This is a genomic window from Methylomonas rapida (assembly GCF_024360925.2).
Classification (GTDB): domain Bacteria; phylum Pseudomonadota; class Gammaproteobacteria; order Methylococcales; family Methylomonadaceae; genus Methylomonas; species Methylomonas rapida.
Window position 1 is genome coordinate 57,672 of record NZ_CP113517.1, and the last position, 56,774, is coordinate 114,445.

The 56,774-nt window shown below is 54.0% G+C and carries 59 protein-coding genes and 1 pseudogene (2 of these 60 cut by a window edge); 27 read left to right on the plus strand and 33 right to left on the minus strand.

Annotated features, from left to right (window positions below):
• Both NM686_RS00225 and NM686_RS00230 read left to right on the plus strand, forming a co-directional pair.
• A protein-coding gene (locus NM686_RS00225; RefSeq protein WP_255189935.1) for an EAL domain-containing protein crosses the window boundary here: on the plus strand, nt 1-14 show its 3' end. The gene continues 3,313 nt to the left of window position 1, outside the view; 14 of the gene's 3,327 nt are visible here — the last part of the coding sequence; its start codon lies beyond the left edge, outside the window; the stop codon is at nt 12-14.
• Between the two features lie 114 nt (nt 15-128).
• Entirely contained in the window at nt 129-1,511 is a 1,383-nt protein-coding gene (locus NM686_RS00230) for an L-serine ammonia-lyase (protein ID WP_255189936.1), read from the plus strand.
• A 153-nt stretch (nt 1,512-1,664) separates the two neighbouring features.
• Here NM686_RS00230 and wrbA read toward each other — a convergent pair whose 3' ends face one another.
• Both wrbA and arsC read right to left on the minus strand, forming a co-directional pair.
• Nucleotides 1,665-2,261 carry an NAD(P)H:quinone oxidoreductase gene (wrbA, locus tag NM686_RS00235; protein ID WP_255189937.1) on the minus strand — a complete coding sequence of 199 codons (597 nt, stop codon included), beginning with the start codon at nt 2,259-2,261 and terminating at the stop codon, nt 1,665-1,667.
• On the minus strand, nt 2,258-2,605 hold the full coding sequence (gene arsC, locus NM686_RS00240) for an arsenate reductase (glutaredoxin) (protein ID WP_255189938.1): 348 nt from the start codon (nt 2,603-2,605) through the stop codon (nt 2,258-2,260). The genes wrbA and arsC overlap by 4 nt, the downstream gene beginning before the upstream one ends.
• A 74-nt stretch (nt 2,606-2,679) precedes the next feature.
• On the opposite strand from arsC, the gene hldE reads away from it, so the two are divergent.
• The 7 genes from hldE to NM686_RS00275 all read left to right on the plus strand — a co-directional run bounded on the left by hldE (nt 2,680) and on the right by NM686_RS00275 (nt 10,640).
• Nucleotides 2,680-4,110 carry a bifunctional D-glycero-beta-D-manno-heptose-7-phosphate kinase/D-glycero-beta-D-manno-heptose 1-phosphate adenylyltransferase HldE gene (hldE, locus tag NM686_RS00245; protein ID WP_255189939.1) on the plus strand — a complete coding sequence of 477 codons (1,431 nt, stop codon included), beginning with the start codon at nt 2,680-2,682 and terminating at the stop codon, nt 4,108-4,110.
• A 132-nt stretch (nt 4,111-4,242) separates the two neighbouring features.
• Entirely contained in the window at nt 4,243-5,439 is a 1,197-nt protein-coding gene (locus NM686_RS00250; protein WP_255189940.1) for a DUF262 domain-containing protein, read from the plus strand.
• Nucleotides 5,436-6,527 (plus strand): AAA family ATPase, encoded by a 1,092-nt coding sequence (locus tag NM686_RS00255; RefSeq protein WP_255189941.1) that lies wholly within the window; start codon nt 5,436-5,438, stop codon nt 6,525-6,527. The genes NM686_RS00250 and NM686_RS00255 overlap by 4 nt, the downstream gene beginning before the upstream one ends.
• 3 nt (nt 6,528-6,530) lie before the next feature.
• Nucleotides 6,531-7,475, plus strand: a complete 945-nt coding sequence (locus NM686_RS00260; RefSeq protein ID WP_255189942.1) for a hypothetical protein — start codon at nt 6,531-6,533, stop codon at nt 7,473-7,475.
• A gap of 83 nt (nt 7,476-7,558) precedes the next feature.
• Entirely contained in the window at nt 7,559-8,419 is an 861-nt protein-coding gene (gene ubiA, locus NM686_RS00265; protein ID WP_255189943.1) for a 4-hydroxybenzoate octaprenyltransferase, read from the plus strand.
• A gap of 64 nt (nt 8,420-8,483) precedes the next feature.
• On the plus strand, nt 8,484-9,227 hold the full coding sequence (locus tag NM686_RS00270; RefSeq protein WP_255189944.1) for a pentapeptide repeat-containing protein: 744 nt from the start codon (nt 8,484-8,486) through the stop codon (nt 9,225-9,227).
• Nucleotides 9,228-9,242: 15 nt separating this feature from the next.
• Nucleotides 9,243-10,640, plus strand: coding sequence for an amino acid permease (locus NM686_RS00275; protein WP_329959156.1), 1,398 nt, complete (start codon nt 9,243-9,245; stop codon nt 10,638-10,640).
• Between the two features lie 33 nt (nt 10,641-10,673).
• Here the strand turns inward: NM686_RS00275 and NM686_RS00280 are convergent, their stop codons facing one another.
• The 4 genes and pseudogenes from NM686_RS00280 to speA all read right to left on the minus strand — a co-directional run bounded on the left by NM686_RS00280 (nt 10,674) and on the right by speA (nt 15,448).
• Entirely contained in the window at nt 10,674-11,993 is a 1,320-nt protein-coding gene (locus NM686_RS00280; protein ID WP_255189945.1) for a UDP-glucose dehydrogenase family protein, read from the minus strand.
• Nucleotides 11,994-12,015: 22 nt separating this feature from the next.
• Nucleotides 12,016-12,891 (minus strand): annotated as a pseudogene (locus tag NM686_RS00285) (NAD(P)-dependent oxidoreductase); the annotation flags it as partial.
• Between the two features lie 47 nt (nt 12,892-12,938).
• Nucleotides 12,939-13,481, minus strand: a complete 543-nt coding sequence (locus NM686_RS00290; protein WP_255189946.1) for an arylesterase — start codon at nt 13,479-13,481, stop codon at nt 12,939-12,941.
• A 143-nt stretch (nt 13,482-13,624) separates the two neighbouring features.
• On the minus strand, nt 13,625-15,448 hold the full coding sequence (speA, locus tag NM686_RS00295) for a biosynthetic arginine decarboxylase (protein ID WP_255189947.1): 1,824 nt from the start codon (nt 15,446-15,448) through the stop codon (nt 13,625-13,627).
• Between the two features lie 81 nt (nt 15,449-15,529).
• Here speA and speE point away from each other — a divergent pair, with 81 nt between their 5' ends.
• A complete protein-coding gene (gene speE, locus NM686_RS00300) occupies nt 15,530-16,378 on the plus strand; it encodes a polyamine aminopropyltransferase (protein ID WP_255189948.1) in 849 nt (282 codons plus the stop codon).
• A 752-nt stretch (nt 16,379-17,130) separates the two neighbouring features.
• On the opposite strand, the gene NM686_RS00305 is transcribed toward speE, so the two are convergent.
• The 3 genes from NM686_RS00305 to NM686_RS00315 are packed head-to-tail and all read right to left on the minus strand — an operon-like array spanning nt 17,131 to nt 19,364.
• Nucleotides 17,131-18,090, minus strand: coding sequence for a zinc metalloprotease HtpX (locus NM686_RS00305; protein ID WP_329959157.1), 960 nt, complete (start codon nt 18,088-18,090; stop codon nt 17,131-17,133).
• A gap of 2 nt (nt 18,091-18,092) precedes the next feature.
• Nucleotides 18,093-18,401 (minus strand): hypothetical protein, encoded by a 309-nt coding sequence (locus NM686_RS00310; protein WP_255189950.1) that lies wholly within the window; start codon nt 18,399-18,401, stop codon nt 18,093-18,095.
• A 9-nt stretch (nt 18,402-18,410) separates the two neighbouring features.
• Entirely contained in the window at nt 18,411-19,364 is a 954-nt protein-coding gene (locus NM686_RS00315) for a DnaJ C-terminal domain-containing protein (RefSeq protein ID WP_255189951.1), read from the minus strand.
• Between the two features lie 110 nt (nt 19,365-19,474).
• Between NM686_RS00315 and NM686_RS00320 the strand changes: the two genes are divergently transcribed.
• The 5 genes from NM686_RS00320 (at nt 19,475) to NM686_RS00340 (ending at nt 24,825) form a co-directional block, all read left to right on the plus strand.
• On the plus strand, nt 19,475-20,470 hold the full coding sequence (locus NM686_RS00320; protein WP_255189952.1) for a hydrolase: 996 nt from the start codon (nt 19,475-19,477) through the stop codon (nt 20,468-20,470).
• A 107-nt stretch (nt 20,471-20,577) separates the two neighbouring features.
• Nucleotides 20,578-21,492: a glycine--tRNA ligase subunit alpha gene (gene glyQ / locus NM686_RS00325; RefSeq protein WP_255189953.1), complete on the plus strand. Its 915-nt coding sequence runs from the start codon at nt 20,578-20,580 to the stop codon at nt 21,490-21,492.
• A gap of 3 nt (nt 21,493-21,495) precedes the next feature.
• Nucleotides 21,496-23,559: a glycine--tRNA ligase subunit beta gene (gene glyS, locus NM686_RS00330; protein WP_255189954.1), complete on the plus strand. Its 2,064-nt coding sequence runs from the start codon at nt 21,496-21,498 to the stop codon at nt 23,557-23,559.
• Nucleotides 23,556-24,098 (plus strand): D-glycero-beta-D-manno-heptose 1,7-bisphosphate 7-phosphatase, encoded by a 543-nt coding sequence (gmhB, locus tag NM686_RS00335; RefSeq protein ID WP_255189955.1) that lies wholly within the window; start codon nt 23,556-23,558, stop codon nt 24,096-24,098. The genes glyS and gmhB overlap by 4 nt, the downstream gene beginning before the upstream one ends.
• Nucleotides 24,064-24,825: a lysophospholipid acyltransferase family protein gene (locus tag NM686_RS00340; protein ID WP_255189956.1), complete on the plus strand. Its 762-nt coding sequence runs from the start codon at nt 24,064-24,066 to the stop codon at nt 24,823-24,825. Before gmhB ends, NM686_RS00340 begins: the two co-directional genes overlap by 35 nt.
• 72 nt (nt 24,826-24,897) lie before the next feature.
• On the opposite strand, the gene NM686_RS00345 is transcribed toward NM686_RS00340, so the two are convergent.
• The 3 genes from NM686_RS00345 to NM686_RS00355 form a co-directional block, all read right to left on the minus strand.
• Nucleotides 24,898-25,020 carry a hypothetical protein gene (locus NM686_RS00345; protein ID WP_255189957.1) on the minus strand — a complete coding sequence of 41 codons (123 nt, stop codon included), beginning with the start codon at nt 25,018-25,020 and terminating at the stop codon, nt 24,898-24,900.
• Nucleotides 25,021-25,309: 289 nt separating this feature from the next.
• Nucleotides 25,310-27,217 (minus strand): DCC1-like thiol-disulfide oxidoreductase family protein, encoded by a 1,908-nt coding sequence (locus NM686_RS00350; protein WP_255189958.1) that lies wholly within the window; start codon nt 27,215-27,217, stop codon nt 25,310-25,312.
• A gap of 135 nt (nt 27,218-27,352) precedes the next feature.
• The gene (locus NM686_RS00355) at nt 27,353-27,481 is read right to left on the minus strand and encodes a hypothetical protein (protein ID WP_255189959.1); all 129 of its coding nucleotides are present in this window, start codon (nt 27,479-27,481) and stop codon (nt 27,353-27,355) included.
• 235 nt (nt 27,482-27,716) lie between these two features.
• Between NM686_RS00355 and NM686_RS00360 the strand changes: the two genes are divergently transcribed.
• Nucleotides 27,717-28,118, plus strand: a complete 402-nt coding sequence (locus NM686_RS00360) for a hypothetical protein (RefSeq protein ID WP_255189960.1) — start codon at nt 27,717-27,719, stop codon at nt 28,116-28,118.
• A 64-nt stretch (nt 28,119-28,182) separates the two neighbouring features.
• Here the strand turns inward: NM686_RS00360 and NM686_RS00365 are convergent, their stop codons facing one another.
• Nucleotides 28,183-28,371 (minus strand): DUF2970 domain-containing protein, encoded by a 189-nt coding sequence (locus tag NM686_RS00365; protein WP_255189961.1) that lies wholly within the window; start codon nt 28,369-28,371, stop codon nt 28,183-28,185.
• A 79-nt stretch (nt 28,372-28,450) separates the two neighbouring features.
• On the opposite strand from NM686_RS00365, the gene metH reads away from it, so the two are divergent.
• The 3 genes from metH to NM686_RS00380 are packed head-to-tail and all read left to right on the plus strand — an operon-like array spanning nt 28,451 to nt 32,877.
• Entirely contained in the window at nt 28,451-32,125 is a 3,675-nt protein-coding gene (metH, locus tag NM686_RS00370) for a methionine synthase (protein WP_255189962.1), read from the plus strand.
• 15 nt (nt 32,126-32,140) lie between these two features.
• Nucleotides 32,141-32,641, plus strand: a complete 501-nt coding sequence (locus NM686_RS00375) for a TIGR00645 family protein (RefSeq protein WP_255189963.1) — start codon at nt 32,141-32,143, stop codon at nt 32,639-32,641.
• Nucleotides 32,641-32,877 (plus strand): glutaredoxin family protein, encoded by a 237-nt coding sequence (locus NM686_RS00380; protein ID WP_255189964.1) that lies wholly within the window; start codon nt 32,641-32,643, stop codon nt 32,875-32,877. The genes NM686_RS00375 and NM686_RS00380 overlap by 1 nt, the downstream gene beginning before the upstream one ends.
• A 151-nt stretch (nt 32,878-33,028) precedes the next feature.
• On the opposite strand, the gene NM686_RS00385 is transcribed toward NM686_RS00380, so the two are convergent.
• The 12 genes from NM686_RS00385 to NM686_RS00440 all read right to left on the minus strand — a co-directional run bounded on the left by NM686_RS00385 (nt 33,029) and on the right by NM686_RS00440 (nt 43,379).
• Nucleotides 33,029-33,829, minus strand: a complete 801-nt coding sequence (locus NM686_RS00385) for a F0F1 ATP synthase subunit gamma (RefSeq protein WP_255189965.1) — start codon at nt 33,827-33,829, stop codon at nt 33,029-33,031.
• Complete coding sequence (locus NM686_RS00390; protein WP_255189966.1) at nt 33,826-35,265, minus strand: F0F1 ATP synthase subunit alpha; 1,440 nt, start codon at nt 35,263-35,265, stop codon at nt 33,826-33,828. The genes NM686_RS00385 and NM686_RS00390 overlap by 4 nt, the downstream gene beginning before the upstream one ends.
• Complete coding sequence (locus tag NM686_RS00395; protein ID WP_255189967.1) at nt 35,258-36,013, minus strand: F0F1 ATP synthase subunit delta; 756 nt, start codon at nt 36,011-36,013, stop codon at nt 35,258-35,260. Before NM686_RS00395 ends, NM686_RS00390 begins: the two co-directional genes overlap by 8 nt.
• 55 nt (nt 36,014-36,068) lie before the next feature.
• Nucleotides 36,069-36,335 (minus strand): F0F1 ATP synthase subunit C, encoded by a 267-nt coding sequence (locus NM686_RS00400; protein WP_255189968.1) that lies wholly within the window; start codon nt 36,333-36,335, stop codon nt 36,069-36,071.
• Entirely contained in the window at nt 36,332-37,021 is a 690-nt protein-coding gene (locus NM686_RS00405) for a F0F1 ATP synthase subunit A (RefSeq protein WP_255189969.1), read from the minus strand. The genes NM686_RS00400 and NM686_RS00405 overlap by 4 nt, the downstream gene beginning before the upstream one ends.
• A 19-nt stretch (nt 37,022-37,040) precedes the next feature.
• Complete coding sequence (locus NM686_RS00410) at nt 37,041-37,316, minus strand: AtpZ/AtpI family protein (protein WP_255189970.1); 276 nt, start codon at nt 37,314-37,316, stop codon at nt 37,041-37,043.
• Nucleotides 37,313-37,729, minus strand: a complete 417-nt coding sequence (locus NM686_RS00415; RefSeq protein ID WP_255189971.1) for a FoF1 ATP synthase subunit delta/epsilon — start codon at nt 37,727-37,729, stop codon at nt 37,313-37,315. The genes NM686_RS00410 and NM686_RS00415 overlap by 4 nt, the downstream gene beginning before the upstream one ends.
• Nucleotides 37,730-37,898: 169 nt before the next feature.
• Entirely contained in the window at nt 37,899-39,314 is a 1,416-nt protein-coding gene (gene atpD, locus NM686_RS00420; protein ID WP_255189972.1) for a F0F1 ATP synthase subunit beta, read from the minus strand.
• A 262-nt stretch (nt 39,315-39,576) separates the two neighbouring features.
• Entirely contained in the window at nt 39,577-41,394 is a 1,818-nt protein-coding gene (gene typA, locus NM686_RS00425) for a translational GTPase TypA (protein ID WP_255189973.1), read from the minus strand.
• Nucleotides 41,395-41,499: 105 nt separating this feature from the next.
• Complete coding sequence (locus tag NM686_RS00430; protein WP_255189974.1) at nt 41,500-41,892, minus strand: rhodanese-like domain-containing protein; 393 nt, start codon at nt 41,890-41,892, stop codon at nt 41,500-41,502.
• 3 nt (nt 41,893-41,895) lie between these two features.
• Entirely contained in the window at nt 41,896-42,477 is a 582-nt protein-coding gene (locus tag NM686_RS00435) for a class I SAM-dependent methyltransferase (RefSeq protein WP_255189975.1), read from the minus strand.
• Nucleotides 42,474-43,379, minus strand: a complete 906-nt coding sequence (locus NM686_RS00440) for a LysR family transcriptional regulator (RefSeq protein WP_255189976.1) — start codon at nt 43,377-43,379, stop codon at nt 42,474-42,476. Before NM686_RS00440 ends, NM686_RS00435 begins: the two co-directional genes overlap by 4 nt.
• Nucleotides 43,380-43,569: 190 nt before the next feature.
• Here NM686_RS00440 and NM686_RS00445 point away from each other — a divergent pair, with 190 nt between their 5' ends.
• The 8 genes from NM686_RS00445 to NM686_RS00480 all read left to right on the plus strand — a co-directional run bounded on the left by NM686_RS00445 (nt 43,570) and on the right by NM686_RS00480 (nt 48,699).
• Nucleotides 43,570-43,722, plus strand: a complete 153-nt coding sequence (locus tag NM686_RS00445; protein WP_255189977.1) for a hypothetical protein — start codon at nt 43,570-43,572, stop codon at nt 43,720-43,722.
• A 179-nt stretch (nt 43,723-43,901) separates the two neighbouring features.
• Entirely contained in the window at nt 43,902-44,228 is a 327-nt protein-coding gene (locus NM686_RS00450) for a phosphoribosyl-ATP diphosphatase (protein WP_255189978.1), read from the plus strand.
• Nucleotides 44,229-44,249: 21 nt separating this feature from the next.
• Nucleotides 44,250-44,459: a twin-arginine translocase TatA/TatE family subunit gene (gene tatA, locus NM686_RS00455; protein WP_255189979.1), complete on the plus strand. Its 210-nt coding sequence runs from the start codon at nt 44,250-44,252 to the stop codon at nt 44,457-44,459.
• Nucleotides 44,460-44,468: 9 nt separating this feature from the next.
• Nucleotides 44,469-44,786, plus strand: a complete 318-nt coding sequence (gene tatB / locus NM686_RS00460; RefSeq protein WP_255189980.1) for a Sec-independent protein translocase protein TatB — start codon at nt 44,469-44,471, stop codon at nt 44,784-44,786.
• Entirely contained in the window at nt 44,770-45,513 is a 744-nt protein-coding gene (gene tatC / locus NM686_RS00465) for a twin-arginine translocase subunit TatC (protein WP_255189981.1), read from the plus strand. Before tatB ends, tatC begins: the two co-directional genes overlap by 17 nt.
• Before the next feature lie 3 nt (nt 45,514-45,516).
• A complete protein-coding gene (locus NM686_RS00470) occupies nt 45,517-46,200 on the plus strand; it encodes a YggS family pyridoxal phosphate-dependent enzyme (protein WP_255189982.1) in 684 nt (227 codons plus the stop codon).
• 94 nt (nt 46,201-46,294) lie between these two features.
• Nucleotides 46,295-48,055, plus strand: coding sequence for an arginine--tRNA ligase (gene argS, locus NM686_RS00475; protein WP_255189983.1), 1,761 nt, complete (start codon nt 46,295-46,297; stop codon nt 48,053-48,055).
• Nucleotides 48,055-48,699, plus strand: a complete 645-nt coding sequence (locus NM686_RS00480; RefSeq protein WP_255189984.1) for an SPOR domain-containing protein — start codon at nt 48,055-48,057, stop codon at nt 48,697-48,699. The genes argS and NM686_RS00480 overlap by 1 nt, the downstream gene beginning before the upstream one ends.
• Before the next feature lie 140 nt (nt 48,700-48,839).
• Here the strand turns inward: NM686_RS00480 and NM686_RS00485 are convergent, their stop codons facing one another.
• From NM686_RS00485 to trpE, 8 genes are all read right to left on the minus strand, one after another.
• Nucleotides 48,840-50,738 (minus strand): response regulator, encoded by a 1,899-nt coding sequence (locus tag NM686_RS00485; RefSeq protein ID WP_255189985.1) that lies wholly within the window; start codon nt 50,736-50,738, stop codon nt 48,840-48,842.
• Entirely contained in the window at nt 50,735-51,259 is a 525-nt protein-coding gene (locus NM686_RS00490; protein WP_255189986.1) for a YfiR family protein, read from the minus strand. Before NM686_RS00490 ends, NM686_RS00485 begins: the two co-directional genes overlap by 4 nt.
• Nucleotides 51,260-51,268: 9 nt before the next feature.
• Entirely contained in the window at nt 51,269-53,311 is a 2,043-nt protein-coding gene (locus NM686_RS00495) for a TonB-dependent receptor plug domain-containing protein (RefSeq protein WP_269022132.1), read from the minus strand.
• 277 nt (nt 53,312-53,588) lie between these two features.
• A complete protein-coding gene (locus tag NM686_RS00500) occupies nt 53,589-54,818 on the minus strand; it encodes a TIGR03862 family flavoprotein (protein WP_255189988.1) in 1,230 nt (409 codons plus the stop codon).
• 280 nt (nt 54,819-55,098) lie between these two features.
• Nucleotides 55,099-55,554, minus strand: a complete 456-nt coding sequence (locus tag NM686_RS00505) for a nucleoside deaminase (protein WP_255189989.1) — start codon at nt 55,552-55,554, stop codon at nt 55,099-55,101.
• Between the two features lie 177 nt (nt 55,555-55,731).
• Nucleotides 55,732-55,902: a hypothetical protein gene (locus NM686_RS00510; RefSeq protein ID WP_255189990.1), complete on the minus strand. Its 171-nt coding sequence runs from the start codon at nt 55,900-55,902 to the stop codon at nt 55,732-55,734.
• Nucleotides 55,899-56,489, minus strand: coding sequence for an anthranilate synthase component II (locus NM686_RS00515; protein WP_255189991.1), 591 nt, complete (start codon nt 56,487-56,489; stop codon nt 55,899-55,901). Before NM686_RS00515 ends, NM686_RS00510 begins: the two co-directional genes overlap by 4 nt.
• A protein-coding gene (trpE, locus tag NM686_RS00520; RefSeq protein WP_255189992.1) for an anthranilate synthase component I crosses the window boundary here: on the minus strand, nt 56,486-56,774 show its 3' end. The gene runs 1,193 nt beyond the window's last position; the window shows 289 of its 1,482 coding nt (coding positions 1,194-1,482); its start codon lies beyond the right edge, outside the window — the gene reads right to left on this strand; its stop codon occupies nt 56,486-56,488. Before trpE ends, NM686_RS00515 begins: the two co-directional genes overlap by 4 nt.

A 56,774-nucleotide genomic window follows, 5' to 3' on the forward strand; every position in this document is an offset into this window, starting at 1 on the left:
TGGCTTTTGGTTGAAACGGCCGAAGGATGGGCCGGCTTAAATCCCAGGGGCTTCCCGTGTTATCTTGATTGAAAATGCTTTGTTGGACGCATGTCCAATCGTCTGTAAATGATACGGGAGTAGCGGTCATGGCAATCAGCGTGTTCGATATTTTCAAAATCGGCATAGGGCCATCCAGCTCGCATACGGTCGGGCCGATGCGGGCGGCCATGACGTTTGCCGGCAAGCTGGAACGGCAGGGTAGCGCCGGGCAGGTCAAGCGGATAAAAATCGAGTTATTCGGATCGCTCGGCGCCACCGGCAAAGGCCATGGCACCGATAAGGCGGTTTTGCTGGGCCTGGAAGGCGAGGCGCCGGATTTGATCGATCCAGCCATCATCCCTGGACGGCTGGCTACCATCCGAGAAAATGGCGTTGTCTTGTTGTTGCGGCGCTTTCCGGTCGCATTCAACGAAAAAACCGATTTGCTGTTTCAGCGCAAGGCCTTGCCTTATCACGCCAACGGCATGCGTTTTTCGGCATTCGATACGGATGATGAAAATCCGCTGTTGCGGGCCGATTATTATTCGGTCGGCGGCGGTTTTGTCGTCAGCGACGCGGCCGCTGCAATCGATCGCTTGAGCCATGACGATACCCGGCTGCCGTATCCCTTCAAAACCGGCGCGGCCTTGCTGCAATTGTGCGCGACGCATGGCAAGCCCATCAGTGAGCTGATGCTGGGCAACGAAAAAGCTTGGCTCGGCGAAGCCCAAATCCGCGCCAACTTGCTGCATATCTGGCAGGTCATGCAGGCTTGCGTCGAACGCGGCTTGCGCGAGGAGGGTGTTTTGCCGGGCGGCATGCAGGTCAAGCGCCGCGCCGCGAATCTGTATCGGCAGTTGACGGGTGAAATACCCCGGCAAACACCGAACCTGCCGGTCGGCACGATGGAGTGGGTCAATCTATTCGCGCTGGCGGTCAGCGAAGAAAATGCCGCCGGCGGGCGAGTGGTCACCGCGCCGACCAACGGCGCGGCCGGCATCATTCCGGCCGTGCTGCATTATTACTGGCGTTTTTGCCCGGATGCCAACGAAGATGGCGTGGTTCGGTTTTTATTGACGGCCGCGGCGATCGCGATTTTGTATAAGGAGAACGCCTCTTTGTCGGGTGCCGAAGTCGGTTGTCAGGGCGAAGTCGGCGTCGCCTGTTCGATGGCTGCCGGGGCATTAGCCGAGGTTTTGGGCGGCACGCCGCGGCAAGTCGAAAATGCCGCCGAAATCGGCATGGAACATAACTTGGGGCTGACCTGCGACCCGGTCAGCGGCTTGGTGCAAGTGCCTTGCATAGAGCGCAATGCGATGGGCGCGGTCAAGGCCATCAACGCGGCGCGAATAGCCTTGCGCGGCGACGGCAGCCATTTCGTCTCGCTGGACAAGGTGATCAAGACCATGCGCGAAACCGGCGCCGACATGAAAACCAAATACAAGGAAACCTCGCGCGGCGGCCTGGCGGTCAATTTGATCGAATGCTGAGTAATGTCGATTGCGCAAATTTTTATAGGTAAAAATTCGTCGCGATTCGGAGTGCGATAGCTTCAGCTATCGCAATAAGGCCGACGATCGAATTTCATGGATTCGTCATGCGTATCGTTTTTGCGAAGGTTCAAGATCGTTGGGCGCGCTCAATCAACGCGCGTGCTTCAACGCTACCGCTGTTTTCGCCAGACGTTCGCCCAACACCCAACACAAACGCTTCTCGTGCTCGCTCAATTCCGAATCGATTTCCGAACAATGACTGGGACCGTAAGGTGTGCCGCCGCTGACGGTTTCGCGCAAGGCAATTTCGTTGCACGGCAGGCTCATCACGACCATGCCGTGATGCATCAATGGCAGCATCATCGACAACAGCGTGGTTTCCTGGCCGCCGTGCAGGCTGCCGGTGGAGGTAAACACGCCGGCCGGCTTGCCTGACAAGGTCCCAGGGAACCATAGCGCGGTCGTGCTATCGATGAAGTATTTCAGCGGCGCAGCCATGTTGCCGAAATGCGTCGGGCTGCCCAAGGCCAGACCGTCGCATTGTTCCAGTTCCTGTAATGTGATGTAAGGCGCGCCGGACGCCGGAATGCTGTCGGCCACTTTTTCACAGACGGTCGACACCTCCGGCACCGTGCGCAAAATGGCTTCGCAGTCGCCAACCGATTCAACGCCGCGGGCGATTTGCCGGGCCATTTTTTCGGTGCTGCCGTTGCGGCTGTAATAAACGATCAGAATCTTGGCCGTCATAGTATCGCCAATACGGATTCAGGTGGACGTCCGATCGCGGCCTTGTCGTTGGCCAGCACGATGGGGCGTTCGATCAGCTTGGGTATACGTATCATCGCCGCTATCAGTTCGATGTCGCTCAACGACGGATCGTCCAAGCCGTTTTCCTTGTATTCGTCCTCCTTGGTGCGCATCAGCTCACGCGGTTTCAGGCCCAGCTTATGCAGGATGTCCTGCAATTCGGCCGTGGTCGGCGGGTGTTTGAGATATTCGATCACTTCGGGCTGTATGCCCTTATCCTGGATCAGCTTCAAGGTTTCGCGTGATTTGCTGCAGCGCGGGTTGTGGAAGATTTTGACGCTCATGGGTTTACGCCCTTTAGACACTCGACAAGCCGCTATAATAACATTTCGACTTTTTTAGACCGCGTGAAAAAACTATGCAATTACCCAATTATTCCTCCGCCCGCGTGCTGGTCGTTGGCGATTTGATGCTGGACCGCTACTGGCACGGCCCCACTTCGCGCATCTCGCCGGAAGCCCCGGTGCCTGTGGTGCATGTCAAACAGGATGAACATAGAGCTGGTGGCGCCGGCAACGTGGCTTTGAACATCGCCGCGCTGGGCGCCAAGGTTTCGTTGCTGGGTTTCACCGGCGAGGACGAGGCGGCGGTCGCGTTGGAAACCTTGTTGAAAAAAGCCGGTGTGCTGTGCATGTTCCAGGGCATTCCGCACCATCCGACCATCACCAAGTTGCGGGTCATGAGCCGGCATCAGCAATTGATCCGGTTGGACTTCGAGGACGGCTTTCAAGACATAGCCAGCGACATGCTGCTGCATCAATATCACGCGGAGCTGATGCAATCCAAGGTCGCGGTATTATCCGATTACGGCAAGGGCACACTCAATCAAGTCGAACAATTCATCCGCCTGGCAAAAATGCTGAAAAAACCGGTATTGGTCGACCCTAAGGGCAGCGATTTTTCGATTTACAAACAAGCCACGCTGATCACGCCCAACCTCAGCGAATTCGAAGCCGTGGTCGGCCGCTGCGCCGATCAGCAACAAATTGTCGAGCGCGGCACTCATCTGATGAACGAATTGGAACTGGAAGCCCTGCTGGTCACGCGCGGTGAACATGGCATGACCCTATTGAGCAAAGCCGAAGCGCCGCTGCATTTGCCCACCCATGCCCGCGAGGTGTTCGACGTGACCGGCGCTGGTGACACGGTGATTTCGGTGCTGGCCGCCAGCTTGGCCGCCAAAATGTCGCTGGCGGAAGCGACGCAACTGGCTAACATCGGCGCCGGCATCGTGGTCGGCAAAATGGGTACCGCCACCGTCAACACCGAGGAATTGGAAAACGCCCTGCACGGTCACCGCGCTCATCACAAAGGCGTCTGCACGTTGCCGGAGTTATTGAAAGAACGCGCCGCCGCCAAGCAAACCGGCGAAAAAATCGTCGCCACCAACGGCTGCTTCGACATTTTGCATCCCGGCCACGTGCGCTACCTGCAACAAGCCAAGACTCTGGGCGACCGCCTGGTTGTACTGATCAACAGCGACGATTCGGTCAAACGCCTGAAAGGCCCGGAGCGTCCGGTCAACAATCTGGAACACCGCATGGAAATGCTGGCGGCGCTGGAATGTGTAGATTGGGTCGTGCCGTTCGAGGAAGATACGCCCAAACAAGTCATCGACCAGTTATTGCCGGATATCTTGGTTAAGGGCGGCGACTACACCGACATCACCAGCATCGCCGGCCACGACAGCGTGCTGGCCAATGGCGGCGAGGTGAAGATTTTGTCGTTCATCGAAGGCCATTCGACGACGGGGATTATTCAGACGATTAAAGACAAGGTGCAAGGGTAGCGATGACAATAAGTGATGCCTTTGTAAAAAGGCATTAAGTCGACATGAATAAATGAAAGAGAATGGCTTAAAACAAGGCTGTTTGTTATGGTGCCAAGCTTATTTCTGATGTATTTCAAGTTTGAATCGCGTATGACTACAAAAGAACTCTCTGACGATAATGCGAAGGCCGATAATTCGGTTGAAGAAAGTTCGCTAGAAGACGAGGATAAATCAGGCTCCGATTTGAAGATGAAGCCTTGGAATCCGAATGATATTCGGATTACGACTAAAAACTTCACTATCCGAGAGATTTATACCCAGATCGAAGATAAAGAACCAGATCAAGAAAAAGAGTTGGATTTAGCGCCCGATTTTCAACGAGCTTTCGTTTGGAACACCAAGCAACAGATACGCCTTATTGAATCAATTCTATTAGGCATCCCTCTTCCTGCTTTTTACTTTAATCAGGATAAAGATGGTGCTCAACAGGTGATTGACGGTGTTCAGCGACTGACTACGATCAAACACTTTATGTCTAATCAATTGGAGTTGAAGGAAGAGCATCTTGAATATCTGAGTCCACTGAAAGGGGCTACATTTTCTACTCTCGATCCCGCAACCAAGCGGCGATTTGCCGGCACTCAGATAGTGGCTCATGTGATCGAGCCGCAAACGCCGGACGACGTTAAATACGATATTTTTAACCGTGTTAATACCGGGGGTAGTCCTTTAACTGCTCAGGAGATTCGTCACTGCATGAGTAAGGAACGCTCTCGAAAATTTTTGCGAAAACTGGTTGAAAGCGAAAGTTTCGATCAGGTTATGGGCGACTTTTTTTGGCGAAGAGATTCAACAGGGAAGCTGGTTCGCGATAGCAAAAGGATGACAGATAGAGAAATGGCATTACGTTTCTGCGCTTTTCATGTCGTGCCACTAGAAAAATATGCTGAGGCATCGAGTCTGGATGCATTTCTGTTGGACTTTTCTCGATGGCTAGATCAACAAGCTAAACCGGCGGATTTAAAAAAACTAGAAACCGCATTTCAACAAGCAATGAGAAATTGTCATGAAGTATTTGGTGTCAGCGCATTTCGCCGGTGGGCTCCAAACAACCAATCACCAAGTGGCCGCATCAACCGAGCCATTTTTGAATCTCAAGCTTTAGCGCTCGCTGATTATTCCCTGGAAATTGTTAGCACGCATAAAGATACTATCCAAAACGCCTTAAGGAAACTCTTTAAAAACCGAGACTACGATACCTCTGTAAGCGCTGGAACAGGTTCCTACAAAAAGGTCGAAGACCGGTTGCTTAAGCCTCGCAAAGCCCTGGAGAAAATTCTCAAATGATCCGTGAATTTAAACTGCGCGGTTTCAAGATGTTTGCTGACGCCAGCTTTGAAATGGCGCCACTGACTATTCTGGCCGGCATGAACGGTGCCGGTAAAACTTCAGTTATCCATGCTTTACTGCTTGTTGAAGAAGCTCGCCGACGAGGGGACAAAATTGTTCCTCTCAATGGGTCGTTTGGCTTGGAGTTAGGCGCGTTCGAAGACATCCTAAATTGGAACAGCCAGGATGCAGTGAGCTTTGATCTCACGGATGATAACGATACAGTCTATTCATGGGAGTTGGCTGGGAATGCCAGCTCACTCTATGCAGAGATACAAAAACATCCCACACAGCTTCCACCGCTCTTCGACGAAGGTGAAAGAATGTTTCAGTATCTTTGCGCCGAACGTTACGGTCCGCGCAATATACTCGGCTCGGCGGCATTGCCGCCCGACTTGCTGGAAGTAGGCTTTCGTGGAGAGTACAGCGCCCAGGTTCTCTATAGCCTTGATAGTTTAGCCATCGCCGAATCTCGCCGTTGCCCTGGATTCGGCGAAGAGGATGCCGCGTTATTGAAATTCGAGACAGAGCGGTGGCTATCCAGGATTGCTCGCTCCGTACAGATTGATACCGATTCCATTTCTATTAGGACAGTAACCGCGCTGCGTTTCCGCGTTCCCGATGGCGAGTGGGTTCGGCCGCCCAACATGGGCTTTGGGGTAACTTACGCGCTTCCGGTAATCCTGGCTGGCCTGACGGCTGGAAACGGCGGACTCTTAATCGTGGAAAATCCCGAAGCGCACCTCCACCCTGCCGGCCAATCGCAAATGGGATATTTCCTTGCGGCTATGGCATCTGCCGGTGTTCAGGTCGTGGTAGAAACCCATTCCGACCATGTCTTAAACGGTATTCGTCGTGCTATTGGCGAGCATAGTATCTTGACCAAAGATCAAGCAATTATCCATTTCTTCGATATTGATGGAACCGACCCACAGACTCTGCGTTTTACCGAGACCGGCGGCATTGCATCTTGGCCTCGCGGATTTTTCGATCAATACCAACTCGATGTCTCCGCTCTAACCCGCGTAAGGCGTCCAAGGCAATAAATCATGCGCTTTGTCATCGACGAAACAAGCTGGCATTTTGATGGGCTTGAGCAAAATGGCTGTATCGAGTCATTGGAGACGTTGTTGGACTTGCTGGATGATGCGCATGGTCAAGGACAGCTAGCCTGTTATTCGGAAGAGTTGTTTGAAACCGCCGTTTGGCAGAATAAAACTTTTTATGAATTGTATGAATCGGATTCACCAATGGCGATACCTTGGGAAGTTCAGGAGCGTGTTGCGAGTATTTTTGGAAGACTACCCAAGTGGCAGGAACTTGACTCATGTGAGCCCAGAGATTTTGACGTACAAATTAACAATAGAGCTAAAGAATTTGCTCCGTCAATTGCTTGGGCTCACGCTCAAACCGCCCAAAGCAAAGCCAACGCCGTTGCTTGCCTGATTTTTCCTACCGTTCGTCCAATTGGGAATCATGCTGTTACGGTCGACAATCAGATAGAGAATCTATGGTTTGTCGGAGAATTTCAAAGCTATCGTGACTATTTTCGGTGGCTCATTACCGATACCACCAAAAGTCCCGATGAATTGACAAAATTTGCAGATTCCGCATTCCCTTCACTTGATTTTATTCCCAACTCTTTCGATGGTATCAAGGGTATGAGCAAACCTTATCGAGAGTTGATAGAGCCACTGACCAAGCATTTAAGCGTTTTGTCTGATCATGGAAAAAGAGTTTTCTCCGAATCATGGAAAGATGCGCCTTCTAAATTCGGTTCGCATGGAATTAACATATCTGACGAGAACGGAAACACGAAGAGCAATAGCGAAGCGCGGAGAGAACGAACACGTATTTTTAACGGTAAAGAAGTTGTGTTTTGGTGGCATAGCAAACTTGACCCAGATAGGGATCGAATCCATTTCTCTCCGGATAAAATTGCCAACGGCGGTCGTTTGTTAGTCGGGATATTTTGTCGTCATCTTCAAACCTGAAATCCCCACTGAGCAAAGTCGATTTTGCACCAGCTTCGCATCGGATAAAGCCCAAAATCAACAAATTTAAATCATCCTTATTCATGGAAAAACTCAAAGACCGTCTCCATCAATACTGGCTCCTAGCCCGTTTCGACAAGCCCATCGGCATTCTGATTCTGCTATGGCCTACGCTGTGGGCCTTGTGGATTGCCGGTGACGGCAAGCCGGATGGATTGGTGTTGACGGTTTTTGTGCTGGGCGTGGTGTTGATGCGGGCCGCCGGTTGCGTGATCAACGATTACGCCGACAAGGATTTCGATCCGCATGTCGATCGTTGTAAGCTCAGGCCGATCGCGGCCGGCAAAGTCACGCCGAAAGAGGCATTGACCGTATTTGTCGTGTTGTGTCTGGTTTCGTTTGGGCTGGTGTTGTTGATGAACGGGTACACCATTGCATTGTCGTTCGTCGGCGCGTTTCTGGCCGCCAGCTATCCGTTCATGAAGCGCTTCACCCACTTGCCGCAGGCTTATTTGGGCGCGGCTTTTGGTTTTGCGGTACCGATGGCGTTTGCCGCGCAAACCAACGCAATTCCGCTGGTCGGCTGGATTTTGTATTTGGCGGTGCTGCTGTGGGCCTTGGTCTATGACACCATGTATGCCATGGTCGATATCGAGGACGACTTGAAAATCGGTGTTAAATCTACCGCGATTTTATTCGGCAGGCGGGTGCGAGAAATCACCGCTGGCCTACAGGTCGTGATTCTGGGATTATTGCTCGCGGTCGGGCAAATGCAGCATTTGCATTGGCCTTACTATGCGGGCTTGGCAATCGGAGCCGGCTTGTTCGCTTACCAGCAGAAGCTGATTTTTCATTTCGATAAAGCCGATTGTTTCAAGGCTTTTTTGAACGCCAATTGGTTCGGTTTGGTGATCTTCATAGGGTTATTGACCGCCTATCTGTGATCGACGCGACGGCTTTGCCGGTGTTATCCTCACGTAAAATTTGAACAATATATCGGGAGGAGAGATGCGATTTTTTCATAAGCTATCGGTGTTTCTGCTGGTGGCATTGGCTTTTTCCAATGCTCAAGCGGGCGAGCTGACGCGCGCGCAGGTCGAGCAATTACTGGCCAAGGCTGACAAACAACATCCGGCGCCGCTAAAGCGTAAGGATTTGACCGACCTGGATCTTTCCGGCCTGGATTTTCGCCATGCCGATTTGTGGGGGGCTGATTTGCGCCGGGCTAATTTGAGCCATACCAATTTGTCCGGTCTGAACCTGGATTTGACGGTGATGACCAATATCAAGTTGGTCGGAGCCGATTTGTCCAATACCAGCATTTTTGGCGTCAGCCTGATGCACGCCGATGCCTCGGGCGCCAATTTCAGCGGCAGCCGGGTCATCGCGGTCATGGAAGGCGCCAATTTCAGCAACGCCGACATCAGTAACGCCGATTGGGCCGCCGACATGAAAAATCAGTCGATGGGCCTGATGCGCGCCAATCTGAAGGGTGCCAATCTGACCGGCGCCAATCTCAGCAACAGCAAGCTTGGCCGGGCCATGCTGAAACACGCCAAATTGAACAAGGCCAATCTGAAAAATGCCGATTTGTATTCGGCCGACATGGACGGCGCCGATCTGACCGGCGCGGATTTGACTGGCGCCAATTTGTCCTCGGCCAAATTACACGACGCTATCTTCACCGACGCGATTACCACGGGTGCCCGTTTCGACAACGCGCAACACAAACCAGCGGGACTGGGTCAATAATCATTCGGAATCTACATGCAAATTCCCAAACAACTATTACAGCGCAAATCCGTCGATGCTTTGACGGCGATCGAAAACAGCCTGAAACAAACTTTGACCGCCAAGGATTTGACCTTATTGGGCATAGGCGCGGTCATAGGCGCCGGTATTTTCGTGCTGACGGGCATTGCCGCCGCCAAATACGCCGGCCCTGCGATCACGATTTCGTTCGTGATGGCAGGCGTTGCCTGTGCCTTGGCCGCCTTGTGTTACAGCGAGCTGGCTTCGATGATGCCGGTATCGGGCAGCGCCTATAGCTATGCTTACGCCACGATGGGCGAATTGATGGCCTGGATCATCGGCTGGGATTTGGTGTTGGAATATGCGTTGGCCAGCAGCACGGTGGCAATAGGTTGGGCGGGGTACTTGACCAGTTTCATGGATACGCTGGGCTTGCATATGCCGCGTTATCTGACGACGGCCTATCTAGCCGATCCGGCCGCCGGCTTCATCAATCTGCCGGCGGTGGTCATCGTGCTGTTGCTGACCGGTTTGCTGGTGATCGGCATCCGCCAATCGGCGATTTTCAATTTCGTCATGGTGTTGATCAAATTGAGCGTGATCGTGCTGTTCATAGCCGCCGGTTTGGGTCATGTGCAGACCGAGAATTGGGCGGACTTTGCGCCGTTTGGTTTCGGCGGCATACTGACCGGCGCCGGGGTAATTTTCTTTGCTTATATCGGTTTCGATGCGGTGTCCACCGCCGCGCAGGAAGCGGTCAATCCGCAGAAGGACGTGCCGTTCGGCATCATAGCTTCTTTGGCGGTTTGTACCTTGATTTACATCCTGGTGGCCGGCGTGCTGACCGGCATCATTTCGTATAAGGAACTCAACGTCGCCGCGCCGATTGCGCTGGCGGTCGATCATATCGGCATGAGCTGGTTGTCGCCCATCATAAAAATTGGCGCGATCGCCGGGTTGACCTCGGTGATGCTGGTATTGCTGATGGGCCAAAGCCGGATTTTCTTTGCGATGGCCTCGGACGGTTTGTTGCCGCCGTTGTTCGCCGACGTGCACCCGCAGTTCCGGACGCCGCATTTGTCGACCGCGATCGTCGGCAGCGCGGTCGCCTTGCTGGCGGGTTTCATGCCGATCGAGAAACTCGGTGAACTGGTTAGTATCGGCACCTTATTTGCATTCGTGCTGGTTTGTGGCGGGGTGTTGTTGTTACGCATCAGTCATCCTGAAATGGAGCGCCATTTCCGTTGTCCCGCGTCGCCGTATGTCCCGGTTGGCGGGATTTTAGTCTGCTTGAGTCTGATGGCGGGTTTGCCGTTGGACACCTGGCTGCGGCTTTTTATCTGGCTGCTGATTGGCTTTGGGATTTATTTTGGCTATGGCATCAAGCATAGCCGGTTGCGGCAGGCTGGGTAAAGGATGGGCACTGCTTGTGCCCATCCCAATAAATTACCGCCCAATCGCGTAATACTGCAATCCCGCTTGCTTGACGAATTTGGGTTCGTACATGTTGCGGCCGTCGAAGATGGCTTTGTCTTTTAACAAACGGCTTAACTCATCGAAATCCGGGCTGCGGAATTGTTTCCACTCGGTGACGATGACCAGCGCATCGGCGTTTTCCAGCGCCTCATGTTGTTTGGCGCAATATTTCAAGCCAGGTTTGTCGCCGTAGATGCGTTGCGCTTCGTGCATGGCTTCCGGGTCGTAGGCCTGTACCGTCGCGCCGGCTTCGATCAAGGCTTCCAATAAAACCCGGCTGGGCGCTTCGCGCATGTCGTCGGTGTTGGGTTTGAAGGCCAGGCCCCACAACGCAAAGGTCTTGCCTTTGACGCCGCTTGGGTAATGCGCGGAGATTTTTTCGAACAAGCGGTGTTTTTGCCGGTCGTTGACGTTTTCCACGGCGCTGAGCAGTTCGGCGTGATAGCCCATTTCCTTGGCGGTGCGTTCCAGCGCCTTGACGTCTTTGGGGAAGCAGGAGCCGCCGTAGCCGCAGCCGGGGTAGATGAAACTGTAGCCGATACGGCTGTCGGAGCCGATGCCGTGACGCACATGCTCGATGTCGGCGCCCAGGCGTTCGGCCAGATTGGCCAATTCGTTCATGAAGCTGATTTTGGTGGCCAGCATTGCATTGGCGGCGTATTTGGTCAGTTCGGCGGAACGGATGTCCATGGTGATGACGCGCTCGCGGCTGCGGTTGAACGGCGCGTAGAGCGCTTTCAGGAGTTCCGCGGTTCTGGGGTTGTCGGTGCCGATGATGATGCGGTCGGGTTTCATGAAATCGTCCAGCGCCGAGCCTTCCTTCAGGAATTCAGGATTCGACACGACGTCGAATTCGATGTTTTCGCCGCGCTGTGCCAGCACGTCCAATACGGTTTGCTTGACCTTGTCGGCGGTGCCGACCGGTACGGTGGATTTGTCGACGATGATTTTGTAGTCGCTCATGTGCTCGGCCACGCTTTTGGCGACGGCCAATACATAGCGCAAGTCGGCGGAGCCGTCTTCATCCGGCGGGGTGCCGACTGCGATGAACTGGAACAAACCAAAATCGACCGCTTCCTGGACGTCGGTGGTGAACTGCAAGCGCCCGGCCGCCATGTTGTCCTTGACCATTTCCTCCAGGCCGGGCTCGTAAATCGGAATGATGCCTTGTTTGAGCTGGTCGATTTTGTTTTGATCGACGTCCATGCAGACGACATGATTGCCGACATCGGCCAGACACGCGCCCGTCACCAGGCCAACATAACCGCTACCAAATACCGTGATTTTCATCCTTACACCTGTGTTGAGTGAATTAGCGTTTTCGTTTTAATCGATACAAGGCCGAAATGTCTTCGTCGCCATGGCCTTGTTGCATCAACCGGGCATAGTCGGCCAACGTGTGGTCGGTCAATGGACTGGCTATGCCGGTTTGTTCGGCCATCTTCCGGCAGATCAGCAAATCCTTGTGATGCAAGGCCAGTTTGAAACCCGGCTGGAAAATACCTTGAGTCATGCTCTTGCCGCGATGCTGCAGAAACCAATTACCGGCCGCGCCGCCCGCCACCACAGCGACGACTTTTTGCATATCCAGACCTTGCGCCTCGCCGAAAGCCAAGGCTTCGGTCACGGCTTGGGCGATGCCAGCGGCCATGATTTGATTCACCGCCTTGCAGGCCTGGCCGGAGCCGGTCGCGCCCATCAGTTCGATGCGTGCCGTCATCGCTTCCAGCACCGGGCGAACGCGCGTTAAAGCGTCGGCTTCGCCGCCGACCATCATGGACAGCGTGCCCTTGTTGGCGCCTTCCACGCCGCCGGAAACCGGGGCATCCAAAAACTCGACCTGCCTGGTTTTCAGTATCGCGGCGGCCTGTTTGGCGGTGTCACTGCCGACGGTCGACATGTCGATGACGACAGAACCCGGTTTGACGGTTTTTGCAATGGCTGCCACCACATCCAAAACATCCTGATCGGCCGACACGCAGATCAATACCGCGTCAACGCATTCGGCCAGCTCTTGTGGCGAATGGCAGGCTGCGACATTCAATTCCTCCGCCAAGGCCTGGGCTTTGGCGTGAGTGCGATTGTAAACATGAGTCAAATAGCCAGCCTTGGCCAGATTGCGCGCCATCCCTAGACCCATTGCCCCCAATCCTATCATTCCAGCCTGCATACCTTGTTTCCTCGATGACCTGAATTCTGAAGGGTGGTTATTTTAGCGCTTTGTGGGCGGCAACTTCACAACGCGCCTTGTTTTTTCAACAGGGCGGCGATGCTCTCCGCCAAGCGCTGGTAGCCTTGATTATTGGGATGCACGGCGTCTGACTTTAGATCGTTGGAAGCGATGATCTCTGGCAAGGTTTCCAGATCGGTGGGAATTTTCTCGGATTCCGCAAGCTCGGCATAAATGTCCGCGCTATGCAAAAACATCAGGCCAAACTGCGGGACGCCAAGCAGTACGACGGCAATATTGCGTTGCTTGGCTTCGGCGATCATCGCTTTGAGGTTTTCTCGGGTTTGATCGACCGGAAGCTTGCGCAAGAAGTCGTTGCCGCCGTGAATCAGAATCAATAGGCTAGGTTGATATTCGTCGAGTAACGCCGGCAAACGCTGGCGGCCTTCGCCGCTGATCTCGCCGGGTACGCCGGCGTTAATGACTTCACGACCGCTCAATTGCGCCAGGATATGAGGATAATCGTGCTCTGCGGATGCGCCGGTGCCGTAGGTGAGACTATCGCCAAACGCCAGAATCACCGCATCGTCCGGCAGTTTGGTCAGCATTGGTTCGGATTTGTTACAAGCGCTGCAGCATAGCACTATCAAAACCATCATCCATTTGATCATCGAGAAATCTCCCTGAAAACTTGGTTTATGTACTAGGCAAAACGTTAAGGCGTTTGTCGCCTTGTCATGTTTCGCCGTTTTTATTTTTCCAAATAAGTATAGGCGTTCAATCCCGCCAGCAATTCCTGTTCGAACGCCTGTTTCTGTTCGCCACTCAATGAGGTGGCGTCCAGTTTTTTCCGATAGGCGGTTTTCAACGCAGCCGTATCAATATGCACATAATCCAGTAACTCGCTGACGTCCTCGCCTTCCATGAATTCGCCAAAGCGGTAGCCGTCGCCGTCCAATTCTATGTTGATCGAATGGGTGTCGCCAAACAGGTTGTGCATATCGCCAAGAATTTCCTGATAGGCGCCGACCATGAAAAAACCAATCAGATAGTCCTCATTTTCGCCTATCGTGTGCAACGGCAGGGTATGACTGATGTTTTGCCGATCGACGTATTGATCGATGCGGCCGTCGGAATCGCAGGTCAAATCTTGCAAGACCGCGCGTCGCCCCGGTTCCTCATCCAGCCGATGAATCGGCATGATCGGAAAGATTTGATCTATGCCCCAAATATCCGGCATCGATTGAAACAGCGAAAAATTGCAGAACACCTTGTCGGCCAGCTTTTCGTCCAGCTCCTGCAAAATTTCCCGGTGATGCTGGTTGTCCAGATTCAAATCGTTCTGGATTTGCTGGCACAGACCGACATAGTGTCTTTCGGCCTCGGCCAGTTCTATCAGACCGATGTCGCCTTGCACGAAACGGGCGCGGGCCTCGGCCATGTCGAATTGGGCGTTGTGGTAGGCTTCGCTGACGTTTGCGAAATCCACCTGGTCTAAATTTACGCCTTGCAGGCATTCCACTTCGGTGACGTTGGTGATCAACACCGCATGATGGGCGGTGATGGCGCGGCCGGATTCGGTGATGATGTGGGGTTGCGGCAAGCCGTGTTCGTGGCTGGCTTCGGCAAAGGCGCGCACGATATTGTCCGCGTATTCACCCATGCTGTAATTGATCGAACATTCGCGCCGTGAACCGCTGCCGTCGTAATCGACGCCCAGACCGCCACCGGCATCAACGGTGCTGATATTGGCGCCCAGAATATGCAGCTGCCGGTAATACTGGCCGGCTTCCTTCAGTGCCAATTTGATGTCGTGAATATTGGCGATTTGTGAGCCCATGTGAAAATGCATCAATTGCAGGCAATCCAACATTTCGACTTGTTTTAAACGGGTGACTAGTTGCAGCACTTCGCTGGCGTGCAAACCGAATTTGGATTTTTCGCCGCCGCTGTTCTGCCATTTGCCGGCGCTGATGGTCGAGAGGCGAACCCGTAGGCCTAATAGTGGCTTGACGTTCAGCTTGGCGGCTTCCTCGATGATCAGTTCCAGTTCCGACGGTTTTTCGATGACGATGAAGACCGATAGGCCCATCAGTTGGCCCATCAAGGCCATGCGAATATATAGCCTGTCCTTGTAGCCGTTACAGACGATGGTGCCGCCGGATTTCGCCAGGCCCAATATCGCCAATAATTCGGGCTTGCTGCCGGCTTCCAGGCCTATGTTTTCAGCGGAAACGATGCTTTCGACTACATTGCCCTGCTGGTTGACCTTGATTGGATAAACCGGGGTGTAATGACCTTGATAATCGTGTGCCTGGCGGGCTTGGTCGAAGGCTTGTTGTAGCCGGCGGATGCGGTCGCGCAGAATATCGGTAAAGCGTACCAATATCGGGAAATGTAGGCCTTTTTTTTGCAGACTTTGCGCAATCTCGTACAAATCGATTTCGGTTGCGCTATCGAGCCTCGGCTTGACGCAGACATGACCCTGGCCGTTCACGGAAAAATAACCATCGCCCCATTGCCGTATCGCATAGAGTTGTTTGGATTGTTCGATCGACCAGGTTTGTGTGGTCACGTAGCGTCTCCGTACTGTCATAAAGAGCGCTAAATTCTAAAGTATAATGCCGCGACTTTTATGACTTTTTGAGGACATCTCATGTTAGACGCCCAATGGTTCAGCGAAGCGCAAGCTTCCAGCGGTACCGCTTTTTCCCTGAAAATCAAACGCAAACTGCACGAAGAGCAATCCGAATTCCAATTCCTGGAAATCTACGAGACCGAGCAGTTCGGCAATCTGATGGTGATCGACGGTTGCACCATGGTCTCTACCCGGGATAACTTTTTTTATCACGAGATGATGAGCCACCCCGTTTTATACACCCATCCCGATCCGAAACGAGTCTGGATCATCGGCGGCGGCGATTGCGGCACCTTGCGCGAAGTATTGAAGCATCCGGGCGTCGAGCAGGCAGTGCAAATCGATATCGACGAGCGCGTGACCCGCTTGGCCGAAATCTATTTCCCCGAGCTGTGCGAATCGAACAACGATCCGCGCGCGGATTTGAAATTCATCGACGGTATCAAATGGGTCAAGGACGCCGAGCCGAACAGCGTGGACATCATCATCGTCGATAGCACCGACCCGGTCGGGCCGGCGGAAGGCTTGTTCTGCGCAGATTTTTACAAGGATTGTTTCAAGGCCTTGAGTGCAAACGGCATCGTGATTCAACAAAGCGAATCAGCACTGCTGCATATGAAGATTTTAAAAGAAATGCGTGACGAGATGCGGGCCGGCGGTTTTACGCATATGCAGACCCTGTTTTTCCCTCAATGCATTTATCCCTCCGGCTGGTGGAGCGCGACGATGGCCTGTAAAGTCGAACTATCCGGTTTCAGGGAGCAGGATGCGGCTGCGAAAGGCTTTGATACCGTTTACTACAATAGCGATATTCACAAAGCCAGCCTGGCGATGCCGGAGTTTTTCAAGAAAGCTTTTGCACAATGAATACTTGAACCTAGAAAAATCATTTGGTCCACGAAACACACGAAATTCACTCAATTTTCAACCAGTTATCACTCCAAAGAGCGGCGCCTAACAGGTGAATTGATAAGCTTCATAACGCAATGGTTTCTGTCGTGCTTTTCGTGGATTGCTGCTTTTTTAGGTTTAATTGTCCGGGGTTGGCTGCTCACCGGGCTGACACAACTGACATCTTTGTCAGATCAAGTCAGGATTGACGCTTATTCCGCATAAGAAAAATCAAGATTTTTTTGCCGGACTGGCGTAAAACTTCTTTCTCTTCAGGGTAGGACTCGTGAGGGTTTGTGTCTTCAAGTTGGGTTGGTGTTTTTATTTTTCAATAAAAACAATGTATTACATTGAATCTGGGTTACTTGTCAAGTGCGTTGTTTTTAGGTGAGCGAAATTCCGTGGTTAAATGAATGAATTGGCATGTTAATCGCTAATGTCTTTTACCATCAGGCTTAGCCGCATTTAATATGCAACCAGTAAAGCCTAGAGTGCAAAAAATTGGTAATTAAAGATAGGTGGAACCAATGATCAAAATAAAAGCGTTTAATGTTGTCTTGGTGTTAGCTGCTTTTGCGGCATTGTTCTTTCTGTTACCGCCCGACAGGGACGTGTCCAATGTTAGTGCAAATCAAATAGAGAGTTCCGATTCGCAACCCAGCATCACTAAAAAAGCCAATCAGCAACAATCAGTCAGAGGCCATTTTTTACATTCGGCTTGATAAAGCTCAATACCAAAATCCTCCTACACGCCAGCGCGGCGCATGCTGAACGGCTTTAGTGGCATAACCAATAGGAAGATCGCTTGCCAAGGACGGCTTCAAATCAGAATAAGTCATCGCATATCCCTCCAAACGTTTGATACGTTCTTCCGTCGGTGGGTGACTCCGTAGCCATGAAGGCTGCGGGTTACCCCAGCCGGGCAAAAATATTTCTATCCAGGATCGGCTGTGGTGTTCAATTCTGGCCAAAGCATAAGCCAAACCCAAGGGATCGCCGGTCAGGATTGCCGCTTTTTGGTCGGCATCGTATTCACGAACTCTGGATAGGCCTAGCTGGGCCAATACCGCCAGTTGAGGTGAAAACAAAAGCAGCAGCATCGAAAACCAATTGATGCTGATGCCGTAGCCCTCGATGAACAGTATGGGCAATGACAGCAACAGCATCAGTTGTCCTGCGGTGGAAAGTAAATTGGTCAGGCGGCTAATGTAATCCGCCAGTCCCATGACTTTCAAATCGCCATGCGCAATATGGGCTATTTCATGGCCCAATACGCCGCTTAGTTCGCGTAGAGTCAATTTGCTTAGCAGGCCATAAGTCAAGGCGATCGCGGCGTGTTTGCCGTGCCCGACCGCGAATGCATTGATCATTGGGCTGGGGATGTAATAAAGCACCGGTGTGGCGGGTAATTCGGCGCGTTGACTCAGAATCGTGACGATCCGCCACAGATCAGGTGCTTCGGTGGGATAGATTGGTCTCGCTTGATAAAGACGCAGCGTCATGCGCCAGGCGGCGACGGGTTCGAGAATCAATGTCAGTAAGGCGCCGCCCAAGGCGATCCACAGTCCTATTGCACCCAGCAGCAAATTACCAACCAGGCCGCTGATTGTCAGTAGCAGGATGATCAACAACGCCGTTTGCAAACGATTGCGCCATTGATGAGGCCGTAAGGGAGGCGGGACGGACATGGTTAGCGTTTGCCTGCGCGCAGCAATTGTCGTCGTAAGCTATCCAGCTCTTCCTGCAGATCGGCCACCAAGGCCGCCAATTCCGGTAGGGCATCGAAGTTGCGTTCTATCGTCAAGATGCGTTTGGCACGGGTCAGTTCCACCGAGGAAAAGCACCAGGCGCCACTTTCCAATTTTGCCGCAGACAGTAGGCCGTCCTGGAGGTGCTGCAAAACCCAATCCGGTTCGACCGCGCACAGCGCGGCCAATTGCTCTACGGAAAGATAGGTTTCCTCGACTACGGTAGCAATCATGATTTCTGTATTGGGCATGGTGTCTCCTCAGTGATTGCGGCGTGGATCAAAAGCCAGTTCCTGAGCCATTTGTTGGTAAAACCGCCGCGCTTTGTCGCTGGTCGCGGGCGGTAATAATACTTGTATGTCCAGTAATAGATCGCCCGGCGGGTCGCTTGGCAGGCCCTTGCCGCCAAGGCGTAACTGCCTGCCGCTTTGCGTGCCCTCCGGTATTTTCACTTTCAGGCTGGTATCGACGAGATTGAGTGGAATCATGGCGCCCAGGGCCGCTTCCCAGGGTGTCACCGGCAGGGTCAGGTGTAAATTCTTGCCGTCGACCCGAAAGCGCGGATGCGGATTGAAACAGACTTCCAGCAACAAATCGCCGGCCTTGCCGCTGCCCATGCCCGGCGCTCCCTGGCCGCCCAGGCGAATGATCTGACGTTCGTAAACGCCTTTGGGGATTTTGATGTTCAGCACCCGGCTATCGAGTTGCATACGACCTTGCGCATCCACACGCGGTACCCGCAACGTGATTTGGCGCGAGGCGCCGCGGAAACTGTCTTCCAAGTCCAGCATGACCTTGGCATGATGGTCTTCGCCCCGGGCATTGAAACGATCTCGACCGTAATATTGACCGGTATCGGCGCGAAATCCACGCATATTGCCAAATAACTCGGCGAAAAAATCGCTGAACTCGGCGGCTTCGCGCGGATTGAAGCCCCGGCTGGAAAATTCAAAGCCTGCGTCCCAATTCGGCGGTGGTCTGAATTCTTGTCCCGATTGATAGCCGCGACCCAATTGATCGTAGGCCGCGCGTTTTTCTGGGTCCGATAGCACCGTATAGGCTTCGTTGACTTCCTTCATGCGGGATTCGGCGTTGGGTTCCTTGGACACGTCGGGATGATATTTGCGCGCCAGTTTGCGGAAGGCTTTTTTGATTTCTTCCAGTGAAGCATCGCGTTTGACGCCCAATGTTTGATAATAATCCTTGTATTGCAAAAATCCCCCTTGCGCATGATGTCGCGACAGGTTTTACGGCCTTGAACAGACATGGAAACATTAAAGTAGCCCATGACGTGACATTTTTGAATGTACTTTAACCGAGCGCCATGTCCATAATCCATCATTGTTTTGAACCCGCCTGGTGGTTGAATAACCCCCACTTGCAAACCGTTTATCCAGCCTTGTTGCGCAAGCCGCCAACGTTGATGCGAAAACGTCAGCGCTTGTTCACCGAGGATGGCGATTTTATCGATCTGGATTGGTACGGCGACGATGATCGCGCGATTGTCATCCTGCTCCATGGCTTGGCGGGCAGTTCTCAATCGGGCTACATACTCGGTTTGCAGCATGTACTTAAACAACATGGTTTTTCCAGTGTTGCCATGAATTTTCGGGGTTGCAGCGGTGAGCCTAATCGTTTGGCGCGCAGTTATCATTCTGGCGAAACCGAGGACATTGAGTTTGTTTATCAAAGTCTGCGCCAGCAATTTCCAAAATCCGCATTGGCCGCCGTGGGTTTTTCGTTGGGCGGCAATGTGCTGCTGAAGTGGTTGGGCGAACAAGGTTGTAAAGTCAAATTGTTTGCGGCGGCGGCCATTTGCGTGCCGTTGGTGCTGAGCGCATGCGCCACGCGGCTGGATCATGGCGTTTCCAGGCTTTATCGAGGTTACCTGCTAAACGAGTTGAAGCGCTATATCAATATCAAAAAGCGGTATTTGCTGACAAATGGGAGGATGGCGGAAGCGGAAAAGTTGATTCAACTGGGCGATTTATCTTCGGTACAGTCATTCTGGCAATATGACGATCTCGTCGTGGCTCGTTTACATGACTTCAAAGATGTAAACGATTACTATCGGCGCGCCAGTTCGCGACAGTTTTTGCCCAAAATTCGCGTGCCTTCTTTATTGATTCAGGCTCGAGACGATCCCTTCATGACGCCGGACGTTTTGCCGTCAGCCGATGAGCTGAGTTCGGCCGTGGAATTGGAAATATGCAGCAACGGGGGGCATGTCGGTTTCATCGAGAAGCGGCGTGGGTTTGGGCACCGCTATTGGCTGGAAAAAAGGATTCCTGCGTTTTTGGGCGATAAGCTGAAAAATTAGGCCGCTTCCCTGGCTTCCCGCATCCAGGTCCAGCCGGTGGCGGCCCTGTTTGAGCCTGATTTTTCCGGTATAATCACAGCATTTTTACCACTCAATTGGCTCCCGACGTGTCGACAAGCAAAAACGATGTCTCTACTTTTCAGGGCCTGATTCTGACCTTGCAGCAATACTGGTCGGAGCAGGGATGTGTGCTGTTGCAGCCTTTGGATCAAGAAGTGGGCGCCGGGACTTTTCACCCCGCGACTTTCTTGCGCGCCATTGGTCCAGAGCCCTGGAACGCGGCTTACGTCCAGCCTTCGCGCCGCCCGACCGACGGCCGTTACGGCGAAAACCCCAACCGTTTGCAGCATTACTACCAATATCAGGTGGTGATGAAACCGTCGCCGGACAATATCCAGGAATTGTATCTGGGTTCGCTGCGCCATTTGGGGCTGGATTTGCTGGAGCACGACATTCGCTTTGTCGAAGACAACTGGGAATCACCGACTCTGGGCGCCTGGGGCTTGGGTTGGGAAGTCTGGTTGAACGGCATGGAAGTGACTCAATTTACCTATTTTCAACAGGTCGGTGGCCTGGAGTGCAAGCCGGTGACCGGCGAAATTACCTATGGTCTTGAGCGGATCGCGATGTATCTGCAGGGCGTGGAGTCGGTGTTCGATCTGGTCTGGACCCGCGGTCCTCAAGGTGTGGTGACTTACGGCGACGTGTTCCATCAAAACGAAGTGGAAATGTCGGCGTTCAATTTCGAACACGCCAACGTCGATTTCCTGTTTCAATGCTTCGATACCTTCGAGGCGGAATGCCTGAAACTGTTGGAGCAAAACTTGCCCTTGCCCGCTTACGAAATGGTCTTGAAAGCCTCCCATTCATTCAACCTGCTGGATGCGCGCCACGCCATTTCGGTCACCGAACGCCAACGCTACATTTTGCGGGTGCGCAATCTGGCCAAATCCGTGGCCGAAGCCTACTACGCCCGCCGCGAAGCCTTGGGCTTTCCGATTCTTGCCAGACAGGGAGTGTAAATCATGAGCAGCAACGATTTGTTATTCGAACTCGGCGGCGAAGAACTGCCGCCCAAATCCTTGAAAAAACTCAGCCAGTCCTTGCTGGACGGCATGGTCGCCGGCCTGAAAGAGGCGGGCTTGAACTTCAGCGAAGCCAAGGCTTATGCCTCGCCGCGCCGCTTGGCGGTATTGATCCGTAATCTGGACAGCCAGCAAGCCGACAAGGTGGTGGAAAAGCGCGGTCCTGCCTTGCTGGCCGCCTACGGTCCGGACGGTTCACCGAGCAAGGCGGCGCTGGGTTTTGCCGCCAGTTGTGGGGCGAGTTTCGATCAACTGGAAAAGCTGGAAACTGACAAAGGCGCGTGGCTGATTTTCAAACAAGCGGTCAAAGGCCAAGCCACCGCCGAACTGATACCCGACATCATCCGCAAAAGTCTGGCGCAATTACCGATTGCCAAACGCATGCGCTGGGGCGCTTACGAGCACGAGTTCGTGCGGCCGGTGCACAATGCGGTATTGTTGTTCGGCAATGAGGTGATTGAAGCCGAGATTCTGGGTTTGAAAACCGGTCGGCATAGTTTCGGCCATCGCATGCATGCTCCCAATCCGATCGAATTGAGCCATCCCAACGATTACGTCGACCAGTTGTTGGCGGCGAAAGTCACGGTCGATTTCGAACAGCGCATGCGGCAGATCGAAACCGGCGCGCAGCAGGCTGCCAGCCAATTGGGTGGCATCGCGCACATCGACGAGGACTTGCTGGAAGAGGTCGCTGCGCTGAACGAATGGCCAGTGCCGGTGGTGGGTAATTTCGATGCCCGCTTCCTGGAATTGCCGCAGGAAGTGCTGATCACGACGATGCAGTCCAACCAGAAATATTTCCCGGTCAAAAACGCGCAAGGCGGGTTGTTGCCGCATTTCATAACCTTCGCCAATATCGAAAGCTCCAATCCGGCTTCGATTCGCGCCGGTAACGAGCGCGTGGTGCTGCCGCGTCTGGTCGATGCCGAATTCTTCTGGAAGCAGGATAGAAAGCAATCCTTGGCCGACCGTGTCGACAGTCTGAAAACCATTGTGTTCCAGAAAGAGTTGGGTACCTTGTTCGACAAGACCGAGCGCGTCGCCAACCTGGCCGGCCTGATCGCCGAAAAACTCGGGGCCGATGTGGCGCTGGCCAGGCGTGCGGCCTTGCTGGCGAAAACCGATCTGATGACCAACATGGTCGGCGAATTCGCCAACTTGCAAGGCACGATGGGCCGGTATTACGCGGCGGCGGACGGCGAAGATATGGCAGTCGCTCAGGCTCAGGAAGAGCAATATTTTCCGAAACAATCCGGCGGCGAGATTCCCCAGGCGCCGATCAGCGTCGCGCTGGCGCTGGCGGAAAAAATCGACACGCTGGCCGGTATTTTCAGCGCCGGTCTGATTCCGACCGGTGACAAGGACCCTTACGCCTTGCGCCGCGCGACCTTGGGCATCTTGCGGATCTTGATCGAAAACGGCATTGCGCTGGATGTGGTCGAATTGCTGGATGCTGCGTTGGCGCAGTTCAGCCATGCGTTCGACAAGGCCGAAACCCGGCATAAGGTCATAGGTTTCATTTTCGATCGCCTGAAAGGATACTGCCTGGATCAGGGTTTCAGTAGCGACGAATTCGAAGCGGTGCTGGCGGTCAATCCGATCCGGCCGTTTGATTTCTGGCTTAGAATCAAGGCAGTACAAGGTTTCCGCGCCTTGCCGGAAGCGGAAAGCCTGGCGGCGGCGAACAAGCGCATCATCAATATCCTGAAAAAGTCCGAGCAGTCGGTTTCCGATAGCATCGGTACGCTGGTCGAGGTACAGGAGAAAAACTTGCTGGTTGCCGCCGAGGAAGCGGAAACCGTGATTTTGCCGTTACTCGAAGAGCAGAATTACCCCATGGCGTTGAGCCGCTTGGCGCAACTGCGCGAGACGGTCGATGCGTTTTTCGATCATGTCATGGTCAATACCGATGATGTAGCCTTGCGTAACAGCCGTCTGGCGTTGCTAGCCAAACTTTCCAGTCAGTTCCTGAAAATCGCGGACATTTCCAAATTGCAATCGTGACCGAGCGTTACGTCATCCTGGACCGCGACGGCACCATCAACGTTGATTCCGATGCATTCATCAAATCACCGGATGAATGGTTGCCGTTGCCGGGGAGTTTGGAGGCCATCGCGCTATTGAATCGGCATGGCTATAAAGTCGTGGTGATCAGCAATCAGTCGGGCATCGCGCGCGGCTTGTTCGATTTGGCGACTTTGGAGGCCATGCACGACAAAATGAGGCGTCTGACGGCAGGCGCGGGCGGGCAGATCGAAAAAGTGTATTTTTGTCCGCATGGTCCTGCTGACGATTGTTGCTGCCGCAAACCCAAAACGGGTCTGTTCGAGGATTTTGCGCAGGACAAGCGCGTTGATCTGAAAAATGTCTACTCGATTGGTGATTCCTTCAGGGACATCGAAGCCAGTTTGGCCGCGGGATCTAGACCGATACTGGTCAAAACCGGCAAGGGCCTGCAAACGCTACAAAAACATCCTAACCTCAATTTTCCTATCTTTGAGAATCTCTATGACGCAGCAAAGTATATCGTCTCGAAAAGCTGATTTCAGAGTCTATCTGGGCTCGACTTTGTTCTTTGTTTATATCCTGTTTTCGACGCCCATCGTTGGTGTACTCATTTTGGCGGGTTTTTGGCTGCCGTTCGAGGTGCGCTATAAGATTGCCGATATCTGGATTAATTGTCTGTTGTATGTGTTGAAGCTTTGCTGTGGCCTTGGGTACGAGGTCGAAGGCCTGGAAAACATTCCCAAACAAGGGGCCGCCATCATACTCAGCAAGCATCAGTCGGCCTGGGAAACCATTGCCTTGCGCCAGATCGTTGCGCCGCAAACGGCCGTATTAAAGAAATCGTTGCTGCAAATCCCTTTTGGTGGTTGGGCCTTGGCCACCTTGAAACCAATCGCCATCGATCGCAGCAATCAGAAAGAAGCCTTGAAAATGCTGCTGGAGCAAGGTATCGCTCGGTTGCGGGAGGGCTTGTTCGTTTTGATATTTCCGGAAGGGACCCGAGTGGCGCCAGGAGCCACGAAAAAGTTCAACGCAGGTGGCGCAATGCTGGCGCACAAATCTGGTTTTCCGGTGGTTCCGTTGGCGCATAATGCCGGTGAGTTTTGGCCGCGCAATAGCTTTCTGAAATACCCTGGGGTAATCAAAGTCAAAATCGGCCCCCTGATTTGTACACAGGATAAAAGCGCCAAGGAAATAAATGCTGAAGCCGAAGCCTGGATCACTCAAGCTATGCGGGAGATTTCGAAAGAACAGCTAGCTTGAGGTTTTAAGAGGATTTTTGCAAAGGCGTTTTGAAAAAAGCATAAGGCCCACCGAAGTGGGCCTTATTTTTATTTATAGCTGTACTGAAGAAGTAGAGCTAGAAACTTTTTGTTTTGTGCTATCTGGATCGTCGATGCAGCCTGTCAAGCCAACAACCATAGCAGCAATAGCCAGAAGAGATAATACTTTTTTCATAACATCCTCCAAAATAAAAAGGTTTTTATATTTCTTATGTGTACTAAATTAAGCACGCGGAAATTTATATCATGGTGCATGCGCTTGTGCAATACGAAAGTTCATTTTCGTGATTTTTGCTCTCGTCTGGTTGCGCCAGGCTGGAAATCGCAAATCCATCGAGGTTGCAGCCGTGTTTCGTAGCGGCTTTTTGCCTCGATGACTGTGTCACTGAACGAGAGTTCAAGCTTACGCGCTCCTGCTGATGTTATCAGCGCGAGTGCGTAATTGGGCATCGAGAGCGATCGCGTCAGAGTGCGTCTATGTCTTTCGGCAGATTGATTTTGATTTCTCGATCCTGCCATTGCGCACTCCCTATTGCCAACCAGTCGCCGCTTAGATTGTTTTTTCGCAAGTCTTTTTCCCATGAAAATGGGGCGTTTATTTTTTTCATCTTGATGATGAAACGCGTGTTGTCCAGGTCCAGATTGATTTTTCTGCCCCAGAATGCGGTGATCTTCATGATGAATTTTTTCAAGCGAACTTCATCGATATTCGGTGTGACGGCGATATTGGCCCACATCGAATGCACCCGGCCCCAATTGGGCGCCACTAGCCGGCCTTGTTCGTTGACGAAGGGTAGCCAGTGCTCGTTACCGTTGGCATCGAGATAGGTAATGGCCAGCAAGTGGTTGTAGCCCTCGAAATGGTCGTGCAAATACAAGGCGTGTGGAGTAATGCCCAGAAAAGTATGCGAGAACATCAGCAGGGCGTTGCTCATGTCGGCCATGATGCTGGTGAGCGGTGATTGCCGGGTGTCAACCTCAAGACGGTACAGTAAGCCGTAATGCAGGCTGCTGTTCAATTGCAGCAGCATCATGAAGACAAGAGCCTTGGCGATTTTTTGTGCATTGCGTTTTTGCAATTTGCCTTGGCTTACTGCAAAAATCTTATCGTAGAGTGTTGCTGGAAAAGTGGTTTGGCTTTGCGGTAAACAACTGATGTCGCAAGTGATACGGGCCCGATTGTCGGCAATTCTGCGGTAAAAACGGCTGATGACGGCATGCAATCCGGGCAATTTCATGAGCCAGCCAATGATGGCGGTATAGCTCATCGCAATGAAAATTTGCGCATAGGTGTCAACGCCGGAATAAACCTTTCCTTCATTGTCCAGTGCATATAAATCGGTCAGTAAAGTCTTGTCGTCGATCCGATTCAGGGATGGGTAATTGCGAGCATGGCTTTGGGCCGGTTTGAAATCGACCGCCTTCAGGATGTCGAAATGGTTCAGAATGATGACCGTGCGGTTGCACAGCGGGCACTGTTGATCATAAAAAACCGTAAGGGCGGGGCGTGCTTTTCCTAGCCACGATCCGATGCGTCGATACCAGGAGAATGGCACCATCAACGTATAAAAGATCAGCATGCCGATGCCGAAAGGGTAGATATTGAAGGACAGCGCAATGCCCAGATGCAGCGACATGCCTATCAATAAATAAAGTGGTCTCAATAACCTGAAATGAAATAGCGGCAAAAAAGTGAATTGAAAAACGATGATGGTGTAGCCGATCAGTTTTTGCAGGCTCTCGATGTTCAACAGCCAGGACATGTCGATGGCCGAAATGTAATAAGGCATCGACGACGGCAGCCAGGCGCCTAGGCCGTTGCGCCAGTGTTCGGCAAACATCTTGTGTATGACCGAATCGAAATACAAAAAACCCAGGCAAATGATGGCGGGGAGATAATAAGTTAGCCTTGAAACTTGTGCCGGTTCGTGAGCGGAATCGTGTATGAAAGGCGTCGCTAATTTTTTTCTGAGATCGTCGATCGCAAAGGCTTTGTCTAGAGGCATGAACATCATGAAGAAGTTTCCGCCTATCATGAACAAGTCAAAGCCGCCGTCAAAATCCCTCTGCATCGGGGTGAAGTTAACAAAAATCAGCCAAAAAACGTAATTCGCGATGGTGCTGGCTTGACAGTGATAACCTATCGCCAGGCTAAATGCCACGGCAGCCCAAATCCACAGGAAAAAGGTGATCATCGGAAACTCGACATCCTTGAACGGGATGGGGTCGAAAATCAGGTGATTGAAATAAATCAGGAACAGGATTTCTTGCAGCGTAACCAGGCCAAATAGCAAGCGAAACAATCCGATGCCGGTGGCGGGGGCCTGTTGCAGGAAGGCTGCATGGATTTTGGCGGCGAATAATTTGTACATTGTTGATCGGAAAGACAAAAATATACAAATTATAGGGTATTTTTCCGGATGAAAAACATCCGGGCACAAAAAAGGCGGCTTCGTTTACCGTGCCGCCTTTAATCAGAAAAACTAGGCTTCGAGAAGCAATCTAGCTTATTCTTCGTCTTTAGGCTCAGCAAACACCCATTTTACGAAGAAGTATCCTGCAGCGATGATTACTACCGCTCCAATCATACCTGATGGTTCTTTTAACATTTCTGTTAAGTCTAAGATCGCTCCCATGGGTGCCTCCTACCTTTCAATTTAGTTGTTATAAAAAATCTGCCAGCCTTGTGGCCGTCGAGGTTGCTATATTACTTTAGCTGTTCCTAAAGTCAAGCAATTGATGGAAAACTAATAAAGATGTTGACACAAATTGCCATCTTGGTGGTTTATGGTAGTATGCGGCTTGAAGCTGACTTTACAAAAATAAAAACAGTTCATTACAAGGGGAAAGAATATGATTGGTGGCGTAATAATGATTTTAACGGTGATTTGGGTTTACCAATCGCTGATGCGGGCCAAAAAAGGCAATGTTTTGATGTGGGTCGCGGGTTGTGCGATCGTATATTTGGTGATTCAGGTGTTGTTCTATAACGTCAACATCATGATCATCGATGCGTTGGAAGGCAAGGATGTCGGCGGCGAATATGATCGCGAACTGACCAGTGTTGGTGATCGCAAAACACAAGAAGGCGCGGGTGGCTGGTTCATGCCGGTAATTTTTGAATTGCTGCCGCCTATTGCGGGCTTCCTGGCCGTGGCTTTCATTCGTACGCAATTCATCCTGAAAGAAGCATTGACACCGGCCAATTTGTTCAGCGGTGTCAAGGAAATGTTCGAAAGCATCAAAAACAGCTTCAAAACATCCGGTAACTAAAACTTAACTTTTTGCCGCGAAAAGCCCAAGACCTCTTGGGCTTTTTTGTCGCAAAAAACGTTGGCTAACTCGTTACCAGCTTGACAATGGCGACTATCGCCAAGATGAACAGCACTGTCCCAATCAATCCAACAATGATATAAGCAGGCAGCGAGCCGTGCTTAAAGTCAATCTCACGGTTTTTTTCGCTTTGTACGCCGATTGCGGCGGCCAGTACACTCTTTACAACATGTAGCAGATTGGGCTTGGTCATGATTTTCCCTTATTTCAATGTTCAAACTCTTTTGCGGCACGCGTTTGCCGTAACTCGATAACACACCATTTTCTCGCCGATGAACAGCATAGAACGACTAAACCAGCAGTTACGTCAACGCATTTTATTTCTAGACGGTGCCATGGGCACCATGATACAGAGCTACAAGCTGGGCGAAAAGGATTATCGCGGCCAACGCTTCGCCGATTGGCCGGTCGACCTGAAAGGCAACAACGACTTATTGTCGATCACCCAACCCGACATCATCAAGGCCATTCATAGAGCCTATCTCGATGTCGGCGCGGACATCATCGAAACCAATACCTTCAATTCCACCCGCGTGGCGATGGCCGACTACCGTATGGAAGACTTGGCTTACGAAATCAACGTCGCCTCGGCTCGCGTCGCTAGACAGGCTGCCGACGAAGTCACGGCGCTGACGCCGGACAAGCCGCGTTTCGTGGCCGGCGTATTGGGCCCGACCAATCGCACCTCGTCGATGTCGCCCGACGTCAACGACCCGGGTTTTAGAAACATCACCTTCGACGACCTGGTCGAAACGTATAGCGAATCGACTCGCGGCCTGATCGCGGGCGGCGCCGACATCATCCTGATCGAAACCGTATTCGACACCCTGAACGCCAAAGCGGCGATTTTCGCGGTCGAATCGGTGTTCGACGAACTCGGCTATAAACTGCCGGTGATGATCTCCGGCACCATCACAGACGCCTCCGGCCGCACCTTGTCCGGCCAGACCGCCGCGGCGTTTTGGGCTTCGTTGAAACACGTCAAGCCGATTTCGATCGGTTTCAACTGCGCATTGGGCGCCACGGAACTTCGCCAATACATCGAAGAATTATCCAACATCGCCGACACCTATGTCTCGGCCCACCCCAACGCCGGCCTGCCCAACGAATTCGGCGAATACGACGAAACCCCGGAAATGATGGCCGCCGAGCTGTCAGATTGGGCCAAGAACGGTTACCTGAATATCATCGGCGGCTGCTGCGGCACCTCGCCGGACACGATACGCGCCATCGTCCAGGAGGTGAGTATATACCCGCCGCGCCGGATTCCCGAACTGGAAAAACGCTGCCATTTGTCCGGCCTGGAGGCGATGAGCATAGGCCCTGAAACCTTGTTCGTGAACGTCGGCGAGCGCACCAACGTCACGGGTTCGGCGGTCTTCAAGAAGATGATCGTCGAAGGCCGTTACGAAGACGCGCTGGAAGTCGCCAAGCAACAGGTTGAGAACGGCGCGCAAATCATCGACATCAACATGGACGAAGGCATGCTGGACTCTCAGGCGGCCATGGTGCGCTTCCTGAATCTGCTGGCCGCCGAGCCCGACATCGCCAAAGTGCCCATCATGCTGGACTCGTCCAAATGGGAGATTTTGGAAGCCGGCCTGAAATGCATCCAGGGCAAGGGTATCGTCAATTCGATTTCGATCAAGGAAGGCGAAGAAAAATTCATCGAACACGCCAAGCTGGTGCGCCGTTACGGCGCGGCCGTGATCGTGATGGCTTTCGACGAACAGGGCCAGGCCGACACACAGCAACGCAAGATCGAGATCTGCACCCGCGCCTACAAGATTCTGACCGAACAAGTCGGCTTCCCGCCGGAAGACATCATCTTCGACCCCAACATTTTTGCGGTCGCCACCGGCATCGAGGAGCACAACAATTATGGCGTCGATTTCATCGAGGCCACCCGCGTCATCAAGCAAACCTTGCCGCATGCGTTGATTTCCGGAGGCGTCTCCAACGTGTCGTTTTCGTTCCGTGGCAACAATCCGGTGCGCGAGGCGATACACGCCGTGTTCCTGTACCACGCCGTCCACGCCGGCATGGACATGGGTATCGTCAACGCCGGGCAGCTGGCGATTTACGAAGACATTCCGCTGGAGCTGCGCGACGCGGTCGAAGACGTCATCTTGAACCGCACGCCGGAAGGCACCGAAAAGCTGCTGGAAATCGCCGAAAAATACCGCGGCAGCGGCCATGTCGCCAAGCAGGAAACCCTGGAATGGCGCAGCTGGCCGGTCAACAAACGCCTGGAACATGCCTTGGTCAAGGGTATCGCCGATTACATCGAAGAAGACACCGAAGAAGCTCGTTTGCAGGCCGAAAAGCCACTGCACGTCATCGAGGGTCCGTTGATGGACGGCATGAACGTGGTTGGCGATTTGTTCGGCGAAGGCAAGATGTTCCTGCCGCAGGTGGTCAAATCGGCGCGGGTCATGAAAAAGGCCGTGGCCTATTTGATGCCGTTCATGGATGCCCAGGCCGACGGCAGCGAGCGTCAAACCAACGGCAAGGTATTGATGGCGACCGTCAAGGGTGACGTGCACGACATCGGCAAAAACATCGTTGCCGTGGTGTTGCAATGCAACAACTACGAAGTCATCGATTTGGGCGTCATGGTGCCGGCCGACACGATATTGAAAACCGCCCGCGACGAAAAGGTCGATGTGATCGGCCTGAGCGGTCTGATCACGCCGTCCCTGGACGAGATGGTGCATGTCGCCAAGGAAATGCAGCGCCAGGGTTTCGCTATTCCGTTGCTGATCGGCGGCGCAACCACTTCCCGCGCCCATACTGCGGTCAAGATCGAACCCAATTATCAGGCTGCGCCGACCGTTTACGTGGCCGACGCGTCGCGCAGCGTCGGCGTGGTCAGCGCCTTGCTCAGCGAGGATTTGAAGGCCGACTATATCGCCAAAGTCCGCGCCGAATACGAACAAGTGCGTGAACACCATAAAGGTCGCCAAGCCAAGGCGCCGCAACATAGCTTGGAAGCCGCCCGGCAAAACCGCTTCGATTACGCCGCTCACAAGCCGGTAAAACCCAAATTTTTGGGCACCAAGGTCATCGATAACTTCCCGCTCGATACGCTGGTCTGGTTCATCGATTGGTCGCCATTCTTCCATACCTGGGAGCTGTCCGGTCGTTACCCGGCGATCTTGAGCGACTCAGTGGTCGGCAAGGAAGCGACCAAGTTGTTCGAGGATGCGCAGGACATGCTGAAGCACATCATCCGTGAGAACTGGCTGACCGCCAAGGCCGTGATCGGCTTCTTCCCTGCCAACAGCGACGGCGACGACATCGTTCTGTACACCGACGACAGCCGTACCCAGCGGCGCGAAGTACTGCACCACTTGCGCCAGCAAAACGTCAAGGCGCCGGGCCGGCCGAATTATTGTCTGTCGGATTTCATTGCACCGGTCGACAGCGGCATTGCCGATTATCTCGGCGCCTTTGCGGTGACTTCCGGCATAGGCATAGAAAGCAAACTGGCGGAATTCGAACGCGACCACGACGATTACAGCGCCATCATGCTGAAAGCCTTGGCAGACCGCTTGGCGGAAGCCTTCGCCGAATACCTGCATCAGGCGGTGCGCAAGGAGTATTGGGGCTATGCCGAGGAAGAGACGCATGACAACGAAGCCTTGATCGAGGAAGCCTATCAAGGCATCCGCCCGGCTCCGGGTTATCCGGCCTGCCCGGATCATACCGAAAAGGCCAAGCTGTTCGAATTGCTCAATGTGACCCAACACACCACCATCGAGCTGACCGAAAGTTTCGCGATGTATCCGACCGCGGCGGTCAGCGGCTGGTATTTCTCTCACCCCGAGTCGCAGTACTTCAACGTCGGCAAGATAGATCTGGACCAGTTGCAGAACTACGCGCAGCGTAAAGGCATGAGTGTCGAGGTTGCCGAACGCTGGCTGGCGGCCCATTTGAATCATTGATAGGTAAAACTTGCCATGCAATTACGGTTAGAACATTTTGTGGAACGCTTGATGTACACCAGCCGCTGGATCATGGCGCCGGTGTTTCTCGGCATGAGCCTGGTGTTGCTGGTATTGGCGATCAAGTTTTTTCAGGAGTTGTATCACTTTTTGCCGCACGTGCTGGAAATCGACGAGGGCCAGATCATCCTGAAACTGCTGACTTTTATCGATCTGACGCTGGTCGGCAGTTTGACAGTGATCGTGATGTTCAGCGGTTATGAAAATTTCGTGTCCCGGCTGGACATCGGCAGCGACGCCGAAAAGCTGGAGTGGCTGGGCACGCACGATTACGGTTCTTTAAAGCTGAAAGTCGCAACTTCCATTGTCGCGATTTCCTCGATCCGGCTGCTGAAGGTGTTCATGGAAGTGGAAAACATCGCCAACGAGAAGATGTTGTGGTACGTGATCATTCACCTGACCCTGGTGACGTCGGCCTTCATCATGGGTTATCTGGACAAGATTTCCAAACATTGATGGCCGATCTAGTTTTATATGGCACGGAAAGCTGCCATCTGTGCGAGGAGGCCGAGCAGTTGTTGGTCCAGTTTGGTTTAGACTTCGAAAAGCAGGACATCATCGAAGACCCGCAACTGCAACAGCGCTATGGCTTGCGCATACCGGTGTTATTGCATGCGGCCAGCGCATGTGAGTTGAACTGGCCGTTTGACGAGGATGGCTTGCGGGAATTCCTTGCGCAAGTCTCGAATTGAATTCAGCCCTGAGCAAATCCCGACTCGACGAGGCGTCAAAGTAAAAATGCCAGTGCCATTCGGCAATAGCTAAAGTCATTGCACTTTTGAATTGCGACTGGAGTGAAAAAGCTTTAGCTTTTTCCGCTATAGGGTTTGCGGCGAAAGGAAATCAGCGTCTGCCCACCATCAATTCGATTTCCTCGACGATTTCTTCCTGGCGTAGACGGTTGCGCTGCCGCTGCAATTCTTCGCCACCCTTTTCCAGGTGCCTCAATGCGGTTTCCATTTGCATCAAACGCATGTGGTTTTCCACCCGAATCGAGCGTAACAGCAATGCCAGCAAGGCATGAAACAGATATTGCTCGGCGACGCCAGTGGCCACTTCGCCTAACGGTTGATAGGTCAACGGCGGATAGCTGCCGGTCTTGTCGGCGGGAGGCGGCAAAGGCCACAAGCGGTGGCTGAGAACACCCTTCTCGTCGCGAATGCAGGCCATCAGGCCGAACTCGACGCTGCCGCGCAATGCCATGATGGCGGCCAATATTCGCTCTATGACGATAGGTGCGTCCAGGCTGCCTTCCGCTCCGCTCAATCGCTGCGCCGGCGTAGTTTCGGCGATCATTGCATGCAAGCGTTCGCCAACAAGGAGCACAGTGTTATTTTGATCGGCGCGACCGCGCCAGAAGCGCATCACATCCTCGTTAAAGCTGCCGCAAAACCCGCGCACCGAGCCGAATAACAGCCAAATGTCGCCAGCCGTATGGCCGGGGTCGGCATAGAGCGCTGCCGGCAACCCCCCGCTCAGATCGAGCAAGGCGTCGGACAATGAAGCCACGATCTCTTGCTGCGCCGTCTCGCGTTTGCCGACCTTGCGCAGCTCGGCCAAGGCAAAACTGCGCATCGCGCCCAAGATGCCGGTCAATTCGTCGTATAAAGCCAGGCGTCCTTCGATTTCCCGGCGTTGACTCATGATTCGGCCTCCAACAATTCCCGCAGTGTCGCCAACCATTGCGACTTGGGTGTGTCCAGCGTCAGATCGTAGTCCGGCAGACGTTCGAATAACCGGGATAATTGGCCCGCCACCTGTTCGGGACTCAGCTTTTCCAGCAGCCCTTCACCATAGGTCAACAGCCAGGCTAGATGGAACTGTTCCGGCAGGGGTTGCATGCGGTCTTGTTTCAGGATTTCCCGCAGCAGGCGGCCGCGTTGCAACTTTTGCTCTATGCTGGCTTCCAGGCGGGTGCCGAAGCGGGCGAACAATTCCAATTCCAGAAACTGCAAATAATCCAGGCGGATATGCGCGGCGGCATGCTTGATCGCCGGATGCTGGGCCTTGCCGCCGATGCGGGACACCGAGCGGCCAATGTCGATGGCCGGCAGCATGCCGGCCGCGAACAACTTGCTTTCGAAGTAAATCTGACCGTCGGTGATCGAGATCAGATTGGTTGGAATATAGGCGGACAGTTCGCCCTGACGGGTTTCGATGATGGGCAGCGCGGTCATGCTGCCGCCGCCGTAATCGCGGCCCAGCACCGTCGAGCGCTCCAGCAGGCGCGAATGCAGATAGAAAATATCCCCTGGGTAGGCCTCGCGTCCCGGCGGACGCTGCAATAGCAACGATAGCTCCCGGTAGGACTGGGCGTGGCGGGTCAAATCGTCATAGACCACCAGCGTGTCGCGGCCCAGACGCAACCAATGCTCGGCCATCGCGCAGCCGGCAAAAGGCGCCAGATAGCGAAATCCAGGCAGGGCGTTAGCCTCGGCTACGACCACGACGGTATATTCCAGGGCCCCGGCTTGTCGCAAGGCTTCCAGGGTGCCGGCCACCGAAGAGCGCGGCTGGCCGATCAGCACCATGACGCACAGTACGTCGCGGCCGCGCTGATTCAATACCGCATCCAGAGCCAGCGCGCTTTTGCCGACGCCATCGTCGCCTATGATCAGCTGGCGCTGCCCCTTGCCGATGGGAATCAACGTGTCGACGATCTTGTTGCCGGTGTAAAAAGGTTCGCTGACGAAATCGCGCTCGATGATGGTCGGCGCGGCGGCCTCCAGTGGACGAAACTGGCGCAACTCCGGCGGCGGCAAGCCATCCAGCGGGCTGCCGAGCGGATCGACCACCCTGCCGAGCAGCGCATCGCCGACGCCCACTTCCAGCCGCCGGCCGGTATGTTGCACGGACATGCCGGCAGTGACGCCGCGGCTTTGCGATAGCAGGATCGCGCCCAGTACTTCCTTGCCAAGCTGAAACACCAGGCCGGTACTGCCGTCGTCGAAACCGATCAGCTCGTCCAGGCGCGCCGACGGCAAGCCGCGTATCCAGGCGATGCCGTCGCCTATGCCGGCCACGCAACCACGCTCGGATAGGCGCAGGCCGAAGCGGTAAGAAGGCATCTTGTCAGCCATGGTTGGCTTGACGCCTGAAAAACGCCAATTCGTCGGCCAGATTGGCATGCAACTGACATTCGCCTATCACCGCGCGCAGGCCGGCGATCAAGGCAGGATCGACCCGAAAAACGAACGATAAATTCTGGCCGGCGGCTTGCGACAAGGCCAGGCTCAAGGCAGAAGCCATCTGATCCGGCAGGGGATGTGCGGAAACCAATTCGATGGCGGAGGCCGGGATCAGCATCGCCGCGGCCTTGCGTAATGCCGTCTGGTCGCTCTCGCTCAAGGTGCTCAAGTCTTCCAGAAAAATCTCGGCTATACGATGCGTTAGTTGCGGCGATGCCAGCCTTTGCAATATGAGCGCCGCTTGCGCATAGGCCGTTTCGGCGGCCTCCCTGACCAGGGCCGCTTCCCGGCTGTCGATGGAGCTCTGGTTACGGATGCGTTGTTTGGCTTCTTCATCGGCCAGGGATTTTTGCAGCGTCTCCAGGGCACTACGACGCAAACGCGCCAGTTCGGCGTCCAATTCGTGACGGCTGGTTTCCTGGCGTTGGCTCCAGTCGGCCAGACGTTCCTCGTATTGCTGCCGTAACGTTTCGGCCTCGAGGCGCAAGTGCTCGGCCCGCTCGGTTTCGTCTTTGATGCGCTGCTGGCGGGCGTCGAGCATGCTCAACATCGGCCGGTACAAAAAGCGTTGCAGTATCCACACCAAGACCAGAAAGTTGACGATTTCCAGGATGAAGGTGGTCCAGTCGAATTCCATCATAGGCGGTGTCCGAGATTATAGAGGGCCGACGCCGGTCCATTGGCCGGCCTCAGGGTCAGTTCAAGAAATATTCCAGCAAGGGGTTGCGGAACAGGACGATCAAGGCTACCACCAAACAGTAAATCGCCAATGACTCGATCATCGCCAGGCCGATGAACAAGGTGCGGCTGATGGTTTTTTCGGCCTCGGGTTGCCGGGCCAAGGCTTCCAGCGCGCTGGCGATCGCCCGGCCCATCGCGACAGCCGGCAGCATCGTGCCGATGGCGATTACCAGGCCGGCCACGCCGGTCGAAATCATGCTGAACAAATGAATATCGGTCATGAATGATGCTCCGCGGATGAAGAGGTTTCGGATTCGTGGCTTTCCAGTGCGCCGGCAATGTAAATCAATGCCAACATGCCGAAAATGTAGGCCTGGACGATGGCTTCGACGACGTGCAGCATCAATAAGGGCACGGGCACCAGAAAGCCTGCGATCAGCAGCACCAACAAGGCCGCCATCTCCAGGCTCATGATGTTGCCGAACAAACGGATCGCCAAAGCCAGTGTTCGCGTCAATTCGCTGATGACATGAAACGGCAGCAGGATGACGCTGGGCTCGAGATAATGGCGCAGATGATTGCGCAAGCCGTGATCGCGGATGCCGAACCAGTGCGTGGACGCGAATACCAGAACGGCGAGCGCGGCGGTGGCGGACAAGTCACGGGTCGGCGAATGCAGGCCGGGTATCAGGCCAATCAGATTGGCCGTCAACACGAACAGCCATAAGGTGGCGACGAAAGGCAGCACCCGGCGTACCGACGTCGCCGGCAATACTTCGCCGATCGCGCCCTCGATGGCTACCACCACGGCTTCGGCGGCACCATGCCAGCGCGGTGTGTGGCCGTTCATCCTTATCCGCGTCAACCAGGCCAATAGCGAGAAGGCCAGCATGATGCCCCAGGTCGTCAGCACCGTGCCGCTGATGCTCAAGGGGCCGAACTGTAGGGCAGCATAGTTATCGTTCATGCCATTGTCTCCCGCATGTTCAGGAATGTTCCCGCAGAAACCGGATCACATTATAGCCGCCTACCGCTATCCCCAGCACGATCAGGCTGACGGTCCAGCGCACCGAATAACCGGTCGCCAGCGTGTCCAGCCAGCGGCCCAAATAGGCGCCGCCCACGATGGGAACGACGAACAGAAGTCCCAGGGTGCCGCCGTAAAGCAGCAAGCCGATCCAGGTGGCCGGCCGTTTGGTTTTACCGTTCAGACGCTGGACGTCGCGCCGGGTATGGGCTATCAATTTGTCGCGAAAATTCATGTCGACATGCCTCCCGGGCCATGGCCGCCCAATTCCGCCAAACGCCGCACCAGCGAGCGTTCGATTTCCGACAGTGTCGCTCTTGCGCTATGAATTTCCGAATCGGTGCGCGCCATTTCCGCTGCCAATTGTTCACAAAGCAGGCCGGCATTATCGCCGAGAAAATACCGTACCGCGGTGACGGTCAGGCGGTTGTCGGCAAAGCGTAGCACGCCGCCGGGCAAGGCCAGATAATGCCAGACGCCATCTCGATCGCAAAACCGCGCCAGGCCGTAACGCAATAGCGCGATGCAATGGACATGGCCGGCCAAAATTCCAAAGCTGCCTTGTGCATCGGCGCCGATGAACTGTACGACTTCGGCGAAATGTTCGAGGCCCTGGCAGTGCTGCAAGGTCAACGTAAAACGATTCATCCCAAAAACGGCAATAAGTCCACGAAAATCACGAAATACACGAAAGAAATCATTGCGTTATGAAGCATATCGATCCATATCGATTCACCTGTTCGGCGCTGCTCTTTGGCGTGATAACTGTTTGAAACTTTTCGTGACTTTCGTGTGTTTCGTGGATCAAATGATTTTTCTAGGTCCATGCTGGCATGCCGCCTTTCATGTAGCAATCGGCCTCGCTGAGGAGGTCGAATCGGCCGGCCAGAAAGCCTTCGCAATCGGTAATCGTCTGTTCTAGCGGAACCCGTACCCCCGGCAAGCCGGTATGGTCGGCGACCGTGATGAAGGGCTGGGTCAGATAGCGCTGCAAGCGCCGGGCACGCTCGACGATCAGGCGGTCCTCCCGGGATAATTCCTCGATGCCGAGCATGGCGATGATGTCTTCGAGCTCGCGATAACGCGACAGATGCTCGCGCACCGCCCGCGCCACCCGATAATGGCGTTCGCCGAGGATGCGATGATCCATGATGCGGCTGCTGGAGCGCAAGGGATCTATCGCCGGATAAATGCCTTTGGCGGCCTGTTGGCGGGACAATATCACCACGCTGTCGAGGTGACCCAGTATCGTCGCCACGGCCGGATCGGACATGTCGTCGGCCGGCACGTAAACCGCCTGTACCGAGGTAATCGAGCCGGACTGGGTCGAAACGATGCGTTCTTGTAATGAGGCCACCTCGGTCAGCAAGGTGGGCTGGTAACCCACCGTGGCCGGCATGCGGCCCAGCAGTCCGGAGATTTCGCTGCCGGCTTGTACGAAGCGGAAGATGTTGTCCATCAGGAACAGCACCTCGGCTTTTAGCGTGTCGCGCAAATATTCGGCGTAGGCCAGCGCGGTATAGCCGACATGAAACCTCACGCCCGGCGATTCATCCATTTGCCCATAAACCAGCAAGGCCTTGGGTAGCACGCCGGCATCGGCCATTTCGTGCCAGAGTTCATGGCCTTCGCGCATGCGTTCACCGACGCCGGCATAGACCGAAACGCCTTGCATGCCGCTGCTGATCGCGTGCATGAATTCCATCATCAACACGGTCTTGCCGACCCCGGCGCCGCCGAACAAGCCGGTCTTGCCGCCGCGGACGAAGGGGCACAGCAAGTCGATGACCTTGATGCCGGTTTCCAATAATTGTGTGGCCGGCAAGGTTTCGGATAATGCTGGCGGCGGGGACAGGATGTTGCGGAAGGCCGTTTGCGGCAGAGGTAGGCCGCCGTCCAGCGGTTCGCCAAACAGATTCAGCATTCTACCCAGACAGGACGGATCGACCGGTACATGCAGCGCGTCGCCCCGATCGTAAACCGGCATGCCACGATAGAGCCCGGACACGGAATGCAGGGCGATGGCTCTGACCAGGGTGGGCTCGAGATGCTGGAAGACCACCAACACATAAGCGCCCTCGCCATTGATGACATCGAGCGCCTGGCCGATAGGCGGCAGATAATCGCAACGCACATCCACGACCGGCCCTTGGGCGGCCTCGACGCAGCCAACCACAGACTCTTTGGCAAGAGTTTCGGGGCGAGTCGTTTGGAGTTTGAAATCTGTCGCCATGGAAAAAACAGACCGTCATGAATACAGGGCAGATAGTACTCTGAAATCGCCGTTGGTACTAACGATAACGATCATGAAGCCGGAACATGGAAAGCGCCCTTTTTGGGAGTAACGCTTTGTGGCGGCGAAGCGGTTGATTTAGCGTTTGTGATTTCGCCATTTCGGAATTTACCGAAGTGGCGAAATGCGCAGCTTGCCTGCCGAGGCAGGCATTGTAGGATCTAAGCCCTTCCCGGCGCGGGAATGGAAAGGATGGTAGGGGTTATTCAGATGATCTGGACGCGCGTTTGCGCTCGTTTTCAGTCAAGAGTTTCTTGCGCAGACGTATCGACTGCGGCGTGACTTCGACCAGTTCGTCTTCGTCGATGAACTCCAGCGCCTGCTCCAGGCTCATCTTGATCGGTGGCGTCAACAGAATATTCTCGTCGGAGCCGGCGGCGCGGATGTTGGTCAATTGCTTGGCTTTGGTCGGGTTGACCACCAGGTCGTTGTCGCGCGAGTGGATGCCTACGATCATGCCTTCGTAAACTTCGGTGGCATGTTCGATGAACAGGCGGCCGCGTTCCTGCAAGTTGAACAGAGCATAGCCAAGCGCCTTGCCTTGTACCATCGACACCAGCACGCCGTTGATGCGGCTGCCGACATTGCCTTTTTTCATCGGGCCGTAATGGTCGAACACATGGTAGAACAGGCCAGAACCCGAAGTGGCGGTCAAGAACTCGGTCTGAAAGCCGATCAGCCCGCGCGACGGTACCATGTATTCCAGGCGGGTGCGGCCTTTGCCATCCGGCACCATGTTCAGCAAATCGCCTTTACGCTCGCCGAGTTTTTCCATGATCGCGCCCTGGTGTTCGTCTTCCAGTTCAATGGTGACCATCTCGAACGGTTCGTGCAGTTCGCCATCGACTTCCTTCAAAATCACTTCTGGCCGGGATACGCCCAGTTCGTAACCCTCGCGGCGCATGTTTTCGATCAGGATAGACAAATGCAGTTCGCCACGGCCGGAGACCTTGAATTTGTCCGGGTCTTCGGTGTCTTCGACGCGCAAGGCGACATTGTGCTGCAATTCCTTGTTTAAACGGTCGCGTATCTGCCTTGACGTGACGAATTTGCCTTCCTTGCCGGCAAAAGGTGAAGTGTTGACCTGAAAGGTCATGCTGACGGTCGGTTCGTCCACTTTCAAGGGTGGCAAGGCTTCGACGGCGTCTTGCTGGCACAGCGTGTCTGAAATTTCCAGTTTGTCGATGCCGGTGAAGGCGATGATGTCGCCGGCCTGCGCTTGTGGCACCTCGATACGTTCCAGGCCCTTGAAGCCGAAGATTTGCAGCATGCGGCCATTGCGGGTGGCGCCTTCGCGATTAATCAAGGTCAGCGGCTGGTTGGTTTTGACCGTCCCGCGCTGGATGCGGCCAATGCCGATCACGCCAACATAGCTGTTGTAATCCAGACTGATGACCTGCATCTGGAATGGGCCGTCCAGATCGACTTTGGGCGGATGAACTTTTTCGACGATGGTTTCGAACAACGGCGTCATGTCACCGCCATCGACGGTACTTTCCAGGCCGGCATAGCCTTTCAGCGCCGAGGCGTAGACGATAGGGAAATCCAGTTGTTCGTCGGTGGCGCCGAGGCGGTCGAACAAGTCAAAGGTTTGGTCGATCACCCAGTCCGGACGTGCGCCGGGACGGTCGATTTTGTTGATGACCACAATCGGGTGCAGGCCCAGCGCAAAGGCCTTTTGCGTAACGAAACGGGTCTGCGGCATCGGGCCGTCCACGGCATCGACTAGCAACAGTACGCAGTCGACCATCGACAGCACGCGCTCGACTTCACCGCCGAAATCGGCGTGGCCCGGGGTGTCGACGATATTGATATGGTAGCCGTTCCAGTCGATCGCGGTGTTTTTGGCCAGAATGGTGATGCCGCGTTCTTTTTCCAGCGCGTTGGAGTCCATCACTCGCTCGTCGACTTTTTCATGGGCGTCGAAGGTGCCGGATTGCTGCAATAGTTGATCGACGAGGGTGGTTTTGCCATGGTCGACGTGGGCGATGATGGCGATGTTTCTGAGTTTTTCTATCACGAGGTTTAAGGGTCTTTAAAGAAAAAAGGAGGTTGATTTTGCCCGCAAGGGCTAGTCGACGGATGGGATTTGCAGGGTGGTTGCAACTGCGAACCCGCCTTACATTTAGCTTTGTTCCCAGGGCAGGCCATGGAAACGCCAGCCGCCCAGCGTGCCGCGGTGTTTGTGTTCGTCCAGCGGGCCTTCGAAGCCTTCCAGGATGTTGACCAAATGCTGGTAGCCGGCGGCTTCCAATGCCTTGGCGGCGTCGACCGAGCGCACGCCGCTACGGCACAGCAGCAGAATAGGCGCGGATTTGTCCGGCGCGTGTTGCTGCACTTGTTCGACGAAGGCCGTATTGAGTTGCATGCCGGGAAATTCTTTCCAGGCCACGTGGATGGCTTGGGGAGGGTGGCCGACAAAGCCGTGTTCGATCGCGGTTCTGACGTCGATCAGCACGGCGGCCGGATTATCCTGTAACAGCGCCCAGGCTTGCTTGGGGTCGAGGTTTTCTATCATGTGTTATACCGGGTTGATTTTTTGTCCGATGTAATAGGCTTCGTTCCGATTGCCGAGCCGCAAATCGCCGATGCGGGCATTTTCTTGATAATAGACAAGGCTGAGCGGAGAGAACATGCGCAACAGCTCGTTGCGTTCCAACAAATATTCGGGATTGCCGGGGCCTTCTTTATCAAGCTTGTTGCGCGTAAATGTTTGATAAAACAGCAAGCCTTCGGGGTTTAAGGCCTCCATTATCGCATTACACAGAGAACGGTCAAGAAAACGACTGATGACGATCACGTCGAATGAATGATTCGCCAGGCTGTCGCTAGCGATGTTGCCTTGCTTGGCGTCGATAGGCAGCCGCCGAATAGCGGCCTGTTCTCGCAATTGAGCCAATGCCACGGTGGAAATATCCCAGGCTTCGACGCGTAAACCTCGTTCGGCGAGTAGCAAGGCATTGCCGCCCAAGCCGCAGGCCAGATCCAGCGCTTTGCCTTGCTTGGGCAACAGATGGCGATGGTTGCGCAGCACCTCGCAGGCTTCGGCTTGCTGTGGGCTGGAGCGGTAGATTTCATCCCATTTGTGCTGCAGTTTCATCATGGCGGATCGATGCCGATGCGGTGCGGTAGCCAGCCTTGAATGAACTCCAGAAACGAGCGGACCTTGGCCGATAGATATTTGCGATGCGGATAAACCGCATAAATTTCCAACGGGCTGATCGCATATTGCTCCATCACCACTTGCAGGCGGCCCAACTCGATGTCTCGGCCGATGATGTAACGCGGCAGCATGATCAGTCCCAAGCCGTTGATCGCGGCGTTGCGAATCGGGTCGGCCATGTTGGCTTGCATGCGACCGGTGACGGTGACGGTGCGTTCGCCCAGAATGCCTTTGAAGCGCCATTTATTGCGAGGCGGAATTGCCCAGTTGATCAGGCAGCTGTGATCGTCAAGGTCTTCGGGGTCCTGTGGAATGCCATGGGTTTTCAAGTATTCGGGGGATGCGGAGACAACTAGCGACGAAGTCCCCAATTTTCGCGCAACCAGGCTGGTATCGGTGAGTTGGCCGAGATAAATGGCCATATCCACCCCTTCGTCTATCAAATCGACCTGGCCGCCTTTCAAAACCATTTCAACGGAAAGATCGGGATAGGTTTTCAGATATTCCGTCAAGCCGGGAGCAATATGCGTGGCGCCAATGACAGGCGGGGCCAGGATTTTCAATACGCCGCGCGGCTCGGTTTGTAGTTTGGTGACGGCGGATTCCATTTCGGCGACATCGAGCAAGACTTGCTGGCAGCGCTCCAGATACTCCTCGCCAGCTTCAGTCAGGCTTAAGCTGCGGGTAGTACGGTTGAACAGGCGCGTGTTCAGTTCGCTTTCCAGTTGCATGATGTGCTTGGTGGCCATGGCTCTGGAAATATCCAAGTCTTTGGCGGCCTTGGCAAAACTGCCTGCTTTGGCGACGCGAACGAACACATTCATACTGGTTAATTTGTCCATGGGCTGCCTCGTCGATTGGGTGGATTCAGGAAAATATTGACATTTTAATTGTTTCTTATACGTTTACAATAAATTTTATAAACTCCCAATTGTAAACATTTTTTTATACTGTATAGTATGCGGTAACTGAAATGCAAAGCCAAAGTGCTTTGTCAAGATAAGCTTTTAAATTGTAGGTATTCGAAACTAAATGAACGACTTAAGCAAAGATGTCCTGATTGGTTCCCTGTTCATCGCAGGTATTTGGAGTTTTATTTCAGGTTTGTTTGTCATTTCCACCGTTTTATTTGCCGCGACCTCCATGGTCAGCAATATGACAGCCAGGGCTCATATCCAAGGCTGATCTCAAAGAATTTGTAACTACCTCCTGGTGTTGTAATACAAGCGGAACCTCCTCATAGCACTCTGCTTGGTTTTTTACCTCCCTCTGCGCAAGCATTGGGAGGTTTTTTTTGCCCGTCGTTTTTGCGAACATGGCAACGTGTTATGATTTTTCCGCTAACAACTCAAGAGAGACCGTTAATGAATGATGTACTGCAGCAGTTGGCCGAAGTTTTGGAGCAACGCAAGCGGCAATCCGCGGATCAGTCTTATGTGGCCAGTCTGTATGCCAAAGGCCTGGATCATATTTTGAAAAAAATCGGCGAGGAAGCCACTGAAACCGTGATGGCGGCGAAAGATGGCGACAAAGACAAAATCGTCTATGAAACTGCCGATTTATGGTTTCATTGCATGGTGATGCTGGCGCATCAAGGGTTGGGGCCCGGACAGGTGATCGATGAGTTACAGCGCCGCTTCGGCTTGTCCGGTTTGCAGGAAAAGGCTCGGCGCGATTCGGTCAATCATTAACTCGAGGAGTGAAATATGGGCATGAGCATGTCGGAATTACTGTTGATATTGGCGATCGTGATTTTGGTGTTTGGCACCAAGCGCCTGAAAAACGTGGGCGCTGATTTGGGGGATGCCATCAAGAATTTCCGCTCGTCGATGAAAGAAGGCGGCGAAGCGAAAAATATCGACGATAAAAAAGGCGAGACGCTGGATGGCGAAATCACGCATAAAGAAAAAGATCAGGCTTGATGTTGAGTTATGTTCGATGTCGGTTTTTCGGAATTAGTCATGGTGGGTTTGATTGCCTTGTTGGTGATCGGCCCCGAACGTTTGCCCAAGGCGGCGCGCATAGCGGGATTTTGGTTGGGCAAGGCGCGCAGAACCATTGCCAATGTCAAGGCGGAAATCAAGCAGGAATTGCAAGCGGAAGAAATGCGGCAATTGCTGCTGGAGCAGCAATCCATTGCCGAGGATTTGCAACAAGTAGCCAAGGACACCAAAGCCGCGGTCGAGGATGTCAACCTTGGTCTGCAATCGGAAGACCAGCCCAAACAGAACGATGACAAACCAGTTTGATCCTCACGCCGAGCAGCCTTTCATCAGTCATTTGATAGAGCTGCGCGATCGCTTGTTGCGCGTGGTTTTGTGCGTGTTGCTGGTTTTTATCGGCACGGCGTTCTATGCCAACGAGATTTATCACTATTTGGCCGAACCGTTGTTGCGGCATATGCCGGCCAATAGCACGATGATTGCGATCGACGTGGCTTCACCGTTCTTTACCCCGATCAAGCTGGCCCTTGTCGTGGCGATATTCGTATGCGTGCCATATATCCTGTTTCAGTTTTGGGGCTTTGTGGCGCCAGGACTCTATCGCCACGAAAAACTGATGATGTTGCCATTATTGCTGGCCAGTACTGTGCTGTTTTACGCCGGCGCGGCGTTTGCCTATTACGTGGTGTTTCCGTTGGTGTTCGGCTATTTGACGGCGGCCGCGCCCGAGGGTGTCGCGGTGATGACGGATATATCCACTTATCTGGATTTCGTCTTGACGATGTTTTTTGCCTTCGGCATTTCGTTCGAGGTGCCGATTTTTACCATCGTGCTGGTTTTGACCGGCATTACCACGCCCGAAAGCCTGGCCGAAAAGCGTCCCTACGTGATCGTCGGCGTGTTTGTGATCGCGATGTTTTTAACGCCGCCGGACGCCTTGTCGCAAACCTTGTTGGCGGTGCCGATGTGCCTGCTGTTTGAATCCGGTTTGTTGTTTTCCAGATTGTTTGTCGGACGTAAACGGGAAGAATGACGCATGAACGACATCGCCGAACGCTTTCAACATGTTCGCAGCCAGATTCGCCATGCCGTGAGCATTGCCGGCAGACCCAGAGGCAGCGTGCAATTGCTGGCGGTGAGCAAAACCAAGCCGGCTGGTGATATTGCAACGCTGTACCGCCTGGGGCAGCGGCATTTCGCCGAAAATTATCTGCAAGAAGCTCTGGGTAAACAACGGCAGCTTTCGGCCTTCAATATCACCTGGCATTTCATCGGCCCGATTCAATCGAATAAAACCAAGCCCATCGCGACCCATTTCGCTTGGGTGCATAGCGTCGATCGCCTGAAAATCGCGCAACGCCTTAGCGAACAGCGGCCGGCGCATTTGCCGCCGTTGAACATCTGCTTGCAAGTCAACATCAGCGCGGAAGACAGCAAGTCCGGCGTGAGCCTGGAGGATTTGCCGGCGTTGGTCGAGGAGGTCAGGATGTTGCCGAACCTGCGTCTGCGCGGCGTGATGGCGATTCCGGAAGCCGAAAGCAATTATGCCAAGCAGCGACAGCCCTACCGACGCCTATGTCAGGCGGTTAAGGAGTTGAACAGGCCGGAGCTGGACAGTTATTCGTTTGGCATGAGTGGAGACTTGAAGGCGGCGATCATGGAGGGGGCTACCATGGTGCGCATCGGCACCGCTTTGTTCGGCGAGCGTCAGTACGACTAGCGTTAGAGTCTTGAAGGAGGAAGCCTGGTAGCCATGGGGGGCTTTTTGATGGATAATAAGTCGTTATTTTGTCCACATTTTCTCTGCCCCGATCATGAAACATAAGCTCGAATACCTGTTGCAACAAGCTGTCGAAGCCCTAAAAACGCAAGGTGTTCTTGACGGTGACGTGACCGCGCAGGTCGTGTTGGAGCGCGCCCGCGATGCCCAGCATGGCGATTTTGCCACCAATCTGGCGATGACGCTGGCCAAAGCCGCCAAACACAACCCGCGGCAATTGGCGGAAAAAATCGTAGCCGCCATCCCGGCGGACAAACTGGTCAGTAAAATCGAGATTGCCGGGCCCGGCTTCATCAATTTTTTCATCGATCCCAACAGCCAGTTCCAGATCGTCAAACAAATCCATGACGCCGGCCCCGAGTTTGGCTTGAGCAAAATCGGCTCCGGAAAGCGCGTGCAGGTCGAGTTCGTTTCCGCCAATCCGACAGGTCCTTTGCATGTGGGGCACGGCCGGGGTGCAGCCTACGGTTCGGCGGTGGCCGACTTGTTGGAGGCTGCAGGTTTTGACGTCGAGCGCGAATATTACGTCAATGACGCCGGACGGCAGATGGACATTCTGGCGACCAGCGTCTGGCTGCGTTATCTGGAAGAGTGCGGCGAAGTGTTCGTGTTCCCGAGCAACGGCTATCGCGGCGAATATGTATGCGACATCGCGTTCAATCTGCATAAGAAAGCCGGGGATAGTTATCGCCATGCGGTCGCGGTCGTCTTCGAAAACATCCCGGCCGACGAACCGCAAGGCGGCGACAAGGAAAAACATATCGATGCCTTGATAGAGCGCGCCAAGGCTCTGCTTGGGCCGGCGCACTATGACGCCGTGTTCAAGATCGGTTTGGATGAGATTCTGGCCGATATCAAGGACGATCTGGAAGAATTCGGCGTCAGCTATCAGCAATGGTTTTCCGAACGCTCATTGATGGATGATCATTCCGTCGAGCAAGCACTGCAGCGTTTACAGGATGCGGGTTACCTGTATCAACAGGACGGCGCCACCTGGTTTGCTTCCAGCCGGTTGGGCGACGAGAAGGACAGGGTGGTGGTGCGCGACAACGGCCAGACCACCTATTTTGCCTCCGATATCGCTTATCACATGAACAAGCTGGATCGCGGCTTCGATCAGATCGTCAATATCTGGGGCGCCGACCACCATGGTTATATCCCGCGCGTGAAGGCGGCGATGCAGGCCCTGGGCGCCGATGAATCCAAGCTGAAAGTGTTGCTGGTGCAATTCGCGGTGCTGTACCGCGGCGAGGAAAAAGTGCAGATGTCCACACGGTCCGGCGAATTCGTCACGTTGCGGCAATTGCGCAACGAAGTGGGTAAGGACGCTTGCCGCTTTTTCTATGTGATGCGCAAATCCGAACAGCACATGGATTTTGATTTGCGGCTGGCCACGTCCAGAACCAACGAAAATCCGGTTTATTATGTGCAATACGCGCATGCGCGGGTTTGCAGCGTGTTGCGCCAGCTCGATGAAAAAGGGCGCGGCCGCAACCTGAATCTGGGCATGGAGCATTTGCAGTTGCTGACCGAGCCGCACGAAACCGAGTTATTGACCACGCTGTCCAAATACCCGGAAGTGCTGGAGCGCGCGGCGGTGTATTACGAGCCGCATCAGCTGATTCATTATTTGCGAGAACTGGCCAATCAATTCCACAGCTATTACAACGCCCATCAGTTTTTGGTCGATGACGAGTGCTTGTGCAATGCCCGGTTGAATTTGATTTGCGCGGTCAGGCAGGTGTTGGCCAATGCCCTGAATCTACTGAAAATCCATACTCCAGAATCGATGTAATGGCCAGAGATTATAAACACCGCGTCCAAAGTCCCAGCTATGCCGCAAGGCGCGGTCGGGCCAGGAAGGCGCCAACTGTTTGGTGGCGCTGGCTTTTGGTGGCCGTGCTGATCGTGGCCTTTGTGGTGTTTTTGAATATGGTGCGCGGCATGGTGGCCGAGCTGATGGCGGGCAAGCCGGAGGCTCAAGTTAGCACGCAAGATCAAACCGTCAAGCAAAATATACCCGTGCAAACGCAAACGGCAGCCGAGCCCGAGAAAAAGGCGGAACCCGCGCCGGAGCCGGAGCCGGTGCAACCAGAAGAGCCTCGTTACGATTTTTATACGATTTTGCCGCAGGCGGAAACCGTGGTGCCGGATTATGAAATCCAGAGTCGGGTGCGGGAAGAGTTGGTCGGTAAAACCAAGGCCACCAAATATGTGATGCAGGCCGGCTCCTTCCGCGAGGCGGCCGAGGCCGAGCGCCATAAAGCCAAGTTGGCGCTGTTGGGTATTGAGTCCTGGGTTGAAAAAGCCAAAGTGGGCAGTGTGATCTGGCATCGGGTAAAAATCGGTCCCTACGACAACCCATCCAGCGTTGCCACCATCAAAGACCTGTTGCAAAAGAACGGCATAGGCGTGATTGTTGCCGAACAAGGCAAATAGTCTCCGGGCCATAAGCCTTCACTCAAGCGCAGATTGGGGATTAAATCTAGAAAAAGCCGTTGATCCACGAAGCGATGATCGCTGAATGGCCAAGGTCCGATAAACACGGGTTGCTCGAGAGGCGGCGAGGGCTTTTTGGACTAACCCCGTTTTACCCATTTGCGCAACACGGCATACAGCGTGGCCGGCAGAATGGGCTTGCTGATATGGTCAACCATGCCGGCATCCAGGCAACGTTGCTTGTCTTCATTCATCGCGTTGGCGGTCATCGCAATCACCGGCAAGTCCTTGCAGGCCTCCATTTCCTTCAGGCGCCGTGTTGCCACGCAGCCGTCCATGACCGGCATTTGCACATCCATCAACACACAATCGTAGCGGTTGGACTGCAACTTGATCAACGCAACTGCCCCGTTCTCGGCCACATCGACTTCCAATTGCAATTTTTCCAATAATTCCTGGGCGACGATGCGATTGATTTCATTGTCCTCGACCAATAGCACGCGCGTACCCCGCAGGGCTTGATATTCAGGGGTGTTGATATTGAAGCTGTCCTGCCGCGCGGTGGGCTGAACGCTGGTCAGTTCCGTGATGCCCAGCTTCACGGTAAAGATGAAGTTGGAGCCGACATTTTCGATGCTGCTGAGCCTGATCGATCCTCCCATTTGTTCGATCAATTGCTTGGAAATCACCAGACCCAAACCGGTGCCGCCGTAATTGCGCGTCACGCTATTGTCGCCTTGAGCAAAGGCCTGAAATAAATGTTTTTGCTGTTCGGAGCTGATGCCGACACCGGTATCGCTGACACAAAATTCCAGACAGATATGCCGGGTATCTCTGTGCAGCTCGGTCAACGTGATACGCACTTCGCCGCGCTCGGTAAATTTGATCGCGTTGCCGATCAGGTTGATCAATATCTGGCGTAGGCGGTGAGGATCGCCGATCACCGCATGATAGACGGTGATAGGGGGATGTATCAGCTTGAGGTTTTTACGCGCGGCTAATTGCATCATCGTGGCATAGACCTGTTCGAGCATCTCTTCCAGCAGAAACGGAATGTTTTCCAGCTGCATTTTGCCGGCTTCCATTTTAGAAAAATCGAGGATGTCGTCTATGATCGTCATCAAGGAACGGGATGCGGTTTCCACCCGTTGCAGGTATTCGTGTTGTTTGTCGGTCAGGTGAGTATTCAGGCATAACTCGACCAAGCCGATGACGGCGTTCATCGGCGTGCGGATTTCATGGCTCATATTGGCCAAAAAGGCACTTTTCGCCTGGTTGGCCGCTTCCGCTTCTTGTTTGGCAAATTCCAATTCCCGCGTGCGCGAATTGACTGTGTTTTCCAAATAGGACTCGTTCAGCTGAATTTGCTGCAACATGCTATTGAAGGCCTCGGATAAATCTCGGATCTCATCGTCGCCGGCATAATTGAAACGGATGCTGTAATCGTGATCGCGTTCAATCTGCCGCGCGGTGTCGGCCAATTGCAAGATTGGGCCCAATAATGAGCGTTGCAGGCGCATGACGAACAAGGCCGCCATGCTCAACGCAACCAATACGATAGCCGAATCGATCACTGTCTCGCTGATCAAGGCAAGATAGGGGCGATAAAGATCGGCCGTCAGCGTGATGCGACCGACGATGCTTTGATTGTTGTAATAGATGACTCGATGAACCGAGCGGGTTTTGGGAACGAATGCCGGCCAATCACCGCGGGCGTGATGATCCGGGTTGGCGTAGCTGGCGAACGTGTCGCCGGATGCCGTTTGAATGACGGCGGAAATGATGTCGGGATCGTGGGTCAGGGCGTCTAGTATCTCTTGGGTGGTTTTCTTGTCTTCGAACAGCAGGGCAACACTGCTGTTCTGCCCTATCATATCCGCAGTCAGTTTGAGTCTATTGTCCAGATCATGTTGCAACTCTTCGTATTCGCGTATCGAGAGGGTCAGCGTCGCCAGCAGCAGCGTCAATATCGCCATTAGCCCCAAAATCTTGGATAACTTTTGCGTGATCGAAATCCGCGGATTTTTGAATGGTTTCATTCCAGTATTTCCGCCATGCGTAGTAGTTTTGAACTCAGTTTTAATCCGGCCCGCTTCACGGCGGTCAAATTCACCACCAACTTGAGCTTATTGTCTCTTAGCGTGAATTCGATCATGCCGCCTTGACGGGCAAAGTCTTCGATATCGCTGACCAATAGCACATGGTTGTTTTTGGCTTGGTCCAATAACGTTTGGCTAAGCGCGCTTAAATCGCTCAGGAACAGGATTTGGCAATGTTGTATGGGAGGGTTTTCCGCCAGCAGGACATGCACGGTTCTGCCGTCGATTTGCAAGCCGCTCAGTACCGGAAGATAGGCACGCAGCGGGCTGTCGCCTTGTAAGCAAATGGTCACGGGCGTTGGCGTGGGCCATTCCGCCAGTTCGGCAAAATGAAACAGATAGGCGGTCTTCAGCTGATATTCGCGGTTGACTAGGTTGGTGTCGGCGGCATGGCTGCCACAACATATACATAGGCCTAGGCCTATGCTGAGGAGCAGTGTTTTAAGCAATGCTCTGATCACGACCCAATCTCAGAAACGCCAGGACATTTGCGCTAGATAAGCACGCTCAATCTGGCTGAAGGCAGTAATGTAAAAGACATCGCTGAATTCAGGGTGGTGGCTGTCGAGTAGGTTTTGCCCGCTGAGCGAAAACTCCAGATCCTTGTGGGGATGCCAGCCCAGGCGTAGATCCAGCGTGAAATAATCGGGGATCGTGCGGCCGTCGACATAAATTTCATCAACATAGCGCGCCCATGCATCCAGTTCGATCTCGTTGGTGACGTTGTATAGCGAGCGTAGCGATAAGCTATGTTGCGGGTTTTGGTGGATCTCGGTCAAGGGATCGCGAAACCAGGGTTCGTTTTCATCATACCGGGCCTCGAATTGATTCGCGCTGTAGGAAGCCTGCCAACGCCAGTCAGGATTGATCCGATAGTTGGCGGCCAATTCCAGGCCGTAGCTTTTGACTTGCCGGAAGTTGCCGACGGCGCCGTCCCGGACCACGGTGCCGCTATTGTCGATAGTGTAAGGATTGCCAACGAATTTGGTGCCCTGCATCTTATCATAGATGTTGTAGAACAACGCGGTATCGACATCGAGGCTATGACTGATTTGCCAGCGCCAGCCCAGTTCGAAAGCCAAAAGATTTTCGGTTCTCATGTCCGGGTTGGTGAGCGCATTGCCGAACACTGGCGGATTGGTGCCGGGAAGCTGCTTGAACAAATGAATGCTGTGCTGGGCGCGATTCGGCAGTACCACCGCGCGGGAGACGGCCGCCCACAGGCTGTGCTGCTTGTTCGGGGTCCACAACAGGCGAGCATTGGGTTCGGTTTCCCAGCCGGTATAGGTAAAATGCTCCACCCGATTGCCCAGGATCAAGGAAAGGTTGTCTAATAGGTCGATCTGATCTTGTAAAAACACGCCGATATTGTGCTGCGTAAATTCGAGGGGCGTGTAACCCACTGTCAGCGTGTTTTCAAAATTATCGTGTATGGTTTGGTAATTCAGGCCCCACAGCAGGTGATGGGCATCGTATGCAGGCAGATTGTGTTGAAAATCCAGCACAAAATGGGATCGGTCCATGCCATTCATCGCCAGATCCCAGCTGGTTTGCGTGAATGCCATGTTGACATCCCAATTATGACCGCTATCGGTCCTATGTTTCCAATTGCCTTGCAAACTACCCGTCACGCCTTCGCGGCCAAAATCGTCATTGCGCCAGCGCAGGGGGTCGAGTGATGTGACGCCGATGAAGTAACCATGGAAGCGATAGCGTGTCACATTGGCTTCCAGCATCAGTTGATCGTGTTCGCTGAGTTGGCTGTCCAGGCGAAAATTGCCGTTTTGAGCATTGCCATCGTCGTGGGTATCCTGATTGCCGGTCAAATCCATGCTGGCATCGCGATGAAGCGTATTCAAGGTGCCGCGTAAATAAGTCGATTCGGATAAGCGCGTGCCATAACGCAGGCCGCCGAAACCCTGTTCTTCACTGCCGCCGCCGCCATATAAAAGACCGCCTTGGGTGTCGCGGGCGGAGCGGGTGATGATGTTGATGGTGCCGTTGACCGCGTTGGCGCCCCATAGACTGCCGCTGGGGCCGCGTAATACTTCGATGCGTTCTATGTCTTGTAGCGAAGGATTTTGCTGTCCCCAATAGACGCCGCTGAACAATGGATCGTAAATACTGCGCCCGTCTATCATGACCTGCAGTTTGTTTGAGTACAGATCATTGAAACCGCGCGCGCTGATGGCCCAATTCCACGAATTGATTCTGGCGACGTTCATGCCCGGCACCATCCGTAATAGCTCGGGTATGCTCGTTACCCCGGAGCGTCTGATGTCCTCGGCGGTAATGACAAATGCGGCGGAGGGACTATTCTTTACCGATTGCTCCTGGCGCGCCAGACTGGAGACGTCGAGATCCGTCAGTTCTTCCCAGCTCAACGGCAACAGCTCTTGAGTCGATTGCATCGGATCGGTCGCGTCTTCCGCGGCAAATGCGGTGTCAACCGCTGTTAGTAACAGCAAACCTAACAGCAATGCAATGCAGCGATTTGTTGAAAAAAGCATCATGAGAGTCTGGGAGGAGGGCTTATCCGGCTGATTATAAGTGAGCTTACCTCATTGTTGTAATTGTCTGAAGCGTTAATGTTGAAATGTTCTATAGAGCCGGTCCCGTGCGGGATCGGTGAAAAAACTTGCGTACTGGGTTCTTAGCTTATGCTCAGGTGAGGCTTGTTGAAGGGGCGCGGAGACGTTGATTCATGTCTTGTTCTGCCACCCGCAGTCGCTGTCGGATACGAACGATTTGACGGGAATCGCTATTTCGGAACGTTATTGGGCGCAATCCTTATTGCCTAAACCAGTTCAACGCGCCTTGCGCGGCCGCTCGACCGCTGGCCAGGCAAGCGGTCAGTAAATAACCACCGGTCGGCGCCTCCCAATCCAGCATTTCGCCGGCGCAGAAAACGCCGGGCAATTTGCGCAGCATCAAGCCTTGGTTCAGTTCGGGGAAAACCACGCCGCCGGCACTGCTGATGGCTTCTTGAATCGGGCGGGGGGCGTACAGTGTGATCGGCAGGGATTTCAGGGCTGTCGCGAGTCGGGTCGGGTCGGCCATTGCGGCGGGATCGAGTATTTCTCGCAATAAGGTCGCCTTGATACCTTCGATGCCGAGGCGTTTACGCAGATGATTGCTCAAGGAGTCCTTTCCGCGCGCTGCCGACAGGCGATCGAGGATGTTTTGCTGCGACCGGTTGGGTAGTAAATCCAATGCAATCGTCACCGAACCTTTGATGGCTATTTGATCGCGCAGCGGTGCAGACACGGCATAGATCAATCCGCCCTCCAATCCGTAATCGCTGACCGTCAATTCGCCTTGTTGCCGGATTGACTTGCCGTGTGCATCAGTAAAGGCGAGGTTTACCGATTTGAGCGGTTGGCCGGCAAAGCGCTGGCGAAAATAATCGCTCCAACCGGTTTCGAAGCCGCAGTTGGCCGGCCGCAACGGCGCGATCTCGATGCCACGCGCCGTCAACAAATCGACCCACAGGCCGGTCGAACCCAGTTGTGGCCAGCTTGCTCCACCCAGGGCCAGCAGGGTCGCATCGGCATCGATGACGCGTTCGCCGTTGGGAGTATCGAAGCGCAGGGCATGATTCGCCCAGCCTAGCCAGCGATGGCGCATGTGAAGATGCACGCCGTTGGCGCGCAGGCGGTGCAACCACGCACGCAATAGCGGCGCGGCTTTCATGTCGGTCGGAAAAACTCTGTCAGAACTGCCGACGAAGGTGTCCAGTCCTAATCCCTTGACCCAGGTTCGCAACGCATCGGGCGTAAATTCGGTGAGCAGAGGTTCCAGTTCTGCTTGTCGCTCGCCGTAACGGGATAAAAATTGCGCGAAGGGCTCGGCGTGCGTGATGTTCATGCCGCCTTTGCCTGCCATCAAAAACTTGCGTCCCGCAGAGGGCATCGCGTCGAAAATATCGACGGCTAGTCCGGCTTGACTCAAAACTTCGGCGGCCATCAAGCCGGCCGGGCCTGCGCCGATGATGGCGACGGATTTTTTAGCTGAGGGCATAGCAGATAAAGGTATTGGAAAAATAACGTAGCCACGCGGCGCTACTCTGCCGTTAAGTTAAGTCGTCATGCCGGCCGGAAAGACGGGATTTTCTTAACTTAGGAATGAACACGAAATAATCTATGCAAGTATTCGGTGTAGGTGCGGATTTATCCGCATAGTGCGAATGAATTCGCACCTACCATTGTCTAGCTTATTTCTCACACACTCCTTAATGGGGCTGTGACGTAGCGGTAAGGTGGCATCGAAGGTACTTTGGATTACATCGAGGCTGGCGATTTCAGATATGCTGGTCGCATTCGCCGATGTCCTCGAACCAAACATGCGGCGACTCTTTTATGAAACGTTTCATCAGCGCGATGCAATGGGGGTCGTGCATCTCGACGACGTTGACGCCGGCCTCGCGCAGCCAGTCCAGATGCCCTTCGAAGTTTTCTGCTTCGCCGACCACGACGGTTCCGATGTTGAACTGCCTAATCAAGCCGGAGCAATACCAGCAAGGCGCCAGCGTCGTCACCAAAATCTTGTCGCGGTAGTTGGTTTGCCGGCCGGCCTTGCGGAAGGCGTCGGTTTCGCCATGCACCGATGGATCGTTGTCCTGCACGCGGCGGTTGCGGCCGCGGCCCAATAAGTTGCCGTCGGCATCGAACAAGGCCGCGCCAACCGGCACGCCGCCTTCTTCGAAGCCTATTTGCGCTTCTTCGTAGGCGATTGCCAACAGGTTTTCGTAGTTCATAGGGTTCTCCCGAAGTAGCCTCGATGCAGGGTAACGGAATCGAGGAAAACAGCTTTGATTAAACGCGGCTCTGCGGCGTTATATCTATGTTGTGTGTTGCAACGGAAACCGGTCAGGGTGCTTGATCCTCTCCACCGTCAAATCCACATCGATTTCCGGCCAATAAAAATGATTCGGTTAAGGCTCTTCGACGTGGATAATGGATTTGCCGGGTTGATGTCTAAACCAAGGAAAATCGTCGTAGGACAAGAATAATTCTTCGGTTTGAGTCAGCAACCAGACGCCATGGCTGGAAATAGGCGTGACCTCAACTGGGGGAATGTTTTTGCCAAGCGCTAACGAGCTCATCGCGCCAAAAAATTCCTCAACATATCGTGCCCGTGCTCGGTCAAGATCGACTCGGGATGAAATTGCACGCCTTCGACATCCAGGGTTTTATGGCGCACGCCCATGATTTCGTCGATGTTGCCGGCGGCATCCTGGGTCCAGGCCGTGATTTCGAGGCATTCGGGCAGGCTCGCTTGTTCGATGACCAAGGAATGGTAGCGAGTCGCCGTGAACGGATTGCTCAGGCCCTTGAATACGCCGACATCGTTGTGGAACACCTGCGATACCTTGCCGTGCATGATTTGCTTGGCGTGGACGATGTTGCCACCAAAGGTATAACCTATGCTTTGATGGCCCAGGCAGACCCCCAGAATCGGGTATTTGCCGGCGTAGCGGCGTATGGTTTCCACCGAGATGCCGGCTTCCTTCGGCGTGCAGGGCCCCGGTGAGATGACGATCTTGTCCGGGCGCAAGCCTTCGATGTCTTCCACCGTGACTTCGTCGTTGCGCACCACGATGACCTCGGCGCCGAGTTCGCCGAAATATTGCACCAGGTTATAGGTGAACGAGTCGTAGTTGTCGACCATCACCAGTCTGACGGCGCTCATGCTTTTCCTCCGAGGCCGGCTTCGGCCATGCTGACGGCGCGGAACACCGCGCGGCCCTTGTTCATCGTTTCTTCCCATTCACTACGCGGCACCGAGTCGTAGACGATGCCGGCGCCGGCCTGGATATGTAAGGTTTGGTCTTTGATCACGGCGGTACGGATTGCGATCGCGGTATCCAGATTGCCGGACCACGAGATATAACCGACCGCGCCGGAATAGATGCCGCGCTTGACCGGCTCCAGTTCGTCGATGATTTCCATCGCCCGGATCTTGGGCGCGCCGCTG

Coding starts and splice junctions, on each gene's coding strand:
- glyS (WP_255189954.1), top strand. CDS start 21,496: ATGAGCAGCAACGATTTGTTATTCGAACTCGGCGGCGAAGAACTGCCG.
- NM686_RS00450 (WP_255189978.1), top strand. CDS start 43,902: ATGAATGATGTACTGCAGCAGTTGGCCGAAGTTTTGGAGCAACGCAAG.
- NM686_RS00375 (WP_255189963.1), top strand. CDS start 32,141: ATGCAATTACGGTTAGAACATTTTGTGGAACGCTTGATGTACACCAGC.
- NM686_RS00355 (WP_255189959.1), bottom strand. CDS start 27,481: ATGGGAGCGATCTTAGACTTAACAGAAATGTTAAAAGAACCATCAGGT.
- NM686_RS00515 (WP_255189991.1), bottom strand. CDS start 56,489: ATGAGCGCCGTCAGACTGGTGATGGTCGACAACTACGACTCGTTCACC.
- wrbA (WP_255189937.1), bottom strand. CDS start 2,261: ATGACGGCCAAGATTCTGATCGTTTATTACAGCCGCAACGGCAGCACC.
- atpD (WP_255189972.1), bottom strand. CDS start 39,314: ATGGCGACAGATTTCAAACTCCAAACGACTCGCCCCGAAACTCTTGCC.
- speE (WP_255189948.1), top strand. CDS start 15,530: ATGTTAGACGCCCAATGGTTCAGCGAAGCGCAAGCTTCCAGCGGTACC.
- NM686_RS00280 (WP_255189945.1), bottom strand. CDS start 11,993: ATGAAAATCACGGTATTTGGTAGCGGTTATGTTGGCCTGGTGACGGGC.
- NM686_RS00505 (WP_255189989.1), bottom strand. CDS start 55,554: ATGAACTACGAAAACCTGTTGGCAATCGCCTACGAAGAAGCGCAAATA.
- NM686_RS00410 (WP_255189970.1), bottom strand. CDS start 37,316: ATGAATTTTCGCGACAAATTGATAGCCCATACCCGGCGCGACGTCCAG.
- NM686_RS00270 (WP_255189944.1), top strand. CDS start 8,484: ATGCGATTTTTTCATAAGCTATCGGTGTTTCTGCTGGTGGCATTGGCT.
- tatA (WP_255189979.1), top strand. CDS start 44,250: ATGAGCATGTCGGAATTACTGTTGATATTGGCGATCGTGATTTTGGTG.
- NM686_RS00320 (WP_255189952.1), top strand. CDS start 19,475: ATGTCCATAATCCATCATTGTTTTGAACCCGCCTGGTGGTTGAATAAC.
- NM686_RS00305 (WP_329959157.1), bottom strand. CDS start 18,090: ATGTCCGTCCCGCCTCCCTTACGGCCTCATCAATGGCGCAATCGTTTG.
- NM686_RS00415 (WP_255189971.1), bottom strand. CDS start 37,729: ATGAATCGTTTTACGTTGACCTTGCAGCACTGCCAGGGCCTCGAACAT.
- NM686_RS00470 (WP_255189982.1), top strand. CDS start 45,517: ATGAACGACATCGCCGAACGCTTTCAACATGTTCGCAGCCAGATTCGC.
- argS (WP_255189983.1), top strand. CDS start 46,295: ATGAAACATAAGCTCGAATACCTGTTGCAACAAGCTGTCGAAGCCCTA.
- NM686_RS00395 (WP_255189967.1), bottom strand. CDS start 36,013: ATGATGGAATTCGACTGGACCACCTTCATCCTGGAAATCGTCAACTTT.
- NM686_RS00385 (WP_255189965.1), bottom strand. CDS start 33,829: ATGAGTCAACGCCGGGAAATCGAAGGACGCCTGGCTTTATACGACGAA.
- NM686_RS00400 (WP_255189968.1), bottom strand. CDS start 36,335: ATGACCGATATTCATTTGTTCAGCATGATTTCGACCGGCGTGGCCGGC.
- hldE (WP_255189939.1), top strand. CDS start 2,680: ATGCAATTACCCAATTATTCCTCCGCCCGCGTGCTGGTCGTTGGCGAT.
- tatC (WP_255189981.1), top strand. CDS start 44,770: ATGACAAACCAGTTTGATCCTCACGCCGAGCAGCCTTTCATCAGTCAT.
- NM686_RS00365 (WP_255189961.1), bottom strand. CDS start 28,371: ATGACCAAGCCCAATCTGCTACATGTTGTAAAGAGTGTACTGGCCGCC.
- NM686_RS00380 (WP_255189964.1), top strand. CDS start 32,641: ATGGCCGATCTAGTTTTATATGGCACGGAAAGCTGCCATCTGTGCGAG.
- NM686_RS00430 (WP_255189974.1), bottom strand. CDS start 41,892: ATGATAGAAAACCTCGACCCCAAGCAAGCCTGGGCGCTGTTACAGGAT.
- NM686_RS00230 (WP_255189936.1), top strand. CDS start 129: ATGGCAATCAGCGTGTTCGATATTTTCAAAATCGGCATAGGGCCATCC.
- metH (WP_255189962.1), top strand. CDS start 28,451: ATGAACAGCATAGAACGACTAAACCAGCAGTTACGTCAACGCATTTTA.
- NM686_RS00390 (WP_255189966.1), bottom strand. CDS start 35,265: ATGGCTGACAAGATGCCTTCTTACCGCTTCGGCCTGCGCCTATCCGAG.
- NM686_RS00345 (WP_255189957.1), bottom strand. CDS start 25,020: ATGAAAAAAGTATTATCTCTTCTGGCTATTGCTGCTATGGTTGTTGGC.
- NM686_RS00405 (WP_255189969.1), bottom strand. CDS start 37,021: ATGAACGATAACTATGCTGCCCTACAGTTCGGCCCCTTGAGCATCAGC.
- NM686_RS00275 (WP_329959156.1), top strand. CDS start 9,243: ATGCAAATTCCCAAACAACTATTACAGCGCAAATCCGTCGATGCTTTG.
- tatB (WP_255189980.1), top strand. CDS start 44,469: ATGTTCGATGTCGGTTTTTCGGAATTAGTCATGGTGGGTTTGATTGCC.
- NM686_RS00480 (WP_255189984.1), top strand. CDS start 48,055: ATGGCCAGAGATTATAAACACCGCGTCCAAAGTCCCAGCTATGCCGCA.
- NM686_RS00250 (WP_255189940.1), top strand. CDS start 4,243: ATGACTACAAAAGAACTCTCTGACGATAATGCGAAGGCCGATAATTCG.
- NM686_RS00310 (WP_255189950.1), bottom strand. CDS start 18,401: ATGCCCAATACAGAAATCATGATTGCTACCGTAGTCGAGGAAACCTAT.
- NM686_RS00435 (WP_255189975.1), bottom strand. CDS start 42,477: ATGATGAAACTGCAGCACAAATGGGATGAAATCTACCGCTCCAGCCCA.
- NM686_RS00485 (WP_255189985.1), bottom strand. CDS start 50,738: ATGAAACCATTCAAAAATCCGCGGATTTCGATCACGCAAAAGTTATCC.
- NM686_RS00495 (WP_269022132.1), bottom strand. CDS start 53,311: ATGATGCTTTTTTCAACAAATCGCTGCATTGCATTGCTGTTAGGTTTG.
- NM686_RS00510 (WP_255189990.1), bottom strand. CDS start 55,902: ATGAGCTCGTTAGCGCTTGGCAAAAACATTCCCCCAGTTGAGGTCACG.
- NM686_RS00360 (WP_255189960.1), top strand. CDS start 27,717: ATGATTTTAACGGTGATTTGGGTTTACCAATCGCTGATGCGGGCCAAA.
- NM686_RS00440 (WP_255189976.1), bottom strand. CDS start 43,379: ATGGACAAATTAACCAGTATGAATGTGTTCGTTCGCGTCGCCAAAGCA.
- NM686_RS00260 (WP_255189942.1), top strand. CDS start 6,531: ATGCGCTTTGTCATCGACGAAACAAGCTGGCATTTTGATGGGCTTGAG.
- NM686_RS00445 (WP_255189977.1), top strand. CDS start 43,570: ATGAACGACTTAAGCAAAGATGTCCTGATTGGTTCCCTGTTCATCGCA.
- NM686_RS00340 (WP_255189956.1), top strand. CDS start 24,064: ATGACGCAGCAAAGTATATCGTCTCGAAAAGCTGATTTCAGAGTCTAT.
- NM686_RS00255 (WP_255189941.1), top strand. CDS start 5,436: ATGATCCGTGAATTTAAACTGCGCGGTTTCAAGATGTTTGCTGACGCC.
- arsC (WP_255189938.1), bottom strand. CDS start 2,605: ATGAGCGTCAAAATCTTCCACAACCCGCGCTGCAGCAAATCACGCGAA.
- NM686_RS00350 (WP_255189958.1), bottom strand. CDS start 27,217: ATGTACAAATTATTCGCCGCCAAAATCCATGCAGCCTTCCTGCAACAG.
- ubiA (WP_255189943.1), top strand. CDS start 7,559: ATGGAAAAACTCAAAGACCGTCTCCATCAATACTGGCTCCTAGCCCGT.
- NM686_RS00500 (WP_255189988.1), bottom strand. CDS start 54,818: ATGCCCTCAGCTAAAAAATCCGTCGCCATCATCGGCGCAGGCCCGGCC.
- NM686_RS00290 (WP_255189946.1), bottom strand. CDS start 13,481: ATGCTGACCAAACTGCCGGACGATGCGGTGATTCTGGCGTTTGGCGAT.